This is a genomic window from Roseivirga sp. UBA838 (assembly GCF_002296035.1).
Taxonomy (GTDB): Bacteria; Bacteroidota; Bacteroidia; order Cytophagales; family Cyclobacteriaceae; genus Roseivirga; species Roseivirga thermotolerans.
Map to the genome: position 1 here is coordinate 1 of NZ_DBHC01000035.1, position 57,671 is coordinate 57,671.

At 43.7% G+C, this 57,671-nt stretch carries 53 protein-coding genes (1 of these 53 running past the window's edge); 24 read left to right on the forward strand and 29 right to left on the reverse strand.

The genetic code is table 11. The annotated features are described in order from the left end of the window. Positions 1–177 precede the first annotated feature (177 nt). From B3O12_RS12205 to B3O12_RS12235, 7 genes are all read right to left on the reverse strand, one after another. The gene (locus B3O12_RS12205) at positions 178–1,554 is read right to left on the reverse strand and encodes a pyridoxal-phosphate dependent enzyme (RefSeq protein ID WP_286745908.1); all 1,377 of its coding nucleotides are present in this window, start codon (positions 1,552–1,554) and stop codon (positions 178–180) included. 202 nt (positions 1,555–1,756) lie between these two features. Then, positions 1,757–2,737: an alpha/beta hydrolase gene (locus B3O12_RS12210; protein WP_286756476.1), complete on the reverse strand. Its 981-nt coding sequence runs from the start codon at positions 2,735–2,737 to the stop codon at positions 1,757–1,759. 91 nt (positions 2,738–2,828) lie between these two features. Beyond that, positions 2,829–3,755, reverse strand: coding sequence for an aspartate carbamoyltransferase catalytic subunit (locus B3O12_RS12215; RefSeq protein ID WP_286745905.1), 927 nt, complete (start codon positions 3,753–3,755; stop codon positions 2,829–2,831). After that, positions 3,756–4,304 carry a bifunctional pyr operon transcriptional regulator/uracil phosphoribosyltransferase PyrR gene (pyrR, locus tag B3O12_RS12220; protein WP_189629016.1) on the reverse strand — a complete coding sequence of 183 codons (549 nt, stop codon included), beginning with the start codon at positions 4,302–4,304 and terminating at the stop codon, positions 3,756–3,758. Between the two features lie 53 nt (positions 4,305–4,357). Next, a complete protein-coding gene (locus B3O12_RS12225; protein ID WP_286756477.1) occupies positions 4,358–5,848 on the reverse strand; it encodes a hypothetical protein in 1,491 nt (496 codons plus the stop codon). Between the two features lie 18 nt (positions 5,849–5,866). After that, positions 5,867–7,417: a hypothetical protein gene (locus B3O12_RS12230; RefSeq protein ID WP_286756478.1), complete on the reverse strand. Its 1,551-nt coding sequence runs from the start codon at positions 7,415–7,417 to the stop codon at positions 5,867–5,869. Continuing rightward, on the reverse strand, positions 7,414–7,821 hold the full coding sequence (locus B3O12_RS12235) for an EVE domain-containing protein (protein ID WP_286756479.1): 408 nt from the start codon (positions 7,819–7,821) through the stop codon (positions 7,414–7,416). Before B3O12_RS12235 ends, B3O12_RS12230 begins: the two co-directional genes overlap by 4 nt. A gap of 98 nt (positions 7,822–7,919) precedes the next feature. On the opposite strand from B3O12_RS12235, the gene polX reads away from it, so the two are divergent. From polX to B3O12_RS12250, 3 genes are all read left to right on the forward strand, one after another. Further along, entirely contained in the window at positions 7,920–9,629 is a 1,710-nt protein-coding gene (gene polX / locus B3O12_RS12240) for a DNA polymerase/3'-5' exonuclease PolX (protein WP_286756480.1), read from the forward strand. Beyond that, positions 9,622–10,635, forward strand: a complete 1,014-nt coding sequence (locus B3O12_RS12245; protein WP_189629021.1) for a glycosyltransferase family 9 protein — start codon at positions 9,622–9,624, stop codon at positions 10,633–10,635. The genes polX and B3O12_RS12245 overlap by 8 nt, the downstream gene beginning before the upstream one ends. 126 nt (positions 10,636–10,761) lie before the next feature. After that, positions 10,762–11,031: a hypothetical protein gene (locus B3O12_RS12250; RefSeq protein WP_286756481.1), complete on the forward strand. Its 270-nt coding sequence runs from the start codon at positions 10,762–10,764 to the stop codon at positions 11,029–11,031. A gap of 309 nt (positions 11,032–11,340) precedes the next feature. On the opposite strand, the gene B3O12_RS12255 is transcribed toward B3O12_RS12250, so the two are convergent. From B3O12_RS12255 to B3O12_RS12295, 9 genes are all read right to left on the reverse strand, one after another. Continuing rightward, positions 11,341–12,261, reverse strand: a complete 921-nt coding sequence (locus B3O12_RS12255) for a peptidoglycan DD-metalloendopeptidase family protein (RefSeq protein ID WP_286745890.1) — start codon at positions 12,259–12,261, stop codon at positions 11,341–11,343. Between the two features lie 39 nt (positions 12,262–12,300). Further along, positions 12,301–13,632 carry an argininosuccinate lyase gene (gene argH, locus B3O12_RS12260; RefSeq protein ID WP_286756482.1) on the reverse strand — a complete coding sequence of 444 codons (1,332 nt, stop codon included), beginning with the start codon at positions 13,630–13,632 and terminating at the stop codon, positions 12,301–12,303. 70 nt (positions 13,633–13,702) lie between these two features. Beyond that, complete coding sequence (locus B3O12_RS12265) at positions 13,703–14,755, reverse strand: M20 family metallo-hydrolase (RefSeq protein ID WP_286756483.1); 1,053 nt, start codon at positions 14,753–14,755, stop codon at positions 13,703–13,705. 262 nt (positions 14,756–15,017) lie between these two features. Further along, positions 15,018–15,794, reverse strand: a complete 777-nt coding sequence (gene argB / locus B3O12_RS12270) for an acetylglutamate kinase (protein ID WP_286756484.1) — start codon at positions 15,792–15,794, stop codon at positions 15,018–15,020. 297 nt (positions 15,795–16,091) lie between these two features. After that, positions 16,092–17,033, reverse strand: a complete 942-nt coding sequence (locus B3O12_RS12275) for an N-acetylornithine carbamoyltransferase (protein WP_286756485.1) — start codon at positions 17,031–17,033, stop codon at positions 16,092–16,094. A gap of 190 nt (positions 17,034–17,223) precedes the next feature. Then, on the reverse strand, positions 17,224–18,351 hold the full coding sequence (locus B3O12_RS12280; protein WP_286756486.1) for an aspartate aminotransferase family protein: 1,128 nt from the start codon (positions 18,349–18,351) through the stop codon (positions 17,224–17,226). Between the two features lie 125 nt (positions 18,352–18,476). Further along, complete coding sequence (argC, locus tag B3O12_RS12285; protein WP_286745322.1) at positions 18,477–19,430, reverse strand: N-acetyl-gamma-glutamyl-phosphate reductase; 954 nt, start codon at positions 19,428–19,430, stop codon at positions 18,477–18,479. After that, a complete protein-coding gene (argG, locus tag B3O12_RS12290; protein WP_286745323.1) occupies positions 19,427–20,626 on the reverse strand; it encodes an argininosuccinate synthase in 1,200 nt (399 codons plus the stop codon). Before argG ends, argC begins: the two co-directional genes overlap by 4 nt. Continuing rightward, positions 20,616–21,299 carry a GNAT family N-acetyltransferase gene (locus tag B3O12_RS12295; protein ID WP_286745324.1) on the reverse strand — a complete coding sequence of 228 codons (684 nt, stop codon included), beginning with the start codon at positions 21,297–21,299 and terminating at the stop codon, positions 20,616–20,618. The genes argG and B3O12_RS12295 overlap by 11 nt, the downstream gene beginning before the upstream one ends. 356 nt (positions 21,300–21,655) lie before the next feature. Here B3O12_RS12295 and B3O12_RS12300 point away from each other — a divergent pair, with 356 nt between their 5' ends. From B3O12_RS12300 to B3O12_RS12315, 4 genes are read left to right on the forward strand one after another with little or no spacing between them, the layout of a single operon-like run. Next, on the forward strand, positions 21,656–22,594 hold the full coding sequence (locus B3O12_RS12300) for a hypothetical protein (protein WP_286756487.1): 939 nt from the start codon (positions 21,656–21,658) through the stop codon (positions 22,592–22,594). Positions 22,595–22,599: 5 nt separating this feature from the next. Continuing rightward, entirely contained in the window at positions 22,600–23,490 is an 891-nt protein-coding gene (locus tag B3O12_RS12305; protein WP_286756488.1) for a hypothetical protein, read from the forward strand. Between the two features lie 3 nt (positions 23,491–23,493). After that, on the forward strand, positions 23,494–24,795 hold the full coding sequence (locus B3O12_RS12310) for a hypothetical protein (RefSeq protein ID WP_286756489.1): 1,302 nt from the start codon (positions 23,494–23,496) through the stop codon (positions 24,793–24,795). 5 nt (positions 24,796–24,800) lie between these two features. Then, the gene (locus B3O12_RS12315; RefSeq protein WP_286756490.1) at positions 24,801–25,754 is read left to right on the forward strand and encodes a hypothetical protein; all 954 of its coding nucleotides are present in this window, start codon (positions 24,801–24,803) and stop codon (positions 25,752–25,754) included. Position 25,755: 1 nt separating this feature from the next. Here B3O12_RS12315 and B3O12_RS12320 read toward each other — a convergent pair whose 3' ends face one another. Next, a complete protein-coding gene (locus B3O12_RS12320) occupies positions 25,756–26,187 on the reverse strand; it encodes a hypothetical protein (protein ID WP_286756491.1) in 432 nt (143 codons plus the stop codon). Between the two features lie 22 nt (positions 26,188–26,209). Here B3O12_RS12320 and B3O12_RS12325 point away from each other — a divergent pair, with 22 nt between their 5' ends. Next, positions 26,210–27,076, forward strand: a complete 867-nt coding sequence (locus tag B3O12_RS12325) for a formylglycine-generating enzyme family protein (RefSeq protein WP_286756492.1) — start codon at positions 26,210–26,212, stop codon at positions 27,074–27,076. Positions 27,077–27,127: 51 nt separating this feature from the next. Here the strand turns inward: B3O12_RS12325 and B3O12_RS12330 are convergent, their stop codons facing one another. Continuing rightward, entirely contained in the window at positions 27,128–28,237 is a 1,110-nt protein-coding gene (locus B3O12_RS12330; protein ID WP_286745327.1) for a TolB family protein, read from the reverse strand. A 66-nt stretch (positions 28,238–28,303) separates the two neighbouring features. On the opposite strand from B3O12_RS12330, the gene B3O12_RS12335 reads away from it, so the two are divergent. From B3O12_RS12335 to B3O12_RS12355, 5 genes are all read left to right on the forward strand, one after another. Further along, positions 28,304–29,536 (forward strand): M28 family peptidase, encoded by a 1,233-nt coding sequence (locus tag B3O12_RS12335; RefSeq protein WP_286756493.1) that lies wholly within the window; start codon positions 28,304–28,306, stop codon positions 29,534–29,536. A 143-nt stretch (positions 29,537–29,679) separates the two neighbouring features. Beyond that, positions 29,680–30,432: an SDR family oxidoreductase gene (locus B3O12_RS12340; protein WP_286756494.1), complete on the forward strand. Its 753-nt coding sequence runs from the start codon at positions 29,680–29,682 to the stop codon at positions 30,430–30,432. Positions 30,433–30,478: 46 nt separating this feature from the next. Continuing rightward, on the forward strand, positions 30,479–31,060 hold the full coding sequence (locus tag B3O12_RS12345) for a TetR/AcrR family transcriptional regulator (RefSeq protein ID WP_189629046.1): 582 nt from the start codon (positions 30,479–30,481) through the stop codon (positions 31,058–31,060). Between the two features lie 57 nt (positions 31,061–31,117). Then, positions 31,118–31,558 carry a hypothetical protein gene (locus B3O12_RS12350; protein ID WP_189629047.1) on the forward strand — a complete coding sequence of 147 codons (441 nt, stop codon included), beginning with the start codon at positions 31,118–31,120 and terminating at the stop codon, positions 31,556–31,558. Between the two features lie 166 nt (positions 31,559–31,724). Then, positions 31,725–32,699, forward strand: a complete 975-nt coding sequence (locus B3O12_RS12355) for a YpdA family putative bacillithiol disulfide reductase (protein ID WP_286756495.1) — start codon at positions 31,725–31,727, stop codon at positions 32,697–32,699. A gap of 23 nt (positions 32,700–32,722) precedes the next feature. Here B3O12_RS12355 and B3O12_RS12360 read toward each other — a convergent pair whose 3' ends face one another. The 7 genes from B3O12_RS12360 to recF all read right to left on the reverse strand — a co-directional run bounded on the left by B3O12_RS12360 (position 32,723) and on the right by recF (position 43,238). Beyond that, entirely contained in the window at positions 32,723–35,083 is a 2,361-nt protein-coding gene (locus tag B3O12_RS12360; protein WP_286756496.1) for an ABC transporter permease, read from the reverse strand. A 126-nt stretch (positions 35,084–35,209) separates the two neighbouring features. Further along, positions 35,210–37,855 carry an ABC transporter permease gene (locus tag B3O12_RS12365; protein ID WP_189629050.1) on the reverse strand — a complete coding sequence of 882 codons (2,646 nt, stop codon included), beginning with the start codon at positions 37,853–37,855 and terminating at the stop codon, positions 35,210–35,212. Next, positions 37,849–38,187 (reverse strand): PadR family transcriptional regulator, encoded by a 339-nt coding sequence (locus B3O12_RS12370; protein ID WP_189629051.1) that lies wholly within the window; start codon positions 38,185–38,187, stop codon positions 37,849–37,851. Before B3O12_RS12370 ends, B3O12_RS12365 begins: the two co-directional genes overlap by 7 nt. Positions 38,188–38,451: 264 nt before the next feature. Next, the gene (locus B3O12_RS12375; RefSeq protein WP_286756497.1) at positions 38,452–41,109 is read right to left on the reverse strand and encodes an ABC transporter permease; all 2,658 of its coding nucleotides are present in this window, start codon (positions 41,107–41,109) and stop codon (positions 38,452–38,454) included. Next, complete coding sequence (locus B3O12_RS12380; RefSeq protein ID WP_189629053.1) at positions 41,102–41,443, reverse strand: PadR family transcriptional regulator; 342 nt, start codon at positions 41,441–41,443, stop codon at positions 41,102–41,104. Before B3O12_RS12380 ends, B3O12_RS12375 begins: the two co-directional genes overlap by 8 nt. A gap of 155 nt (positions 41,444–41,598) precedes the next feature. Then, the gene (locus B3O12_RS12385) at positions 41,599–42,084 is read right to left on the reverse strand and encodes a DinB family protein (protein ID WP_286756498.1); all 486 of its coding nucleotides are present in this window, start codon (positions 42,082–42,084) and stop codon (positions 41,599–41,601) included. Positions 42,085–42,125: 41 nt separating this feature from the next. After that, complete coding sequence (gene recF, locus B3O12_RS12390) at positions 42,126–43,238, reverse strand: DNA replication/repair protein RecF (protein WP_286756499.1); 1,113 nt, start codon at positions 43,236–43,238, stop codon at positions 42,126–42,128. 110 nt (positions 43,239–43,348) lie between these two features. On the opposite strand from recF, the gene pdhA reads away from it, so the two are divergent. The 5 genes from pdhA (at position 43,349) to B3O12_RS12415 (ending at position 47,671) form a co-directional block, all read left to right on the forward strand. After that, positions 43,349–44,380 carry a pyruvate dehydrogenase (acetyl-transferring) E1 component subunit alpha gene (gene pdhA, locus B3O12_RS12395; protein ID WP_189629056.1) on the forward strand — a complete coding sequence of 344 codons (1,032 nt, stop codon included), beginning with the start codon at positions 43,349–43,351 and terminating at the stop codon, positions 44,378–44,380. Positions 44,381–44,439: 59 nt separating this feature from the next. Continuing rightward, entirely contained in the window at positions 44,440–45,126 is a 687-nt protein-coding gene (locus tag B3O12_RS12400) for a tetratricopeptide repeat protein (RefSeq protein WP_189629057.1), read from the forward strand. A 63-nt stretch (positions 45,127–45,189) separates the two neighbouring features. Then, positions 45,190–45,666 carry a 6,7-dimethyl-8-ribityllumazine synthase gene (gene ribH / locus B3O12_RS12405; protein WP_286745363.1) on the forward strand — a complete coding sequence of 159 codons (477 nt, stop codon included), beginning with the start codon at positions 45,190–45,192 and terminating at the stop codon, positions 45,664–45,666. Positions 45,667–45,682: 16 nt separating this feature from the next. After that, a complete protein-coding gene (locus B3O12_RS12410) occupies positions 45,683–47,002 on the forward strand; it encodes an aspartate kinase (protein WP_286756500.1) in 1,320 nt (439 codons plus the stop codon). Positions 47,003–47,227: 225 nt separating this feature from the next. Continuing rightward, on the forward strand, positions 47,228–47,671 hold the full coding sequence (locus B3O12_RS12415) for a hypothetical protein (protein ID WP_189629060.1): 444 nt from the start codon (positions 47,228–47,230) through the stop codon (positions 47,669–47,671). A 17-nt stretch (positions 47,672–47,688) separates the two neighbouring features. Here B3O12_RS12415 and lpdA read toward each other — a convergent pair whose 3' ends face one another. The 4 genes from lpdA to B3O12_RS12435 all read right to left on the reverse strand — a co-directional run bounded on the left by lpdA (position 47,689) and on the right by B3O12_RS12435 (position 53,823). Continuing rightward, positions 47,689–49,089, reverse strand: coding sequence for a dihydrolipoyl dehydrogenase (gene lpdA, locus B3O12_RS12420; RefSeq protein ID WP_286756501.1), 1,401 nt, complete (start codon positions 49,087–49,089; stop codon positions 47,689–47,691). Between the two features lie 149 nt (positions 49,090–49,238). After that, positions 49,239–49,472, reverse strand: coding sequence for a four helix bundle protein (locus B3O12_RS12425; RefSeq protein ID WP_286756502.1), 234 nt, complete (start codon positions 49,470–49,472; stop codon positions 49,239–49,241). Between the two features lie 43 nt (positions 49,473–49,515). Further along, positions 49,516–51,066, reverse strand: a complete 1,551-nt coding sequence (odhB, locus tag B3O12_RS12430; protein WP_286756503.1) for a 2-oxoglutarate dehydrogenase complex dihydrolipoyllysine-residue succinyltransferase — start codon at positions 51,064–51,066, stop codon at positions 49,516–49,518. A gap of 12 nt (positions 51,067–51,078) precedes the next feature. Continuing rightward, positions 51,079–53,823 (reverse strand): 2-oxoglutarate dehydrogenase E1 component, encoded by a 2,745-nt coding sequence (locus tag B3O12_RS12435; RefSeq protein ID WP_286756505.1) that lies wholly within the window; start codon positions 53,821–53,823, stop codon positions 51,079–51,081. Between the two features lie 244 nt (positions 53,824–54,067). Between B3O12_RS12435 and B3O12_RS12440 the strand changes: the two genes are divergently transcribed. From B3O12_RS12440 to secA, 6 genes are all read left to right on the forward strand, one after another. Then, complete coding sequence (locus B3O12_RS12440) at positions 54,068–54,634, forward strand: 30S ribosomal protein S16 (RefSeq protein WP_189629065.1); 567 nt, start codon at positions 54,068–54,070, stop codon at positions 54,632–54,634. Positions 54,635–54,642: 8 nt separating this feature from the next. Beyond that, positions 54,643–55,185 carry a ribosome maturation factor RimM gene (gene rimM, locus B3O12_RS12445; RefSeq protein WP_286745382.1) on the forward strand — a complete coding sequence of 181 codons (543 nt, stop codon included), beginning with the start codon at positions 54,643–54,645 and terminating at the stop codon, positions 55,183–55,185. Continuing rightward, complete coding sequence (trmD, locus tag B3O12_RS12450; RefSeq protein ID WP_189629067.1) at positions 55,175–55,852, forward strand: tRNA (guanosine(37)-N1)-methyltransferase TrmD; 678 nt, start codon at positions 55,175–55,177, stop codon at positions 55,850–55,852. Before rimM ends, trmD begins: the two co-directional genes overlap by 11 nt. Positions 55,853–55,937: 85 nt before the next feature. Further along, a complete protein-coding gene (gene rplS, locus B3O12_RS12455) occupies positions 55,938–56,291 on the forward strand; it encodes a 50S ribosomal protein L19 (RefSeq protein WP_189629068.1) in 354 nt (117 codons plus the stop codon). 142 nt (positions 56,292–56,433) lie between these two features. Then, on the forward strand, positions 56,434–57,207 hold the full coding sequence (gene dapF, locus B3O12_RS12460; protein ID WP_286756506.1) for a diaminopimelate epimerase: 774 nt from the start codon (positions 56,434–56,436) through the stop codon (positions 57,205–57,207). Positions 57,208–57,271: 64 nt separating this feature from the next. Continuing rightward, positions 57,272–57,671, forward strand: partial view of a preprotein translocase subunit SecA gene (gene secA, locus B3O12_RS12465; protein WP_286756507.1) — the 5' end (the start) only. Its footprint extends 2,951 nt past the window's final position; 400 of the gene's 3,351 nt are visible here — the first part of the coding sequence; it begins with the start codon at positions 57,272–57,274; its stop codon lies beyond the right edge, outside the window.

Below are 57,671 nucleotides of genomic sequence, written 5' to 3' on the forward strand. Positions count from 1 at the left end.
AGTTTAAGGCCTGTTTTTCCGGCAGACGTTCTTTTCTTACATCGAACTCAGGTTAAGAAATAAAACGGGTGCTCTAAAGGCCGTGGTTACTCTAACCTCAAACCCATCTTAACAGAAAGAGTTGAGACATGAGTGACTAAGCTTTTGGAGCACCCTTATTTTAAGCCAACCCTTAGGTTAGTTGGTAGTCATGGCATTTAGCAGGTCGTGACGGGTAAGAATATGCACATCGTTGTTTTCATCTCTCACCAACACAGCCGGGTTGTCTTTAGTTATGACTGAAGAAAGCACATCTAAAGTATTATCGGCCGAAACAAACTGGAACGGACCATCCATAATTTCAGAAACGGGCTTGGTTTTAAGCTCAGGGTCATCGATCATTTGAGCCAATAGCTTACTATCAATGAGGCTTCCAACAAACTGCTCGCCATCTTTTACCGGTAACTGAGAAATACTCAGGCTGGTCATAAGTTTAATGGCTTCGGCAACGGTAGCATTTTTATCGATTGTGGTGAGCTTGCCATTACCGTTTTGGCGGCTAAGTATATCGGCAGCCGAACTAAAGGCTCTGTCTTCAATAAAACCACGGGCTTTCATCCAGTTATCGTTATAAATTTTGCCGAGGTATCGGGTGCCATGGTCTGGCAGAATAATCACCATTACATCGTCTTCCGTAAGGTTTTCTTTGGCATACTCCAGTGCTCCTGCCACAGCCGACCCGCACGACCAACCGCAAAAGAGTCCCTCTTCGCGCGCAAGTCTGCGTGTCATAATTGCTCCATCTTTGTCAGTTACTTTCACAAAATGGTCAATCAGGTCGAAGTCTACGTTTTTAGGCAGTATATCTTCTCCAATACCTTCGGTTAGGTAAGGATAAATTTCTTTTTCATCGAATACACCGGTTTCCTTGTACTTTTTGAAAACCGAACCATAAGTATCGATACCCACTGAAACAATTTTCGGGTTTTGCTCTTTGAGGTATTTGGAGGTACCGCACATGGAGCCTCCGGTGCCTACACCGGCCGCATAGTGGGTAATTTTGCCTTCAGTATCTCTCCATATCTCTGGCCCTGTGGTTTCGTAATGGGCTTTAGTATTCGACAGGTTGTCGTATTGGTTAGGATAGAAAGAATTTGGAATGTCTTTGTTGAGCTTACGAGCTACGGAGTAGTACGATCTTGGGTCGTCCGGCTCTACATTGGTAGGGCACACAATTACTTCGGCACCTACGGCTTTCAGTATATCTATTTTTTCCTGCGACTGCTTGTCGGCCAGAGTAAATATACACTTGTAGCCTTTGGCTATAGCCCCAAGTGCCAAGCCCATGCCGGTATTACCCGATGTGCCTTCTATAATGGTGCCGCCTGGTTTTAAAATACCGGCCGCTTCTGCATCTTCAATCATTTTAAGAGCCATTCGGTCTTTCATAGAGTTTCCGGGGTTAAAGTATTCTACTTTGACCAGAATGGTACCCGGAATACCTTTGTTTACTGAATTGAGCCGAACAAGAGGCGTGTTTCCTATGGTCTCGATGATTGAATTATAATACTTCATTTGCTTCTATAATAGTTGGGGCAAATTTAGCTTTTCTTCTGATGCCATTGAAATAAAGGATATGTTAACTGTGAGTCATATAGCCGCTGGGCTTACAAACTGTAGTTTTATGTAAGGCCCGGTTTGGTGACTGATTTTTACGGCTATCGAAAATTGCGCTGTAAAAAAACTTCGGCTCATCTAAGAAAAGCCGTGTTCTGAACTAAAGATCGTTGCTTCTCAAGAAAGTATTTACACGGCTGGTGTATCGCTCCTTGTACTCTTCGCGCGTATAGAGCTTTACGTGCTTACAGTCTTTGAAAAGCACAGGGTAGACGTTAAAAAGCCCTTCTACTTCGGTCTCTAAAATGGAAGCAGGAGTTGTTTTGTCTCCATCGCTATACAGAATGAGCGTGGGGAGTTTTGTATTGTTGAGCAGGTAAGAAAGCTTCATTTTATCGCTGTAACCATTTACTTTTTTATCGAAGCTGCCCCATGCCATATTGAAGATGAAATTGGGAATACCCATGCCTTGCCCTTCCAGGCGAGCTGTTTCTTTAATATTGCTCAGGGGGCTGTCGAGAATGAGCTTATGAACTTTGAGCCCATTTTCCTTTTGAAACTCTACCAGGTCTGGTCGGTTTATGGCCACAGCACTGGCCATAGCCCCCATAGAAAAGCCCCAGAGCACAAAATCAGTTTGCCCGTAGTTCTCGTTTAGCATTTTCATGCTGCCCACAATGTCTTCTGCAAACTCATAGCCCAGGGCCGTCTTGGCTTCTTGCGACTTGCCTGAGTTGCGCAAATCGGGGATGAATATATTGTAGAGCGTGTCGAGACCCTGAGCTTTTACAAGCTCCAGATACTTCATGGTTTTTAGCCTGTTGGAGGTGCGGCCATGGTTAATCATTAGTGTTTGAGTAATGCCTTCTTTGGCTGCGGGCATGTACCATCCGTTGAGTGCAACCTCGTCTGTCAGGGAGTTGTAGTCAATTTCACGGTAGGTGTCGAATCCATAGTCTGCCGGTGTTCGTTTCGCTCCAATACCGTAGTTTTCCAGAATCTCCGGATTATCGGTTACATATTCGAAGGTGTGCCGGTCGTAGTCGGTAATGAGCGAGACAAACTTGGGAACGGCTATAAAGTAAAATGCCAGCACGAGTAGTACTACGCTGATGGCTAAAATGCGTAAAAACTTCTTCATTGGTTTCAAAGGTTCCGGACGGTTTATTGTTGCTTAGAGGTCGGTATTTCGGTTGCTGTACAACTAATCTAAGCCAGGTATAATATACCGCTTATTTCGATACGGATGCTAATAAATAGAGTACAGCCATGCGTACGGCTACTCCATTTTCTACCTGATCCAGAATTATGGCGTGTTCTGAGTCGGCCACATCACTGTTTAGTTCTACCCCGCGGTTTATGGGCCCCGGGTGCATTATCACAATTTCTTTGTTCAGGGAGTCGAGTAGCTTTTTACTCACACCATAGTAGAGCGAGTATTCTCTCAACGATGGGAAGTACTTTATGTGCTGTCGTTCCAACTGAATGCGCAAGATATTGGCTACATCGCACCATTCCAGGGCTTTTTTTACATCGAGCTCTACTTTTACTCCCAGCGAGGCAATGTGTTTGGGTAGTAAGGTTATGGGGCCGCAAACCATTACTTCGGCACCAAGTTTTTGAAGTGCAAAAATGTTGGAGAGTGCCACACGCGAGTGTAGAATGTCGCCAATAATGGCCACTTTTTTCCCGGCTACTTCTCCGAGTCGTTCTCGTATAGAGAAGGTATCGAGCAGGGCCTGGGTAGGGTGCTCATGGGTGCCATCTCCGGCATTCACTATGTTGGCTTTTATGTGTTTGGCCAAAAAATGGGGTGCTCCGGGGCTCGAATGTCGCATTACTATCATGTCTACTTTCATAGACAAAATGTTGTTCACCGTGTCGAGCAGGGTTTCTCCTTTTTTTACGGAACTGTTGCTACTGGAAAAGTTAATCACATCGGCCGAAAGCCTTTTCTCTGCCAGCTCAAACGACAGTTTGGTTCGGGTAGAGTTTTCAAAAAATACGTTGGCTATGGTAATGTCTCTCAAAGACGGCACTTTCTTGATGGGTCTGTTGATTACATCTTTGAATTCCTCAGCCGTCTGAAAAATGAGCTCTATATCTTCTCTAGTAAGATCTTTTATCCCCAGAAGATGCTTTGTGCTCAGTTTCTCCATTTAATCTATCTTGTTAATTAGCCAAACATTGTCTTCTTCTACCCCTTTTTGGTGTTTCCATTCCACCAGTACTTTTTGGCTCTCCAAAGTGTTTACTTCTTTGCCTATGTAGTCGGGGAAAATGGGCAGGTGGCTCGAATATCTTCTTTTAACCAAAACCATTAGCTCCACTTTTTTGGGTCGGCCAAAGGCATGCATAGCGTCCAGGGCTGCCCTAACGGTGCGTCCGGTATAGAAAACATCGTCAATAAGAATTACCTTTTTTTCCTCAATCAGAAAGTCAATTTTGGTTTCATTGGCTCTTACAGGAGAGTCTCTTCTGCGAAAATCGTCCCGGTAAAAGGTAGCGTCCAAATAGCCCAGTTGAATGGAGGTGTTGGTGAGCTCCTGCAGGCGCTCCTTAATTCTTTCGGCCAGATAAATACCTCTAGGCTGGAGCCCTAAAAGAACAGTGTTATCGAAATTTTGATGTTTTTCTATCAGTTGCTGACAGAGCCGGCCAATGGTGATGGCTAACTGAGGATGACCTAAAAGAAGCCGCTTTTGCATTTCAGAATACAAATATAGTAAAAGGAATTGCTCAGAGAAGTTTGATCAATTTTTTAATGCGGAAAGTCTGATTTACGAACCCCTGCTATTCCACCGTGACGGGTATAACTCTGAACACGCGCTGTACATTGCCCACCTTGTCCTTCTAAAAGGGTTACAAGGATTTTGTTTTGGTGCCACTCAATGAGCTTTGAGTTGTACACTTTAAACTGCCGGCTGGCCAGATAGGCCTCTAAACTCTGAGCGAATGGGCTTTTATTTTGTGGCTTTATTACTCCCCCATAAAGTTCTTTTTCGTTGCGGGCAATAAGACCTGTTTGACCCTGAAAAGTAGACTGAACGAAATTGTTAAAGCTGGTCTGCTGGGTGTATTGGCCATCTATGTGCAGCGTTTCGGCCAGTTCGCCCTTTTGATTGACCACGGCCAACATGTGATGACTAATGTTCAACGTAAAGCGTAAGGCCAGGTACCTTGTAGACTGGTTCTCAGGAAGGGTAATGACGGAGGAATTTCTGTTTCTCTGCAAAGACCTATAAAATGTCATGCTCAGAAAAAAATGGTTTCCGTCTGTTTGAATGGGAAAAAGGGTGGCCTCTGTTTCGGTAGACCATTTCCCCTTTTTGGCCACTTTTTCTTTGGCTTTGCTCACTACCTTATTGGCTCTTTTTTCTCCCAAATGAGAGAAAAAACCTTCTATTTCAAAAAAAGGGGTAAGCACAATGTCTTTTTTGCTTTCCTGATCGAGCATCACATGAAAAATGCCGCTGTAGCCCTGAGACTTGGGTAAGGTATAAAAGCCCGCAATTAGTTGCTTTCCCCCGGCAAAGTCTGACACGCTACTTACATGCAACTGATAACCGGGCAGTGGGTTGAATATATGTTGTCTCACCAGCCTGCCCTGAGAATCGTAATTTTTAAGTTCGAAGCCAAGGTCTTTGTTAGTGTTGTAATGGCTCGTGATTATTGAAACCACTTCCCACTTTTCATCAAAGGTACACTGGACGAGATTGCTTGTTTGACTGTACAGACCTTGAAGTGTTTGAATGGTGCCGTTGGTCATATCCAGAAGAAAGGCGGTAGAACGGGCATCGAACAAGCCGGCAAAGAGGGCCTTGTTATTAACTACTTCAAAAAACCATACTTCTTTAGATTCGAATAGCGGAACTTTTATTTCGGTGAACTCATACTTTTCGTTGAACTTAATAATGCTCAACTCATTTCTCAGTATTGTTTTCTGGGTAAGTAGGTAGAGTTGACCATTGTTGAAGTCTGTTCGCAGTATATTAGTCCGTACATCTAAAGGAAGAATAACCGTTTGTTGCAAGGCCAATTGTGGGTTGTAAAAATGTACTTTCAGGTGGTAGCTTCTAGACTTTTCGAGCATGTGCTTTTCGAGTATCGCAAAGCCCTTTTCACCCATGCTCACGGTTTCAAAACTTACGGAGGTAGGATCGGCAACAATTTCGACAGCATTGGTTTGTGCCGAGAGAGGAAATAAGGCCGTAAGGATGAGGCCTGCCATTAGGATTAATCGGTGTGTCATACAGTTTGGGTTGAACGGTTAGTGCTCTATGGCTACTGCGTTTACAAAGAATACCTTGCGGTTGCCCTCACCTTCCGGGTTCTTTACGTTCTGAACTCCATAAACCAGAAAGCGATTGCCGAACCAACCTACTATTCCCTGAAATTCTTCTTTTTCGTAGCGCAGCTGATCTTCATCGTCCATCAGCCTCAATTTTTGTACCATCCGTTCTTTTTCGTTGCCATTCAGATGTCTGGTCACTAGTTCCTCATCGAGGTAGTAGGCGTAGTAAGCATCGGCTCCCGACCACTGAAAGGCTCCAAAGGTTCTAAGGGTGCCTTTGAGCTCTTCATCAATATCCATACTGTGATCCCACAACAGCTCGCCTTTGTGATTAATAGCAAAGGCAAAGGCATGGGTAAAATCAAATTCATTGGGTTGGCTGGCACTTCTGAAATTGGAGCGTGTCCAGGCATCGTATGGATTGTAAAAAGGGTCGGTTGGAGCAATCAGCGGACTGGTTACCTGCCGATAGCGCATGTAATTTTGTGTGCTCATGTTCCAGGGCTTGAAAAACTCTCCCATAATTATGAGAGCCTCACGGCTTTCTTCCATTTCGGTAAACAACCCGTCAATTTTATAGCGCCATTCTCTGCCTCTTTTTTTGGCTGTAATGGCTTTGTCTTTTAGCTTTTCGGCCCTGCGTTCGCCATTATGGTCCAGAAAGCTATTGAATTCACCAAAATTGTAATAGCGCATAGTTTGCCGGCCGGTTCGGTCTACATGGTTTACATAGAAGCCGCTGGGGAAGGTGCCGGTTTTTACGCTGTAGAGTCCCACTACCAGTTGCTCTTTGTCTATAATAGAAGATGAAACAGCCGAAAGGAGTTGGTGATCCTTTGCGGTTTCTAACTCATAGCCTCTAATGGCATTGCCATTGTAATCGTAGGTATTTACCACTATGGTGCGGTCTTTCTGAAGGTTTTGCTTGGAAGAAAGCACGTTGAACGTCACACTGTCAGCATTTACTTTTACCTCCAGCAGTTCGGAGTTATTTTGAAACACATTGGGCAGGGTTTTTACCTTGTTGGTGTTAAGGTCGTAAGCAAATACGGCAGGCCTGGACTCAATATAACCACCAATTACCGCATGATCTTGAATAACCTCAAACTCCTGAATGTCCAGATCAACAATAGTTTTAGGTTCAAATTCTTGTAATTCGCGTTGCTTAAGGTCTACTGAAACCAGCTTGATGAGGCGGTTCAGTTGGGTATTTTGAAAGAGTAAAAGGGTTTTGTCTCCCACATAATGATAGCCTTTGAGGTGAAGCTGCCGGTCTACGGTTAACGAATCTGCCCACAAAAAATTCAATTGTTTATCCAGGTGGTGGAAAACCACCGGATATTGTTTATTGTTTCCTTTTAGTTGCGGCTGAACAATAAGAACCCCGTTTTCTTCTTGAGAAATGACCACGTAATCTATATTGTCCCAGTTGTGTTCCAACTCATACCTTCCCAGATGTTGAACCTGAGCCAAAGTCAGGCCGGGCACCCAAAGAATTAGAAAAAGTATGCTTTGCAAACGTGTCATTCCTGAGCCATCTTAAGAATTTGATCAAACTCTTCTTTTTTAACCGGTTGGACCGAAAGCCGCGAGTTTTTGACCAGCACCATTTCCGATAACAACGACTCTTGTTTAATGTCTTCTAAAAAAACCGGTTTTTTAAGCTTCTGTTTAGGCACAAAGTCAACCACCACCCAACGGTCGTCATCAGTTGTGGGGTCGGGGTAGTGCTCACTTACACACTCTGCTATGCCCACCACGGCTTTTTCGTTCACACTGTGGTAGAACAAAGCAAGGTCTCCGGGTTTCATGGCCTTTAGGTTATTTCTGGCTTGGTAGTTTCTCACACCATCCCAATGGTCTTGGCCTTTTTGAACAAGATCATCGTAAGAATAGGTATTTGGCTCAGATTTTATCAACCAATAGTTCATAATCAGTTATTTTTAACTTTGCGTGCTGACAGACAGTAGTTAGTCTTTCCGGCCTAAAAAAGCAAGTATTATCATCGCTCATTAACAAATCAAGTCAATTGGATAACTCAACAATTCTTAAACAACTCAAGCTGCTGGCTTCACTTATGGAGCTGCACGATGAAAACACTTTTAAAATAAGGGGTTATCAGAACGCCATCTTCCAATTAGACAAAATGGATGTGAACCTTGCGGCCATGAGTCTTGCCGAACTTGAATCGTTGCAAGGGGTGGGCAAAGGTATTGCGGCCACCATTCAGGAACTAGCTCAAACAGGAACATCAGAGGCACTGCAAAACTTATTGGAAGCAACTCCCGAAGGTATAGTGGAACTGCTGGACATGAAGGGCATTGGTCCTAAAAAAATCAAAGTGCTATGGAAAGAACTGGGTATTGAAAGTGGCCATGAACTAAAGGAGGCGGCCAACTCGGGCTTGGTGGCTAAACTCAAAGGCTTTGGCGAAAAAACGCAGCAAACCATTATTGAGGCATTGGAATTTAAAGAAGCCAATGCCAACAAACTGCACTACGCTGATGCAGAAGTGATAGCCAATGAATTGGTGGAACACCTTAATGGTATGAAAAATGTTGAGAAGGCTACCATTACCGGAGGGCTCAGGCGCAAGCTAGAGGTGGCTGAGAGCCTGGAAATTTTAGTCGCTTCTTCAGACTTCAATGCTCTTGAGGAAGAGCTTGGTGCTCTGGAGCCTTTTGAGCAGTTAGTAGAAGAAAGTGGTCCGCTTGTTTGGAGAGGAACCTTTAAAAAGCACCGCATACCTGTTGAGCTTATGCTCTGTGATCCGGCTCATTTCGTGCGCGAACAATTGCTAAAGACTGGCAGCCAGCGACACATTAGTATTCCTGTTGCCAACGATATGAGTCTTCGCGATATGGCCTACACCGGGAACTTCGATTCTGAAGAAAAAATTTACGAAGCCCTAAACATGGCCTATGTGGCCCCTGAGCTGCGCGAAGGAACATTCGAAATAGAACGGGCCAAAAGCAACTCACTACCTCGCTTGGTTGAAATGGAAGACCTGAAGGGGATTCTGCACAACCACTCTACTTATAGCGATGGTAAACATTCACTCCGACAAATGGCTGAGTATTGCAAAGAGTTGGGTTACGAGTATTTGGGCATTTGCGACCATAGTAAGTCTGCCTTCTATGCCAATGGACTTAATGAAGAGCGGGTGGCGCTACAGCACCAGGAGATAGATGAGCTGAACAAAGAACTAGCTCCCTTTAAAATATTCAAGGGGATAGAGTCGGATATTCTTAACGATGGGAGCCTGGACTATGCCGATGATGTGCTGGCTAGTTTCGACTTTATTGTGGCCTCTGTCCATTCCGTTCTAAACATGAACAAGCAGAGGGCTACACAACGCCTTTTGCGAGCTATTGAAAATCCGTACACCACGATACTAGGTCATCCAACAGGGCGTTTGCTGCTCAGAAGGGCCGGATACCCTATAGACCATAAGGCAGTAATAGACCATTGCGCCAAACATAACGTGGTGATTGAGATTAATGCCAACCCATGGAGGCTCGATTTGGATTGGAGATGGGTTAACTACGCGTTGGAGCAGGGGGTGAAACTCGCTATAAACCCCGATGCGCATGCTATGGAAGGGTATCATCATATGCAATACGGCTTGCTTATTGGGAGAAAAGGGGGGGTAACAGCTGAAATGACCTTGAATGCCATGAGCAGAGATGCCATAGAAAAGCATTTCTCAGAAAAGAAAGAACAAGTAGCCAATGCCTAAGAAGGTATTAATCATTCGTTTTTCATCCATTGGAGATATAGTACTTACGACCCCGGTAATTAGGGTTATAAAAACTCAAATGGACGATGTGGAGGTGCACTATGCCACAAAAAAGCACTTTTATCCGGTGCTGGAAGCCAACCCATACATCGATAAGTTTCATTTATTGGAAGGCGATTTGAAGGGCCTGATTCGTGAGCTTAAAGCCGAAAAGTTCGACTTTGTGGTAGACCTTCACAACAACCTTCGAACCAGGAGAATTAAGGCTGCCCTACAAGCAGAATCGGCAGCTTTCCCAAAACTCAATTGGGAAAAGTGGCTCATAGTCAACCTCAAAGTAGACAAGTTACCCAATGTACACATTGTAGATCGGTATTTGGAAGCTGCCCGGCCGCTTGGCGTGAAAAATGATGCTCTCGGTTTGGATTACTTCATTCCCGAAAAAGATGAGGTGGAGAAAGACTGGCTTCCCGAAACTCACCAAAAAGAGTTTGTGGCTTTTGCCATTGGTGGCAATCACGAAACCAAGAAGCTTCCGCTGAACCGAATGATTGAGCTTTGCGATAAAATCAATAAACCCATTGTGCTGCTGGGAGGCAAAGAAGATGCTGAAAACGGAGAGCAAATTGCCGGGTTTTTCGATAGAGCGCATGAAACCGAAGACTTTAAAAAGCCGCTCAGTGAATTGGGTAAAAAGGCTCTTATATACAATGGCTGTGGCAAGTTCTCTATCAATCAAAGCGCCTCGATTCTGAAGAAGGCAACGTATGTCTTTACTCATGATACGGGGATGATGCATATTGCAGCTGCACTCAAAAAGAACGTATTTTCTATCTGGGGTAATACCATTCCGGAGTTTGGCATGTATCCTTACCGAACCAAGTTTACCATACTTGAAAAGAAAGGATTAGGCTGCAGGCCCTGCTCCAAGATTGGTTACAAGAAATGCCCTAAAGGACATTTTAAGTGCATGAATGAAATAGTATTCGACTTCTGGCTACCTTAGCTACTGTTTGTATGTTGATCTAAGAAATCGGTCATTCTGAATTTATTTCAGAATCTATCTTGGTCGCTAACGAATTGAAGACCCCGAATCAAGTTCAGGGTGACGACTTTTAAAAAAGGCTCATTTATGAAACACAAATCCCTTCAGACCATCTCGCTTGTTCTGGTAATGATCTCTCTGATTTTGGAGGTTGGTTATGATCAGGCCTGGTTTGAGTTCAACAATCCTCAGGCACTTTTCGGGGTTTCGTTAGCCCTTGTGTTAATCTCCATGTCCATTAATGTGAAGATTATCAGAACACTGGGGATTAAGCCGCACACCCGAAAAACCAGCCAGTTGGCATTGGTCATTGCGGCACTATATGCAGTAGCTGTCTTTGGACTGGAGTTAATATGAGTGAATCCACTTGGATATACCTAATAGTACAAGTTCCATTCGTCATGTGGACGCTTAGCATCTATTGGTTAAGTAAGTGGAAAAGGTTTTGGTATTTCTTTTGGATCAATGTTGCGATTAGTACTTTGGCTCTGATTTATTTTCTCTTCATACAGCCAGTTTTTGATGGGGCAGATCCTTACGGATTAGACCTGCTCTTCAGTATAATTTTTTACCTGATGGCACACAGCTTGGTTGGGTTTATCTTTGCATTACTATACAAGCTGTCTGTTAAATATGGCTGGTTTAGATCTAAACAATCCACCTGAGCTATCTTTTTCCAGATAAGTATTTTTTACGTTCACGTTTGCTCATTTCCTGGGTAATGATGTCGTCTGTTAGCCTGGCCTTGTATAGCTTATTAGGTTTCAGCTCACCCTCATGATTTTCAGTAATAAATTTGGGAGTTACATAACCAATAGAGCTCCACTCTTTGTAATCACTGCTCATCTTAGGGTCTACGATTAGATAGGTAACACGAAACATAAGTAGTGCCTCACCGGTATTGGAAGTTTGAGTGGCTATGGCCATAGGGTCTCCGGGAAGCAACTCTTCACCCACTTCAATCAGGGCTGAATTATTTTTAAAGTTGGTGTACCGGGCCACGGTTCCGTCTTCATGCCTTACCCGAATATAATTTCTCTCAGTGGTAAAAGTGTAGTTTAGATTGTCGGTTTGATTGTCTGCTTGTATTTCTTCAACGACCCCTTTGCGTGCAGCCCGGATGGTGTCACCATCAACAAGACTAAAACCAATAGCATAGAAGTTTTCGGGAGTTTCCTGTTGAAATGTTTTAGCCAAATGTTGAAGGGGTTTAACACCTACCTCAATTCCGGACGATACAGGCAAAGCATATAGCACGTCCTCAATCTTAGGGTTGGCCGTTCCCTTCCAGTACACTACGCTATAACTATAGTCCGGATCGCCATACCCATCCTTAGAGAGCTCAAAAAGTTTGGTGTTTCCGGGAGGGACTGCCTTTATAAAAGGAAGTGAGGTACTCGACCTCAGATTATACAGTCTGTTGAACTTAACTACCACTGTATAATAAGTGGTGCTCAAGTTTTTTGCTTCAAAAACATACTCCTGACTTTTAGGGTTGAAAGTGCCATCTACACGCACAATTCGGTCTTGAGCGGTTATGTAAAAAGACATTAAAAGGGTAGAAAGAATCAAGCTAATCCTAGTCATTGTGTTTGTTTTTAAAAGACTAGAATAATAATTCAAAAATTACTTCACAAGCTTTTCAATCCTCTTTTCCCAATGTTCAAAGTTGAAGGAGTTCAATTGTTTTTCCATTGAAGCGCGAATGGCATCGGTCATTAGGTTGCCTATGCTACCCTCGTGATTGTGATTCACTTTTCTGACGGCTTTGAATTCCCCAGCATTTACGTCTTTTCCTACCTGAATGTAAGCTTCGCGGAAGGGCACTCCTGAAAGCACCAAACGGTTCACTTCTTCCACAGTAAACAGGTAATTGTATTTATCCTGATCGATCAAATCATTCTTGATTTTGATATGCTGAAGCATATATTCAGCCATTTCCAAACAAGCTTTCAAATCTTCCAGAGCAGGAAATAACAGTTCTTTTAACAACTGCATTTCACGGTGGTAACCCACAGGAAGGTTAGCCGTGAGCATGGCAATGTCATTCGGCAGGGCCACAATACGATTGCACTTGCCACGAATCAGCTCGAATACATCGGGGTTCTTTTTGTGTGGCATTATACTCGAACCTGTGGTGAGCTCATCCGGGAATGTAAGGAATCCAAAGTCCTGCCCCATGTAGAGGCAAACATCCATAGAAAACTTGCCCAGAGTGGCGGCAATGGATGCCATTCCACTGGCTAATTGCTTTTCTGCCTTTCCGCGCGACATCATCGCGTAAACCACATTATGGTGCATGGCTTCAAAACCCAAAAGATCGGTAGTCATTTGGCGATTCAAAGGGAAGGATGAACCGAAGCCTGCTCCTGAGCCCAATGGGTTTTTGTTTACCATCTGGTAGGCCGAATGAAGTGCGTTCAGATCATCGACCAAACCTTCGGCATAAGCTCCAAACCATAGTCCGAATGAGCTCGGCATGGCCACCTGCATGTGTGTGTAACCCGGAATAAGTACCGATTTGTATTCTTCGCTCAAAGCAGTCATTCTATCGAAAAGCGCCTTTGTGCCTTCCACAATTTCTTTGACCTCCGAACGCATGAAAAGCTTCAGATCCACTAAAACCTGGTCGTTTCTGGAACGGCCACTATGGATTTTCTTACCCACGTCACCCAGCTTTTCAGTGAGCATAAACTCAATTTGAGAATGAATGTCTTCCACATCATCCATCATCTCAAACTCGCCATTTTCCATGGTTCTATAAATGGCTTTGAGTTCGGTATGAATGGCTTCTTTTTCTTCAGCTGTTAGCAGGCCGATAGACTCCAGCATGGCCGTATGAGCCAGCGATCCCTGCACATCAAACGGTGCCAAGAATATGTCGAATTCAAGGTCTCTACCTACTGTAAACTGCTCAACTTTGGCCGAGCTTTCTATGTCTTTTTTCCAGAGTTTCATGTGATGAAGCTGGAAGTCCGTAGACCGAAGACCGAAGTCTTGCTTCCGTCTTCCGTCTTCTGTCTTCCGTCTATTTTAAAAATCGATTCAATAATTCAATATACAATTCTATCCCCTGCTCAATTTCCTTCAGGTAAATATACTCATCTGCTGTGTGTGATCTTGCCGAATCTCCTGGGCCTAGCTTGAGGCTTGGAAACGGCATTAACGCCTGATCGGACAGCGTTGGAGAACCATATTTGGTCATGCCGAGGCTTTCTCCAGCTTTCACAATGGGGTGAACTGCCGGAATAGATGATGGGTTAAGTCGGGTGGATCTTGCCACTACTTCGCAATCAACCGACTGCTGAATGAACTCAAGTACCTCCTGATTGCTCATGACATCCGTAGTTCGAACATCTACCACGAACTGACAAAGATCGGGCACCACATTATGCTGTGTTCCGGAGTTCACCTGAGTCACGGACATTTTAATAGGTCCAAGCCAGTCAGACTCTTTTTCAAAACGGTAATTCTGAAACCAATCGATGATTGGCAATACCTTGTAAATGGCATTTTCCCCTTCATCTCTGGCAGCATGACCAGCCTTTCCTTTTACAGAACAATCGAGTACCATCAATCCTTTTTCGGCAACCGCCATTTGCATCAAGGTAGGCTCACCTACAATCGCAAAGTCTATCTCTCCCAACTCGGGCAAAGCCAGAGCGACCCCATTCTTGCCAGAAATCTCTTCTTCAGCCGAAGCGAGCAAAATGATATTATAAGGCATTTCCTCTTCATAAAAATGAAGAAAAGTGGCGAGTAATGAGACGAGGCATCCGCCAGCATCATTGCTACCCAAGCCGTATAGTTTTCCATCTTCCACGATAGCCTTGAAAGGGTCTTTGGTATACCCAGCATTGGGCTTCACCGTGTCATGATGGGAGTTGAGCAGTAGCGTTGGTTTTGAAGCATCGAAATGTTTGTTCTTTGCCCAGATATTATTCTGCAACCGTTTTGTGTCAACACCATGAGATTTCAACCGCGATTCAATCAGGTCAGCAGTTTTATCCTCCTCTCTGCTCAAGGAGGGAATTTCAATCAGTTGCTTTAGAAGCGATATGGCCTGTTTTTTTAATTCCATTCCAATATTTTATTTGCAGCCATCATTGCGTGCCTGCCTGTCGGCAGACAGGGCACAGCAAAATGGACTCCGTTAGTCAGCGCGGAACTTAGTGCAGCTAAGAATCTCTTTCGGTATGAGCTGATCGTTTCTGCAACGTCATTCCCGACTTGATCGGGAATCCCCCAAAGGGTTTTTCCAAGTTTGTTAGGGATTTCCCTGTTCAGAGAAATGACGAGTCTAAAGATGACTGGTTTATGCATTATGTAGCTGTAGCACCACTTCATAGTTTAATCAGCGTTCCGGCTTCAGCCTTGTTCAAATCTGAGAACTGAATAATTCTAACGCTCGTAACTCCAGCATTCAGGGCATCAAAGGCATTGTCCAGCTTTGGAATCATCCCGCTATTGATTACTCCTGAATCCTTGTATTCCTGATAGTTCTTAGGCTCAAGTACCGGAATCACTACTTTGTTCTCAAAGTCAGAAAGCACTCCTGGTTGCTCGAAGCAATAAACCAGTTCCACCTCAAATTCCCGGCTCATAGCAACAGCCAATACCGAAGCAATGGTATCTGCGTTGGTGTTGAGCATATGGCCTTCACCATCGTGAGTGAGCGCACAAAACACCGGATTCACACCCTGATTCAATAGGCTTTGCAGCAAGGAAATATTGACACCATCTGCTGTAATGTCTCCCACAAACCCATAGTCAATCTGCTTGACGGGGCGTTTTTTTGCCAACATGACATTGCCATCAGCCCCGGTTAATCCAATCGCATTGAAGCCTTTGGACTGCAGCTGAGCTACAATTTTCTTGTTGGTTAAACCACCATAAACCATGGTCACCAGATCGAGGGTCTCAGCATCAGTGATTCTGCGGCCATCGACCATTTTGGCTTCGATGCCTAGCTTGTTCCCAATCTGTGTAGCGATTTTGCCTCCACCATGCACCAGAATTGCCGGTTCAGATCGTTGGGCAAAATCAGTAAGAAACTGATCCAATGACTTGGGGTCATCGATCACATTTCCACCTATTTTGATTATGGTTAGTTTGTTCATTTTATTTCTGTCCATCCCCTACCCCCCACGGGGACAAGAGTCCGTTTTAGCACTGCCTCAAATCTCCTCCTGACAGGAGGAGCCTGCCTGCAAAGGCAGGTGCCCGCCCCGATACTTCGGGGGGCGAAGAGGTCATTTTTTTATAGGGTTACTCATTTAGATTACATTTGTTAGATCCAGTATGCTAGCCACAAGCTGTGTCTTCACAGCGTCTTTTAACAGCCATTTGTGAAGACACAAATGGAGGCAAGGTTCAGAATTATAATTCTTGCGACTTAAGTAAGTAACCCTATTTTTTTATTTAAGCAACTCCGCAAAAACCGCCTGAGCGCTATACACTCTGTTCTTTGCTTGCTGCAGGTGAATGGCATTCGGGCCATCCAATATTTCATCCTTAATCACTAATCCTCTTCTAACCGGCAAACAGTGCATCACTTTGGCATTGTTCGTTACGGCCAATTGTTCATTGCCAAAACTCCAGCTTTCATCCTGACTTAAAATCTGACCATATTGCTGGTAAGAAGACCAGTTCTTCACGTATACAAAGTCAGCACCTTCAAGGGCTTTCATCTGGTTATATTCTACAGGTACTCCTCCGGCAAACTCCTCTGCCAGCTCATATCCTTCGGGGTGAGTGATGGTCAGGTCTACAGGTGCCTCTCGCATCCATTCCACAAATGAGTTTGGAACCGCCTGAGGCAATGCTTTTACATGCGGAGCCCAGGTGATTACCACCTTAGGTCTTTCGGACTTTTTCCAGTGTTCTTCTATGGTCATCCAATCTGCCAGACTTTGCAGTGGGTGTCTGGTAGCGCTTTCAAGGCTCACTACAGGAAGGCCGGAATACTTGATGAAAGCATTCAACAGCTGCTCTGAATAATCGGTATTTCTGTCTTTTAGCTCAGGGAAGGTTCGAACCCCCAACACATCGAAATACTGGCCCAATACTCCTGCCGCTTCTTTAATGTGCTCAGCTTTGTTACCGTTCATCTTCACTCCATCTTCAAATTCGAGTGCCCAGCCATCCTTTCCAATGTCTAGCACAATGGCTTCGGCACCAAGGTTCTGAACAGCTACCTGTGAGCTCAGGCGTGTTCTCAAACTTGGATTGAGAAATATCAGTCCAGCCCTTTTTCCCCTGGCAAAATCAGGAGTGAAAGGGTTGGCCTTGATTTCCAGGGCCTTTTTTACCAGACCGCTTGGGTCTTTGACATCTTTGACAGAAGTGAAGTTTTTCATTTTTATGCTACCCCTCAGTCCTTCGGACAGCCAGTCTCAAAAACTTCTGTCATTCCCGACAACGTCCCGACACATCGGGAGGGAATCTCCTCATGTTGACTCGAAGGTCGATTGAGATTCCCAGTCAAGCTGGGAATGACAAAGCAAGAACTTTTGAGACAGCCTCTGCCCATTTGGCGAAGTGGTTGTTTTATTTATTCAACTCAATTTTTAATGCTTCAAGGAATTGGTTTAACTCTTCCTTGGTAACGGCCAGTGACGGCAATAATCTCATTGTATTTTTATCGCCAGCCGAGCCGGTAAATATTTTATGGCTGAAAAGCAGATTCTTTCTTAGCTCAGCCACCGAGAAATCGAAGCCCAGACCAAGCATAAGCCCCATTCCACGCACTTCTTTAATTTGTGGAATAGACTTGAGTTCGGCTATCAACAAGTCTCCCAATTCGGCTGCATTAGCCATTAGGTTTTCCTGTTCTATTACCTCCAACACGGCTAATGAAGCGGCACAGGCTAAATGATTTCCTCCGAAAGTGGTACCCAACATTCCATGCCAAGGCTGAATGTGAGGAGCAATCAAAATCATAGCCACTGGAAATCCATTACCAATACCTTTAGCCAGAGAGATTACATCAGGTTGAATACCACTGTGTTGATAAGCGAAGAACTTTCCAGAACGACCTGCTCCGGATTGCACCTCATCCATGATCAACAAGGCGCCAGCTTCCTTACAAAGCGCTGAAACCTGCTGCAGATAATCATTGCTTGGCACATAGATACCCGCAACTCCTTGCATTCCTTCGATAATGACAGCAGCTGTCTGATCATCAAGCTCAGCTTTAAGTGCCTCAATGTCATTCATCGGTACAAAAACCACCTGATGATCAGCATTGAATGGAGCCACGATTTTCGGGTTGTCAGTAGCAGCAACCGCACCTGAAGTTCGGCCATGAAAGGCTTGCTTCATGGCGATTACTTTCTTTCTGCCAGTGTGAAAGGAAGCCAGTTTCAGAGCATTTTCATTGGCTTCGGCACCCGTGCTACAAAGGAATAATTGATAGTCTTCGCAGCCTGAAATTTCACCCAGTTTCGCAGCCAGCTCCTCTTGAATAGAATTCTGAACAGCATTGGAGTAGAAGCCAAGAGCGTTCAACTGATCGGTCAGTCTCTTCACATAATGTGGGTGTGTATGGCCAATTGAAATCACCGCATGACCTCCATAAAGGTCCAGGTATTCAGTTCCTTCTTTATCCCAAAGTTTTGACCCCAGCGCTTTTACGGGCTCAATATCGTAGAGGGGATATACATCGAATAATTTCATTTTCTATCTCTTTGCTGTCATTCCCGCGCAGGCGGGAATCTCCTATTTATGTAGCCTAAGCCCGATAGGGATTCCCCTGAAAAGGGGAATGACGTGTTATAGTTGTTGTTGTGAAGGCCGGGGCTCTAAAAAGCACTCGCCTTCAATTTCAGCCCAGTGGTTTCTTCTAACCCGAACATCAGATTCATGTTTTGTACGGCCTGGCCGGAAGCTCCTTTTAGCAGGTTGTCAATGGCTGATTGAACCATCAGATAGCCATTGTGCATCTGTAAATGGATAAAGCATTTGTTGGTATTGACCACTTGCTTTACATCTAAAGGACTATCGGTCACCCAAGTAAAAGGGTGCCCCTCATAATATTCTTTATACACTCTAATGGCTTCTTCCAAAGGCCACTCACAGTACTGATAAGCTGAGATCAGAATACCTCGGGTGAAATTCCCACGATAAGGAACAAAGTTGATGTTGTTCTCAAACCAAGGCTGATATTGCATCAATGACTTTCTGATTTCTGCCAAATGCTGATGCTGAAATTCCTTATAGGTAGAAATGTTGTTGTTTCTCCAGCTGAAGTGAGTCGAATCAGATGGCATCACTCCCGCACCGGTAGAGCCGGTGGTTCCTGAAACGTGCACTTCCTTCAACATGCCATTATGAGCCAGTGGAAGCAAAGCCAATTCAATGGCTGTGGCAAAACAACCTGGGTTGGCTACAAAATTAGCCGATTTGGTGGCCTCTCTATTGAGCTCTGGTAAACCATAAACTTTGCTGTCATCCAATCTGTAGTCATGAGCGAGGTCAATGATCTTCACAGAATCGTCCACATGATTCGCCTCCATGAACTTCTTAGAGTCGCCATGGCCCATGCAGAGGAACAAAACGTCTACTTCGCTGTGCCATTCTGGTACGAACTCCAGTTCGGTTTCGCCCAACAGATCGCTGTGTGAAGAATAAAGCTTTTTACCTGCCTGACTTCGGCTTTGAACAAAGCTGATTTCAGCTTCCGGGTGGTTGAGTAGAAGACGGATCAATTCTCCGCCAGTGTATCCAGCACCTCCTATAATTCCTACCTTAATCATATCTCTTCTTCGTTCACCTGATGGTAAATGGCATTTTGATTACCGAATATCTTGGCAAAGCCTCTTACATCGTCACCTGTCCATGATTTGTTCATTTCTCCATAGTGGCCGAATTTGGCAGACATTAGGTCGTGAACTGATTCAATACCATTGATCTGATATCTGTAAGGGAATAATGTCAGGAATACATCGCCTGTAACATTGCGCTGCGTGCTTTTCAGCATCGCCTCAAGATCGCGCATCACTGGGTCAAGGAACTGGCCTTCGTGCAGCCAGTTGCCATAGAATGCAGAAACCTGATCTTTCCAGTAAATCTGCCACTTGCTGAGCACGTGTTTCTCCAATGCTTGGTGAGACTTGATGAGCAACACACTGGCTGCTGCCTCAAAACCAACGCGGCCTTTGATACCGATGATAGTATCTCCCACGTGAATGTCTCTTCCTATTCCGAAAGGACCGGCAATTCTCTCCAGGGCTAAAATGGCCTGGGCAGGCTTGTCATAGACTTTGTCGTTAATGGCTTTGATTTCACCCTTTTCGAAAGTCAGTTTTAATTCCTCTGCCGCTGTCTTTGTTACTTGAGTAGGGAAAGCAGATTCCGGCAGGTTGCCATTGGATTTCAGCGTTTCTTTTCCTCCAACAGACGTACCCCAAAGGCCTTTATTGATGGAATAAACAGACTTGGTAAAGTCGAAGTCTACTCCTTTGGACTGTAGGTATTCAATCTCGGCTTCTCTTGAAAGACGAAGGTCACGAATAGGTGTGATGATCTCCGCTTCAGGCATAAAGGTTTGGAAGATCATATCGAAACGAACTTGATCGTTTCCGGCACCTGTGCTACCATGAGCAATGGCCTTGGCACCAACTTCCTTGGCATACTGGGCAATGGCTACTGCCTGTGAAACGCGCTCAGCACTTACCGAAAGCGGATAAGAACCATTTTTTAGAATATTGCCGAAGATGAGAAAGCGTACTACTTTCTGATAGTAGTTGTCTGTCTCATCTATGGTTTTGTGCGATTTTACGCCTAAGCTTTTCGCTCTATCTTCAATTCTTTTGATTTCAGCCTCATCGAATCCACCGGTGTTTACTACCACAGAGTGCACTTCCATCCCTCTATCTTCGGCCAGGTATTTTACACAAAATGATGTGTCTAAACCACCACTGAATGCCAGTACCACTTTGTTATTTTCCATTTTCTTTTTTCTTTTTCCGTTCGTCTATCTTCAGCAATACACTCTTTTTAAATTTAATCCAGCGCTCAAAGAGCTTAAGGTCTTTGTCTAGCTCTCTCTCGGTCCAGACGGTCCTTTTGGGTTTAATATTTTTCTCCCAGGCCGGATTATAAAGCATGGCTGTACAAATGCAGTTCTTTCTGTTTTTTGCGGTGAGAATGTCAAAGTTCACACAGGTCTTACAGCCTGCCCAGAAGTCTTCATCTTGTGTAAGCTCTTCGTAGATCACGGGCTTATATCCTAATTCGGAGTTGATTTTAAGCACGGCTGCTCCAGTAGTTAGACCAAATATCTTTGCTTCCGGGTATTTTTTGCGGGAGAGCTTAAATACCTCCTGCTTGATCCGCTTTGCGAGCCCATGGCCACGAAACTCAGGATTGACAATTAGGCCCGAGTTGGCCACAAACTGGCCATGGCTCCACACCTCTATGTAGCAGAAACCTGCCCATGTACCATCTTGGGCATAGGCAATGACGGCTTTGCCTTCATCCATTTTTTTGGAGACATATTCCGGAGTGCGCCTGGCTATTCCCGTGCCTCTTTTGGCAGCCGATGAAGCAATTTCATCGACTATAGTTTGTGCATAGTGCACATCGTTGGAGGTGGCCGGTCTTACGGTAAATTTTAATTCCATTTGCGGGTTGGGTATCAAAACTAAGCCTGTAAACAGACTTGGGTTGAAATTCAAAATGATTAAACTAAGAAATATAGGTTAAAGAGTCACCACGTAGGCGACAAAAGGAAGCAGTGGCGACTAGCGCCTATCTTGCCTGATAGTGCAAACAGCCCTCTCTCCTCTTGAAACAGGAGACACACCGGGTGGGGTTACTATGTTAGCTGCGTTTTGCATTGAGGGGACAAAGGAAATAAAAAGTTTGAAATGCACAAATAAGAATTTTTCATAAGGGGTAATGATCGTTGCTTACAATCAATATTTTATTTCTGATTTATCTGTTTCTTTAGCTACATTCATTACAAACAATAAACATTATGAAAAAAACTCTTTATTCCATTCTAATTCTTCTTGCTACAACTTCCTTGTTTGCTCAATGGACAACCAGTGGATCGGATATATATTATAGTTCTGGTAATGTTGGGGTTGGTACAAGCTCTCCTTCCGAAAAACTTCATATAGTAGGGAGCATAAGGCTTGAGAATGGATTTGATATCATTTCAAATGACAACTTCGCCATCAATGATGGCGTCTATGATCGCTTTATTTATAACTCCGGTAACTATTATAGAGCAAAATCCATCCACGCTTTTTATAAGGAGAATACCGAATTGATGCGACTGACGGAGAATGGTCATCTAGGTATTGGTACCACTACTCCTTCAGATAAACTACATGTATCAGGTGGCGGTATAATTTTACACAACCTGGGGCGAGACCAAGACAACTCCAACATTATCAAAATTTCAGAAGGGACAAGCGATCAATTCTTCTTACAGGGAATGTTTGCCGGAATAGGCTCAACAGGCAACTCCATAAGGGTTAAATCAGCTTGGCAAGACGATCTACTATTTATGAGAGGTGACGGCAACATTGGAATCGGCACCTCCTCCCCGTCCGAAAAACTCGAAGTCAACGGTACCATCCGCTCCAAAAAGGTTAAAGTTGAGGCATCGCCTTGGCCTGACTACGTTTTCTCCTCAGATTACAAACTCAGACCCTTAAACGAGCTGGAACAATTTGTCCAGCAAAACCAGCACCTACCGGAAGTGCCCTCTGCCAAAGAAATAGAAGCCAATGGTCAAGACTTGGGAGATATTCAAGTGGTGCTTTTAAAAAAGATTGAGGAGTTGACGTTGTATGTGATTGATCAAGACAAGAGAGATAAAGAGCAGCAAATTCTTATTGAAAGGCTGCTATCTGAGAACACCTCTCTTAAAAAAGAAATTGAAATCATTAAAAACCAAAAACAATAAACATTATGAAAAAGCTCATTTACTCTGTTCTTATTCTTTTATCTTCTACTTGGATGTTTGCTCAAGGCACAAGAATCGACTTAAGTCCCCTGTACTATAATTCGGGCAGTGTCAACGTAGGTGGATTCAGTAATCAAGGCCTGATTGTTAGACATCTTTATGGAAAAGAGCCTAATACAATAAATCAAGATGACCTGTATCTAAATTATGCCAATGGAAAAGCAATCTATGTTGGGTACGGTGGAACGAATTCTAATTTATATGTGAGTGGAACGATTTACTCAAATACCAACTATGGACTAATTCTATCTCCGGTAAGCGGTGATGCAGTTATTAAAAGAGGTAATTCTGGCAACCTCATGATCAGTTCTGGTGGTACGGGAACAGATGTAAGGTTCAATTATAATTATGGGGGAGGTAGTGGTGGAATCCGTATCTACGATGGGGGTATTAGCAATCATGCTCAATTAAAGGTTAACTCAAGTGGCAATCTATCCATCATTCCCACTGGAGACAAAGTACTTTTTGAAAGCGATATTGAGACCAAGAAAGTCAAAGTAACCCAAACTCCAGGTAACTGGCCAGACTATGTCTTTTCCTCTGCATACAACCTCAGGCCATTAATCGAGCTAGAGCATTTTATCCAGCAAAATCAACACCTACCCGAAGTGCCTTCTGCCAAGGAAGTAGAAACCAATGGGCAGGATTTGGGGGATATTCAGGCCGTACTCTTGAAGAAGATTGAGGAGTTGACGCTCTACCTTATTCAGGAAAATAAGGAAAACTCAAATCTCAAAGGACAAATCACAAAAGTGGAAGATGAAAATCTAATGCTAAAAGAAATGTTCCTTGAACTCAAAAAGGAAATCGAAACCATTAAGAACCAAAAACAATAAACCATGAAAAAGACTATTTATACCCTGCTTATTCTTTTGTCGTCTACTTTAACATTCGCTCAGTGGACAACCAGTGGCTCCAACATTTACTACAATTCCGGGAATGTTGGAATTGGGACGGCATCGCCAGTAGCAAAACTGCATGTTAATGGGGCCATTCTCTCTAATGGGCTTACTTCTTGGGGGACAGTTGCTTTTTATTCAACCCAGTCTGGAAACCAAAATAAGCGGCTCACCTTGAACACCAATGACGGAGATAATATCTTTTTGTACAACTATGATGACGTGGCCAATACATTTCATACGCTCAACATCGGAGGACAACATTCTTTGTCAAGTGGTCTGACCATATTAGGTGATGGGAAAGTTGGAATAGATATAAACACCCCAAGCGAGAAATTACATGTAAATGGCAACATTAACGCTACTGGCATGAATCGTAGAATCTATTTAGGGGGGCAAGGTGGAAGTACTTTTGGAATGGCCTATGATTCCAATTTTCCACATTACGGCATTTTCTATACTGAAGGTTCACCTGACTGGGTTTCAATTTCACCGAATGGCAATTCAACCAATGGGGTGCTGAATGTTAAAGGAGATGGCAAAGTAGGTATTGGTACGCAGAGCCCCACTAATACATTGCATATAGAAGGCGATTTGCTTCTGGATGTTTTTGGTAACAGTGGGCATGAAAGAGGTATCTTTTTTAGAGAAGGTTTTAGCAACGTCAACAAGTATAATGTTTCAATTCTAGCGTATGATCATAATAATGGAGGTGTATCCCCCGATGGATTATCAATCAACGGGTTTGATGGCGTTTCATTTAGCACAGGTTCTGACACTAGAAATGAACGAATGAGAGTTGCTCAAAACGGAAACGTAGGCATTGGCACCACCTCACCCAACGAAAAACTAGAAGTCAACGGCACCATCCGCTCCAAGAAGGTTAAAGTGGAAGCATCACCCTGGCCGGACTATGTCTTCTCTCCCAATTTCAAACTCAGAACCTTAGATGAGGTTGAGCAATTCATTGAACAGAACCAACATCTGCCAGAGGTACCTTCGGCTAAAGAGATAGAAGCTAACGGCCAAGACTTGGGGGATATTCAGGCAGTGCTTTTAAAGAAAATTGAGGAGTTGACGCTTTATACCATTGAGCAAGAGAAAAGACTTCAGGCTTCAGATGACAGATTTCAGGCTTTAGATTCCAAATATCAGAAATTGGAGAGCGAAAATAATGGGTTAAAAAGTCTGCTTCTCGAAATGAAGAAAGAGATTGAAACTATTAAAAACCAAAAACAATAAACATTATGAAAAAGGCTCTTTATTCCCTACTAATTCTTCTTGCTACAACTTCCTTATTTGCTCAATGGACAACCAGTGGATCGGATATATATTATAATTCTGGTAATGTTGGGATTGGTTTAGACGACCCTCGAGTTAAACTCCAAATATCAGGTTCTGTTGAATCGCATGGGGCTCTAATATCAAAATTTAGTAATCTAAGTCCCAGTGATTTCATTACAAGTAATACTTATCGAAGTTTTACTGCCTCTGCTCTTACAGATGGGAGTGGAGTTTCCATCAGTAGATATTTTAATTATCGGTCAGTACATGGAGGATATGTAGATTATAATTCTCAGGGTTATGGATTCTACAGTCAGGGTGCTTATCCTCGGATGTTCATGGAAGTCATTTCGGGAAACCATGGGGCGTATGGTTACTTGCCAAGTGACTCCCCAGTAAGAAATGGCTATATCTATCAGCAGATTAAAGGGCCTTCGGGGAGTGGTTTAAGTACTCCAATCAAAGCGACATCCTCCAATTCATCTTTTTTATGGGGTGTTAAATCAAATGGTGATCTCATTGTTGATCATAATGTTGGCATCGGCACGACATCACCCTCAGAAAAACTCGAAGTCAACGGCACCATCCGCTCCAAAAAGGTTAAAGTTGAGGCATCGCCTTGGCCTGACTACGTGTTCTCTTCAGATTACAACCTCAGACCCTTAAACGAGCTGGAGGATTTTATCCAGCAAAACCAGCACCTGCCAGAAGTACCATCTGCTCAGGAAATAGAGGCTAACGGCCAAGACTTGGGTGATATTCAGACAGTTCTCTTGAAAAAGATTGAGGAGTTAACTTTGTATCTCATTGATGAGAATAAAGAAAACGAAGCCTTAAAAAAGGAGAATCAAGACCTAAAAGAATTGTTATTGAGCTTGAAGCAAGATGTAGAAATTCTAAAAACCAAAGTGAACTAAATCACTTTGGCTTAAAAAACATAGTTAGGATTCTCATCAAAAAGTATCCTGCAAATGGCAGAATGGGTGTGGCATAAGTATATGCCCACCAAATTTCAGAGGCATTATCCTGTCTGCGGAAGCTGGCCGACCAGTTGCCTGAAAGCAGATAGGTTACGGGAATCCAAAGAACTCCTAGAACTAAGCTTGCTAGAACACAGATTCGAAATACTTTTAGTGGAATAGGATGAACTTTCCTGGTACTTCTAATGATGAGAAAGTTGAGAGGAAATAGCACGAACATAACCGCAGTCATTAAGTTGCCCCAAGGCAAACTACCTCCTTCCACTACCGGCATGGTCAATAGGGGCGATCCTGTGGCCAGTGAGGTTATCACAAACATCTGAATGAGCACTGAGGCAAGAAAGAAGTATTTGATTCGTTTATTGTTCATCTTAAACTTCAACTTAAAAACAATGAACAAAGCTAACACACTTTTGCTGGCAATACTGCTATTCTCAACACCATCATTCGCTCAAAATAAAGCTCCTGAAATTCCTGATATACTTTCCGAGAAACACTGGGCGTACATTCCTGGACATGCAGGTGAGGCTGGGTTTTATATGGCAAAGTTTGAGACAAGAGTAGTAGACTACAGGAGGTTTTATGGAGATGGTGGAGAAAAGAACACTAAACATGAACCAGAAGTAAGTGTCTGGAACTTTCGGAAAAACCTCGATGAATCCAAGCTCATGTACTACTATGAGCATACAGCTTTTGACAATTATCCAATTGTTGGTGTAGACTTAAGTGATGCCAAAGCCTATGCTGAATGGCTTACTGTAGCATATAACAACCAACCGAAACGTGAGTTCAAGAAAGTCCTTTTCCGCTTGGCAACTGAACAAGAATGGGAATGGGCAGCTCGAGGAGGTAATGATGTTGCTCCTTTTCCCTGGGGTGGACCTTACATTAGAAACTCTAAGGGAGATATTCTCGCCAATATTTTAAGAGTAAGCGACACCAACATAATCAGCCAAGTTCAAGAAGATGGTTCAATTGAATTTAGCCTTACTCAGGAACAGATTGACAAAGTGAACCCCACCAGCTACACGAACCCGGTAAATCAATTTATGCCAAATCGCTATGGCTTGTACAACATGAGCGGCAATGTGAGTGAAATGACAACCTCACCTTATAGTGAAGGAAAAAATTCAACAGTGGCTAAAGGAGGAAGCTACCTTCAAACACCCTATTGGGCTATGATAAGTTCAAGACAGGAGTTCTCCAAGCCAACTGCTTATACTGGTTTCAGATTGGTTATGATGGTGGTTGAGAAGTAGTTTTATGTTTGAAGTCACTTTGAACTTGAAACATTGAACACTGAACTAGGATCACCCCCCAATCCACTCAGCTACAAACAGGTTGGTATCTCTTGTGCCACCATTGTTTCTGTTAGATGAGAACACAATGTATTTGCCATCATTGGAGAAGACTGGGAAAGCATCGAAAGTCTCGTCATGAGTGATTCTCGTCAATCCGGTTCCATCAATGTTGATCATATAAAGATTGAAAGGAAATCCTCTCGTTGCAGTATGATTACTGGCGAAGATGATTTTCTCCCCTGAAGGATGAAAAAACGGTGCCCAATTGGCCTGGCCAAGATCTGTGAGTTTCCTTAGGTCGCTTCCATCCGCATTGCAAATGTAAAGCTCCATATCCGTTGGCATTACAAGCCCTTGTGCTAACAGGTCTTTATATTCCTTTATTTCTTCTTCAGTTTTTGGCCTGGAAGAGCGAAAAATCAGCTTCGAGCCATCAGGAGAGAAAAATGCACCACCGTCATAGCCCAACTCGTTGGTAATTTGCTTTACATCCGAACCATCTATATTCATAGTAAAAAGCTCCAGATCGCCTGTTCGCATTGAGGTAAAGACAATCTTATCCCCCTTAGGAGAAACAGTTGCTTCAGCATCATAACCCGGCTCGTTGGTCAACTGACTAATAATATTGCCATCAAGGTCAGCAGTGAAAATGTCAAAGCTCGGATAAATAGGCCAAACATATTTACCATCGGCTCTGCGCTCAGGTGTAGGAGGACAAGCTTCATCACCTAAGTGAGTTGAGCCATAGACAATGGTTTCATTGCCCGGTAGAAAGTAGGAGCAGGTAGTTCTGCCGAGTCCCGTACTTACCATTGTCGGTTTATTGTTTTTTAGATCATCGTTGCGCCAGTCGGTCACAAAAATCTGGTCGCAGTTCACTCCCCATTCTTTATAGTCACTTTGGAAAACCAGGAACCTGTCATCAAAACTCCAATAAGCCTCGGCATTGTTGCCACCAAAAGTAATCTGCCTTATGTTCTTAAGGTATTTCATCTCTTCGGGGTGAAGAAGAAGAGAGTCGGTGGCCGATCGGGCCTCGCTAGTAGAAGACTGGTTAGATTCTTTACCGCCACAAGAGAGAATAGCCAAGGCGACTATCAGGAAGGAGAAACGTTTCATTAAATTGAAATTTTCGATAATGCCGCGAAGATAATCATTATTATCTTTGGCCTTAAAACCGATGCCATGAAGATGCCACTGTTCGTGTTGGTGATAGCCCTGATCGCTGTAGCCTGCACCGATTTTACCACTGATAAAGAACTTTTAACCGGACTCAAACAGGATGTGGAGTATTTGGCCAGCGATGACCTGGAAGGGCGTGCTATTGGCACAGATGGTGAGGTGTTAGCCGCCCGATACATTGCTGATAAGTTCAAAGAAATAGGGCTTAAGCCAAAGGGCACCGATAAGTACTTTCAGGTTTTTCGGGTAAACAAGCCTACAAATCCACATGAACAGGCCGTAATTGGAACCAACGGTGAAGGCATTGCAGGTAGAAATGTAGTAGGTTTCATTGACAACGGAAAACCATTTACTATTGTGCTGGGAGCACATTACGATCACCTTGGCTATGGCAGTGAGGGTTCCTTGTATAGGGGAGAACCGGCCATTCATAATGGAGCCGATGATAACGCCAGCGGAACAGCGGCACTCATTCAATTGGCAAGAATTCTGAAAGAGAAGAAGTCAGACTATAACTATTTGTTCATTGCCTTCTCCGGAGAGGAAAATGGGCTTTGGGGTTCCAATTACTTCTCTAAAAATGCCACGGTGGCTGTGGACAGCCTCAATTTTATGATTAACATGGATATGGTTGGGCGCTTGAATAAAGAAAAAAGCCTGGCCATTAATGGTGTTGGCACCAGCCCGGTATGGAAAGATGTACTCAATGAAATTAATTATGACTCGCTGAAGCTGGTTACCTCAGAGTCAGGGGTTGGGCCATCAGACCATACCTCTTTTTACCTGCAAGATATTCCCGTATTGCACTTCTTCACCGGTCAGCATGAAGACTACCACAAGCCTTCGGACGATGCCGATAAAATAAATTATGAAGGTATGGTAAAGGTGATTCGTTTCATAGAGCGGCTTATGGGTGAGTTAGATTCCAAAGAGAAGCTTGAGTTTACTAAAACCCAGGACAATAGTGGAGACTCACCACGTTTTACCGTAACCCTTGGTGTAGTCCCGGACTACCTGTATGATGGAGAGGGCATGAGGTTAGATGGTGTTACCGATGGAAAGCCTGCCGCCATGGCTGGCATGCAAAAGGGTGATGTGGTAATAAAAATGGGCGATTCTACCATAGTGGATATGATGAGCTACATGCGCGCGCTCAGCGCCTTTACTCCGGGTGATGAGACCACCGTTCATTATAAACGCGGAGACCAGATTAGTACAGTAAAAGTTAAGTTCTAACTTCGATTCTCCCCATTGGGCGTCTGCCTAAAGCAGAATTTTTGAAAATGTTTCATTAGACGGCTTCGTTTGGAACTCTTTATTGGAACGATTGTTCTGAATTAGTAATTAAAATTTTGGAACATTCATTCTAATTAACCAACATGAGCAAATTAAAAAATAAAGTGGCCGTCATTACAGGTGGCAGTACAGGGATTGGGCTGGCAACAGCCAAACTATTTTTAAGAGAGGGAGCCCGCGTTGTCATTACCGGCCGAACATTGGAAACACTGGAAAAAGCACAAAGAGAGATTGATGATGACAACCTTCAAATTGTGCAGTCCGATACTTCAGACCTTGCGGCCATCGATACACTTGCGGGTAAGTTAAAGGCAAGCTATGGCCAAATAGACATTCTTTTTGCCAATGCAGGTATAGCTTGGTTTGCACCGATAGAGCAAGTAGATGAGGCCTTTTTCGATGCTCACTTCAACACCAATGTAAAAGGCCTTTTCTTCACCATTAAAAAGCTATTGCCTCTAATGAACAATGGAGGAACCATCGTGCTTAATGCCTCAGCGGTTATTCACAAAGGTTTCGAAAATAGCTCGGTATACTCGGCCACCAAAGGGGCTGTTAGAAGTTTTGCCCGTACCTTGTCGGCTGAGTTGGCTCCACGCCATATCCGGGTGAACACAGTGAGCCCCGGTCCGGTGGAAACACCCATTTATAACAAAATGGGAATGACTGAAGAACAGCTTAGGTTAATGGCAGAAGATTTTGCCAACCGTGTACCGCTGAAGCGATTTGGAAATGCCGATGAGGTGGCTAATACTGTATTGTTTCTGGCCTCTTCAGACTCCTCCTTTATAGCCGGAGAAGAGATTTTGGTGGATGGCGGGATAGCTACCATCTGATAATTTTAGTTATTTTTGGAACGATCGATTTGAAAATGAGATCGTTATGGCCAGGAAGAAGAATTTTGATGAGCAGGAGGTGTTGGATAAGGCACTACAACTCTTTTGGCGCAAAGGATATCATGCCACCTCCATTCAGGATTTGGTAGACGAGCTCGGCATTAACAGAGCCAGTATGTACGATACCTGGGGCGATAAACATCGTCTGTACCTTGCGGCACTGAAACGCTACCGCCAATATGCTTCTTCCTGGTTTTTAGAAGAAATCAGATCTGAAAAGCCCGCCCGGCAAATCATAGAAAACTTTCTTAAGCACTTGGTCAACGACATGATTGCCGATGCAGACAGAAAGGGCTGTTTTGTGGTGAATTCAACCACCGAACTGGCGACTATGGATAAAGAAGTGCAGGCCATGGTGGAAGAAAACAGACGGACGGTAGAGCAGGTTCTTGCCGAACTCATTAAAGAAGGTCAGGCCAGTGGCCAATTCTCTTCGGCCCACTCTCCCGAGTCATTGGCGCGGTTTATTTTTAGTGTAATTAGCGGTATTCGAGTGGTTTGTAAAACGCAAATCTCCAATAGAGAACTTCAGGAGGTCATCGATATCACACTTTCGGCATTAGATTGATCAGAATCACTTTTCTGATTAGTCATTTTATCTATATTAGAAGCCAATTTTTGGAATATGGCACGTGTAGTATCGGTTTTTTTAGAGCGCAATCAGTTTAAGATTCTCAGAATTTGCATTGGGGTGCTTTTTTTGTGGTTTGGAGGCCTGAAGTTCTTTCCCGGCCTAAGCCCTGCTGAAAGTCTGGCTTCTGAAACGGTAGACATTTTAACCTTGAGACTACTGCCTGACGCCATGATACTTCCCAGCCTGGCACTCTTAGAGGTAGCTTTAGGCGTTATGCTGGTGTTTACGCGCGAATTCAGGTTTACTTTTTGGTTATTGCTCTTTCACATGCTTTGTACCATTATGCCAATGGCCGTATTGCCCGAAGTTACCTTTCGTTCCTTTCCGTTTCAATTGACCATAGAAGGACAGTACATTGTAAAAAATATTGTCATTATTAGTGCTGCCTTTGTCTTGCTCTTTCATCATAAAAGCAATCGAATTCACAATTAATTGCGGGGAGGAGAACTTTTCATACACTATTTCATTTAAGTTAAGATGAATGGAAGGAGCTGGGAAGCCTCCTTTCGGTCGGTGGTTGCTATGCTCAAAATCACAAGCACCAGCGGCACTTCTGAGTAAATCCATTTAAGTTAGTGTATCAAAAAAGTACAGTAGGTTGACATACGATCTGATTATTATAGGAGGAGGGCCAATAGGAATGGCGTGTGCTATAGAGGCAAAAAAGGCCGGGCTCTCATACATTGTGTTAGAAAAGGGTGTACTGGTCAATTCCATTTATAATTTTCCTACCAACATGACCTTCTTTTCTACCTCTAATTTATTGGAGATAGGTGGAGTTCCTTTTATTGCTCACAACGATAAACCCACCCGCAGAGAGGCTCTGGAATATTTTAGAAGAGTACAGGAAAGTTGGGGGCTCCGAATACAATTGTATACGGAGGTGCTGAGCATGAAGCGCAATGGAGCAAACTATCTTTTGCATACATCTAAAGGAGATTACGAGGGCCGCCATGTGGTGGTGGCCACCGGTTTTTATGATACCCCACGCCTGCTCAATGTGCCAGGAGAAGAACTTAAAAAAGTAAAACACTTCTATGATGATCCACACCCCTATGTAGATCAGAAAGTTGTGGTTGTAGGAGCCGCCAATTCGGCTTGCGATGTAGCCTTAGAAACCTACTACAAAGGTGCAGAGGTAACAATGGTGATTCGAGAGCAGGAAATATATCCTAAAGTAAAATATTGGATCAGACCCAACATAGAGAACCGAATTAAGGAAGGTAGTATAAAGGCGTATTTCAATTCGAGAATTGTGGAGATACGGCCTTCGGAGGTAGTACTGGACACTCCTGAAGGAGAGCGTATTATAGCCAATGACTTTGTGCTGGCTATGACAGGCTACATGCCTAATTATAAGCTGTTTGAGCAACTTGGGCTACCCATATCTGATGATGAGGACAAAACGCCTTTGCACAACCCTGAAACGCATGAGACCCCATTACCGGGAGTATATGTGGCGGGAGTTATTAATGCCGGCTTACAAACCAGCAAATTGTTTATTGAAAACACACGAGTTCATGCTCAAATAATCTTAGCGCATATGGTAAGCAAAGATTCGGTCTCTGCCTAAGTACCGAATCTTTGCATGCGTGGCTATTCGTAGCGTAAGCTCTTAACCGGGTTGGTGCTTGCGGCTTTTAGTGCATGGTAACTCACCGTGAGCACAGTAATGAAAAGTGCGGCTGCTCCTGCCAACACAAAAACCACGGTTCCAATAGCAATTCTGTATTCAAAGCCATTAAGCCAGTCGTTCATGAACCAATTGGATAAAGGCGCTGCAATGACAAAACCAATGCCTACCAGCACCAAAAAACTCTTAGACATAATAAGCATCAGGCTGCCAAGGCTGGCTCCAAGTACTTTACGTATGCCTATCTCTTTTATGCGCTGCTCGGCTGCAAAGCTGGCAAGCCCAAAAAGACCCAATAAAGAAATAAAAATAGCTATGCCTGAGAAATAGTTGGCCAACAACCCAATGGTTGTTTCTCCACGGTATAAATTCTCATAGCTCTCATCCAGAAAATTATAAGTAAACGGATAGTTGGGGTTCATCTCTTTGGCCAGGTTTTCCAGGTATTCTATTCCTGCCTGAGTATTGCCCCCATCCATTTTGGCAATGAAATAGCTGGCATTTTCCGGTCTTAGAGAAATAACTATCGGGTCAATGCTTTGGTGAAGAGAGCTAAAGTGAAAGTCCTTTACAATACCAATTACCTTACCCGTTCTGCCCCAGAAAGTAATGGGATAATTAAGTGGGTTTTCTACATTCATGGCCTTTGCGGTCTGCTCATTAATAATTACGTGCAGCGAATCGGTAGCCAGGTTAGGGTCAAAACTTCTTCCCTCAATAATTTCCATATTCAGGGTTTCAATAAAGTTATGGCCTACCTGCAAAACGTTGAACAAGGTTTCGTTTTCCTCCGTTTTGCCTTCCCATCGATATCCTCCGGAGGTAGAAGAGCCAATATTGATGGGCGTATTGCTAGAAACGGTAATGTTGCTGAAGTTAGGGTTGTCTAGCACCCGTGCCATAAACAGGCGAGCGCTTTCTTCACTGGCAAGGTCGCCCTCAATTGGTAAGTAAACAATGTTTTCCTTGTTGTAGCCCAGGTTTTTATTCTTCACAAACTCCATTTGCTCATGAATAACCAGTGTGGAGATAATTAGAAAGGTGCTAATGACAAACTGAACAATGACTAACCCTTTGCGCAGTCCGTTAGACCAACCTGAAGTTTTGAAACTTCCTTTTAACACACTAACGGGTTTGAAGCCCGACAGGAAGACTGCCGGGTAGCTGCCCGCTAGTACGCCCACTACCAAACCAAGACCCAGTAGCAGTGCCAATTGGTTGATGTTCTCAAAATTGAAGCTTAAATGACCATTAATAAGCTCGTTGAGCGAAGGCACAAGCAGGGCCACAAGCAGGCCGGAAAGGATTGCCGAAATAATGGACATGAGCACCGACTCGCCAATGAACTGAAAGACCAGTTGTCTGCGCGATGAACCCACCACTTTTTTTACCCCTACCTCTTTGGCTCGTTTGGTAGAACGGGCGGTGGCCAGGTTCATAAAGTTTATGCATGCAATTACCAGAATGAAAACCGCTACAATACTAAACAGCCTTACATACACAATGCGACCACCTGAAGCCTTGCCATTTTCAAAGCTTTCTTTCAGGTACATGTCTTTGAAAGGAAAAAGAAAAAGGTCTACCACCGAACCCTCATTTTTCTCCTTTACGTAGCCTTTTATTTTCTTATTAAACTCCTGGTAATCTACACCGGCCTGGAGTTTTACCACTCCGCGAATGCCATTGTTGCCCCAGTCTTGCAACCAGGCATTTCGTTCTCCCCACGGAGCGTAAGGCAGTACAAAGTCGAATTTTAAGGAAGCGTTCAGGGGAGCATCTTCATATACTCCTCCCACTTTGTATTCACCCCAACCATTTACCGTCAGGGTTTGCCCAATAGCAGGTTCTTGCCCAAAAATTCTTTCTTTGAGACTTTTCGAAAGGTAAAGTACCGAAGGTTCGGTCAACGAGTTTTCGCGTGTTCCTTCTATAAATTCGTTGCTGAAAATATGGAAGAAATCTTCACTGGCCACCCGGCCTCGCTCCTTAAAACTCTGTCCGTTGTGTAAAAACAGGCGCTCCTGCTCCCAAGTGAGTTGGCTAAAATATTCTACCTCAGGCATTTCCGCTTTCAGAGCATCTTTTAGCGGTCCGGGATTGGCCGAGGTGGTGAAAATTGTCCCCGAGTAATCCTGGTTTTCCATTACCTGATAGATGCGATCTATGTCCTGATGAAACTGATCGACCGATCGTTCGCTTTGCACATAGAGGAATAGCAGCATGCTGGCTGTTATGCCAACCGTTAGTCCAAGAACATTGAGAAAAGCATAGGCACGTTCCTTCCAGAAAATGCGCAGAGCAGTTTTAATGATTGTTTGTAGCATGGTTTGAGTTTTTTGACCAAAAAATGAATTCAGTCGGAAGACGATTTCTGCCTGAATTCATTACACAGACCTCAAAAAACCCAAATGGTTGCAGTTTTAAGGAGACAATTTCTGGATTGTTCCTATCTACTCATATCGCAAATTGTCTACCGGGTTTCTACGAGCCGCTTTTAACGACTGGTAGCCAACCGTTAGCCATGAAATAATCAGCACTCCTGCTGTTCCTGCCAGGAAAATAAGCGGATCTATGGCTATTCTAAACGGATACGCACTCAGCCAATCTTCCATATACCACCAGGCCAGTGGAATGGCCAGAGCAGCCGACAGTAAAATAAGCCAGGTAAAATTATTGAACAGCAGGGTAAGTAGGGTAAAGGTAGAGGCACCTAGTACTTTGCGTATACCAATCTCTTTTTGACGTTGCTCGGTTACAAAAGCTGCCAAACCAAAAAGACCCAAACAAGCAATGGTTATGGCTAAAATGGCAAAAACCATAAAGATTGTTTTCACTCGTTGCTGGCTTCTAAACTGATTTTTAAAAATCTGATCCAGAAAGGAATATTCGAAGGGCTGCCCACCGGCAAAGTTGTCCCAGGTGTTTTGAGCGTAATCGACTACCTCAGCGGCAGCTTCGGGTGCAAAGCGAATACTCAATGCGCTGTTGCTTTTGCCCAAAAACAAGGCATGAGGGGTAATGTTGGTGGTCATGTTTCTAAAGTGAAAATCCTTCATTACACCAATAATGGTAAAAGTCTCGGATCGATTGTTGACCACACCTTCCAGTGTTTTAATCCGCTTGCCGATTGGATTTTCGGTGTATCCAAAGCGTTTAAGGGCTGTTTCGTTGACAATAACGGCCGAAGAGTCTGAAGCAAGGTCTTTGTCGAAAAACCTACCGGCTACCAACTCTATGTCAAAAACCCGTGCATAGTCTTCGTCTACATACCAATTTTGGGTAGAAACAGCTTCGTCTGGCGAAGAAGCTTCTTCGCGCAAAAAAGGAAAGTCATTGAGTGCATCCGTTGCAGGAATGTAACCGCTCACGCTAGCGCCTTCAACCATTGGGTTGCGTTCCAACTCTGTTTTGAAAGCGTTGAGTTGTTCTCCCAGAAGTTGAGTTTCGTGTACAATGAGAATTTGATCTTTATTAAAGCCCAGTTGCTTGTTTTGCAGAAAGCTCAACTGTTGGTATACCATCAATGAACCGACAATGAGGAAAATGGAAATAGCAAACTGAACAATTACCAAAGTGTTTCTTAGCCATTTTGAGGCTTTTCCTTTGGTGATTTGACCTTTAAGTACCTTTACCGGGCTAAAAGAAGAAAGTATGAAGGCCGGGTAAGAACCGGCCAGCAGGCCTACTACAAAGGTGGCTAATAAAAGGTAGGGCCACAGACCACCGGTGCCAAAAATGGGGTTTTCCATAGACTTCTCGGTGAGCTCATTGAACGCGGGTAGGAAAGCATAAACCAGCAGAATGCCAAATACCATGGCCAGCGATACATTTAGTATTGCTTCAGTGATAAACTGGCCAATGAGTTGGTGCCTCATGGAGCCAAGCACTTTTCTAACCCCTACTTCTTTGGCTCTTATGGCCGCCCGGGCAGTGGCCATGTTCATGAAATTGATGCAGGCAATTAGTAGAATAAATGCACCTATTATGCTGAAGAAATACACATTTTGAATGGTGCCCGTTTCGCCCAACTCAAAATCGAGTGAGGAGTACAGGTGTATGTCTTTGAGCGGCTGTAGGTAATAGCGAATGTCCATGGCTCCGGCATCCAGACCTTCCTGCATGTCGGCCCCCATAAATTGCTGTACTTGCTGCCCCATGTGTTTAATGAGGAAATCCAGCATTTTGCCATCGAAGGCAGCTTGCTGATCGGGGTTTTGCAGCTCCACATAGGTTACAAAATTATTGCTTAGCCAGAAGTTCTGGCGGGCGTCTTCCCGGTTGAGCATAGAAATGAACATATCATAGTCGAAATGGGTGTTTTCCGGTATATCGGCAATCACTCCCGTTACCTTCATGTCGGTGGTATTGTCTACCCGAATGGTTTGGCCAATGGGATCTTCATTGCCAAAAAACTTGCGGGCGGTAGATTCTTCCAACACCACGGTGTTGGGCTCGTCCAGCAAATGTGCTTTGTCTCCACTAATAAGGCTAAACCTAAATATGTCCATGAACTCCTGGTCGGCCCAGGTAATGCGTGGCTGTTGAAAATACTGATCTCCCACCCGAATCAACATGCTGGTGTTGCCCCGTGTTCTACCTGCCCTTACTACTTCAGGAAACTCTTCCTGAACCGTCTTGGCGAAAGGATCGGGAGCTGTTGGCAGGTTAAATTCATTATCGGCAAACTTCAGGTAGTTGGCTACTCTAAATATGCGTTCTGAATTAGGAAAATGCTTGTCGTAGCTTAGCTCATGCTTTACATACATGGCTATAAAAATGCATGCGGCCATGCTCACCGCTAAACCCAGCAGATTGAGCATTGAATAGAATTTGTGGCGCATCATGCTCCGATAAGCCACTTTGATGTTGTTTTTGACCATTGTTGTATAGATTATATTTTGAGTTAACCAATTGCTTCTGAGTAGTGACACTCTGAAAAGAAGCAGCACATCTATAAAAAACTTTCGGTTGGCATAGGCCTGTCCTTTTACGTTTAAGTTGTGCTCATAATACTCTTCCAGATCTCCCAGAATGTCTTCTGCAAAATCGGGGTGACAGTACAGCCTGAATATTTTCTCACCGAGGCTTTTTAGCATAGTTTGTATTGAAGCGCCACGTTCTGAATCTCTTTGTAAAGCTCCATTCGGGTTTGCATGTTGTAGTCCAGTGCCTTTTTGCCAAAAGCTGTGATTTTGAAGTAGCGCTTACGCTTTCCTCCTCTGGCTTTGGTTGTTTCTCCCAGCTCCGAAACTATGAACCCCTTCTCTTCCATTCGTCTGAGTGCAGACTGAAGGGCTCCTATAGAAACCTTTCTTTTCAGGCGTTTTTCTATTTCCTCTTTGATTGAAACCCCGTAGGCATCGCCATGCAATACGCCCACTGTTAGAAGTACGTATTCCTCAAATTCACCCAGTTGATATTTCTTCATAATTGAAATTAATTCCTAAATGTAGTTTTTTTGATGAAAGTAAAAAATTAAAATTTCCTAAATGTAGTTTTTATTGCCTCGATTTAGTGCCTGTTGCTGTTAAAGGTTTGATCAAGATTGCCGGCCGGTTGGCATAGGAATTGAGTTTTGTGCCTTTCAATAAAAAGCAAGAGGCTGTCTCAAAAGCTAGGTGAGCGTCACCCTGAACTTACCAGTTGGTAGACAAGTTGAGATGACAAGTTTTGAGGCAGCCTCTATTGAGAGTTATTCGCTCCTTAGGTTGTTGGCTGGGTTAGCTTTAATGGTTTTAATGGAAATGAGGCTTATGGTCAAACCAATGAGCATTAATATTCCTACAGAAGTGACGCCATACACCAAAGGGCTTATGCCCGCCTGGTAGGTAAAGTTACTGAGCCAATTGCGCATGAAAATCACGGAGGCAGGTATGGCTATTAAGAGAGCTATGGCAGCTATAAGAAGGTATTTTAGGTTTATGAGCCATAGAATGTTTTTGGCCGATGCACCAAGTACCTTTCTAATGCTAATTTCTTTTACCCTTTGGCGGATTACAATGGATATTACACCTAGCAATCCTCCGCAGGCCAGGAATATGGAAATGGCAGAAAGTATTACTGTAAGCCTAAAAGTGCGAGCTTCTTCCTGGTAAAGCTCTTCAATTTGGCTATCTAAAAACCTATAACTGAAGTCGACCTCGGGAACAATCTCAGTGAATTTTTCTTCAACCTGCTCCATGATCTGAGGCAAGCTATTTGGGTCGAATTTGGCGATTAAATGGTTGTAGGCATTCTGGTTCATCATCATAATGATCGGCCTAATCGGAACATGAAGAGAGTTATAATGGAAATCTTTAACCACACCTACAACAGTGCCTTTTACCAGCTCTTCATTATTCACCCAAAAAAGCTGTTTGCCAACCGGATCCTGCACGTTCAATTCCCGAACGGCTGTTTCGTTGAGTACAAATGCAGTACCTGCAGAATCTGCTGCAAACACATCATCGAGCATTCGGCCCTCTACCATTTCCAGATTCAGTGTGCTGGCAACATCTTTATCTACGAACATTTCAGAGGCATCAACTCTCAATTGCGGATTCTCCTCCATGTACAATGGATGCTGGTTGAACTGCCCTCCCGGAACGTTTGACACCACGGATGTCTCGCCTATTCCCGAAATAGACTCTAACTCCGATTTTAATGTTCTTATTTTCTGACTGTAGGTTTGCCCCACAATGGTAAGCACCATTAAATTATCCTGATCGAAACCGAGGTCTTTATCTTTAAGAAACTGAATCTGATTACGAATGATCAGACTACCACTAATAAGAATCACTGTAGCCACAAGCTGAACTCCAAGCAAACCATTTCTGAGGTTCGAACCACCAAGCTTGCTCAGCTTCAGTCCACGAAGAATACTTCCTGCTTCGAAAGAGTTGAGATAAACTGAGGGATAAAGAGCCGAAACAATTGCCGTAAAAATTGCTGTAAGCATCATAAAGGTTACCGTTTCGGTCTTCCATAAGTTTTCGATAGCAATGCTTCCATTCACCAAATTATTGAATGGCGTTTCCAACCAATTCATTACAAAAACCGAAAGTATCAACGCCAGAAAAGTAGTTACTAAAGCCTCTATACTGAACTGGGTAAAGATTTGAGATCTGAATGCGCCAAGGGTCTTTTTCACTCCAACTTCTTTTAGGCGTTGAGCAGCCCTTGCTGTGTTCAGATTCACAAAGTTGATGATAGAAATGAGCAGTATGAAAAGAGCGCTAACTCCGTAAATAATCAGATAACTATAACTACCATTTGGTTCAAGTTCCCATCGAATATTGGAGTGCAAATGAATGTCTTGAATGGGTTGAAGCTTGAAACCAATTTCTCCGGCCTTTAAACTTTCAATATTGTCCTCTGACCAATTGAGGTACTTCGGAATCCAATTGGGGATTTTAGACTCTACCACTTCTGGGTTTGTTCCCGGGCTAAGTTTCACATAGTTGAAATGCCCGAAATCGTCCCATGAAAGCCAGGGGTCGTTAAAAGGAAGTGACTTTAAAGTAACGTAAGAAAGCATAAAGTTAAAGCGAAAATGAGATGCTTTAGGCGCATCTTTAACCACAGCAGCTACTTCCAAAAGATCTACCATTCCGTTGAAAGATAGTCTTTGACCAACGGGGTCTTCATCACCAAAAAACCGCTTAGCTGTAGACTCCGAGAGAACAACTGCCCATTCATTCTGAAGCGCTTGTTTTGGGTTTCCATATATCGGCTCATAAGTAAACACATCGAAAAAGGTGGTGTCTGCAAAATATCCGTCTGTGATTTCATGAGTCACGTTAGAGGCATCATGTGTAATGAGAATGACGTCTTTGGTTAAACCCGGACCATAGATTGGGGAAAAAGTCACTGCTTTTACAACTTCTGGAAACTCACTAACCAGTGCCTGAGCCATGGGGTGAGGCGTACGGGTTTGTGGATTTTCATTCATCCAGGCAATACGATAAATGTCGTCTGCATCTTTATGGTGAGAGTCATACGAGGTCTCGAATTTTAAATGCAGGTAAATGAGTCCGCAAACGGTAAAGGCCAATACTAGGCCCAGCAAGTGGAAACTTGTCTGCATTTTATGGCGCATCATTCCGCGCCAGGCAAATTTGAAATAGCTTCTGTACATGATAATTATGTTTGAGTTTTGACCAATTTTCTTTAGAGCAAAGGGGCGTAAAAAATGAAAGAGATGAAACCAGTAGAGCAGGTTAGCTTTCCACTTTGGTTTTGCTTCGCGCTCTATTTGATAGTACTCAAGGAGGTCTCCTTCTATTTCTTCCAGAAGACGATCTTTGCAAAACCAACGAAGCAACTGGCTTCCAAGGGTTGGAGGGCTATAAAGTGGTTTGTTGTTAGACAAGCTTGGCGAGTTTTAAGGCCATATTTGGTATCTGATTGAACAGCGAGTTTCTGAGTTCATGGTTTTTCTGGAGAGCCTTTTTACCTTCTGCGGTAATGGTAAAAATGCGCTTTCTACGGCCTCCTCTCTCATGGGTGGCTTCGGCTAATTCAGACTTTAAAAAGCCTTTATCCTCCAACCGGCTTAGGGCAGAATGCACGGCACCAATAGCAACTTTTCGCTTGGTCTGGTTAATGATTTCTTCCCGAATACTCAAGCCGTAGGCTTCGGGATAAAGCACCCCGACAATTAAAAGAACTAACTCTTCAAATTCACCTAGCTGCGTTCCTTTCATCTTTTCAATTTTCGTATTTGTAGAACAAACTTAGCATCAATTTCTACAATTATGAAATTTGTTTCTTAAAAGACACAAAAAAACCACCTTTGTCAGGTGGCTCGACATTATCAATTCTCCCTCAATTTAGAGGAGGCGTCCGCAGGGCAGCTTGGTCAACGGTACTGCGGTGGATTGATGCCTTTCATTCTCAAATAGGTTACAATCTGTCCTCTGTGATGGGCATTATGATCGAGATAAGAGATGAGTCCGGCTGTGAGCTGGTCATTATTTTCCTGGGCTAAAATGAAGGCATTCATTTCATCAAACTTGGTTTTGGCCCACTCAATGAGTTCTTTTTTAGATTTGCTGTTTTCATCGCCTGGAGCCCATTGCGCTTGCCCCCCATTGGCAAAAGCTCTGTGAAAATAGTCTATACTGTAGGCAATATGATAAGCTTGGGCCGCAAAAGTTCGTTGTTCATCGTTGGGTTTAAAGTTGTAGCTCTCTTCCGGCATAGCCTCCAAAACAGCGAGGGTATATGCCTTACTGGCTTCCAATCGCTGCTTAAGCCAGTCGTAGCCTCCGTGATCCGCCATTGCAGAGCCGGTTGTAATCAACAGAGCGAAAAAGGTATAGGTAAGGGTTTTGGCAATTTTCATAAGGTTTGGGTTTTTGATACAGGTTACTTATACGTAAGAACTTACTGAATTTGTTTCCTTACCTCAACCTTACCCTGGCTTACGGTAAAAAACTTATGTTCTTGCTTAATCTTCTCAAAAATGGAGATAGAGCGTTCTGGTCGTGCATCGGTAACGAAAATTTGCCCGAAAGCATCTGAGGCTACCATCTGAATTAGCTTTTCAATGCGTAGGTCGTCTAGCTTATCGAATATATCATCGAGCAAGAGAATGGGCTTTACGCCCAGTTCATTTTTAAGGAAATCGAAGTTGGCTAGTTTAAGCGCTATCAGATATGATTTCTGCTGTCCCTGAGACCCAAATTTCTTTACTGGCTTTCCGTCCATTAGAAAAACAAATTCATCTTTATGTGTGCCCCTGTTTGTTCTTTTAAGAATAAGATCCTTTTTCTGCGAATGACGGAACTTCTCTTCAATTCCCTCCGAAAAATCAGACTCATAGTCTATTTCTATGGTCTCCCGTTGTCCGCTCAACATGGCATAGTGCTCTACCAATAATGGCTTAAATACCGCTATAAACTCCTTACGTACCTCATACACCTTTTGACCTAAATCGAGCAACTGCTTGGTAAAAGGCTCCAGTAAGTCGGCATCGAAGCGGTCTTGCTCGGCAAACTGTTTCAGCAAACTATTTCTTTGTTTCAGCGCGTGGTTGTAGGCGATAAGGTTGTTTAGATAGCCTTGATTGACCTGCGAAATAATGGCATCGAAAAATTTACGTCTGTCTTCGCTAGTACCTCTGATTACATCGGTATCGTTTGGAGCAATAAGCACTGTAGGGAACTTGCCAATATGTTCACTAGCCCGTTTGTAGGGTTTGTTATCCAGCTTGATGCTCTTTTTTTTGCCTGCCTGATAGGCACAAAGCACTGTCCGTTCTTTTTGGTTTTGAGAAAAAGTGCCCTTTATAGAAAAGAAGTCTGCCTCGTGTAAAATACACTGCAGGTCTTGGGCTTGGTCGGCACTTTTGGTAAAAGACAGATAGAAAATGGCATCCAGCAAATTGGTTTTGCCACTACCGTTTTCTCCCAGAAAACAGTTTATCTGGCTGGAAAAGGCCACATGAGCTTCTTTATAGTTTTTATACTGAATGAGTCGAATGAATTGAAGATGCATTTTCTAACCGAAAGCCGATTTAATTTCAAAGTTGAACGTTTTTGTCTTATTTTCGCACTCCTATTTAAACGATTGAGAATTAAAGGTTTCAACCTTTTAAAAAACAATACATGGCAGCAGCAAAAGGTAGCACTAAAGCTAAAGCAAAAAAAGAGTCTAAGTTTTCGAAAGAGACTTACATGTTTTGGTACGAAAACATGCTTTTGCAGAGAAGGTTCGAGGAGAAAGCGGGAATGCTTTACGGCCAGCAGAAAATTAGAGGTTTTTGTCATTTATATATTGGGCAGGAAGCTTGTTCGAGCGGAGCAGTTACTGCTCTAAAAGAGGGCGATAAGTGGATTACCGCGTACAGAGACCATGGCCAGCCTTTGGCTCTGGGTTCTGACCCAAAGAAGGTTATGGCCGAACTTATGGCCAAAGCCACCGGAATTTCCAAAGGTAAAGGCGGATCTATGCACATGTTCGACAGAGAGAAAGGATTCTTTGGTGGACACGGAATAGTAGGTGGCCAGGTGCCGCTTGGAGCTGGTATTGCTTTTGCCGAGAAGTATAACAAAACCGATAACCTGTGTATCTGTATGATGGGTGACGGTGCCGTGCGTCAGGGAGCTTTTCATGAAGCACTCAATATGGCCATGACCTGGAAGTTGCCCGTGATTTTTGTTATTGAAAACAACGGATATGCTATGGGTACTTCTGTGCAACGCACATCGAACGTAACAGAACTCTACACCCTGGGTGAGGCCTACGACATGCCATCTGCTCCGGTAGATGCCATGAATCCGGAAAATGTTCACGTGGCCGTGGAAGAGGCTGCCGATAGAGCCAGAAGAGGTGATGGACCAACTTTGTTGGAGTTTAGAACCTACCGATACAAAGGGCATTCAATGTCGGATCCGGCTAAGTACAGAACCAAAGAGGAGCTGAACGAATATAAGGATCGTGACCCCATAGAATATGTGAAGTCTAAGATTCTTGAAAACAAGTGGGCCACCGAAAAGGAGCTCAAAGAAATAGACACTAAAATAAAGGCTCAGGTAGAAGAGTGTGTGAAGTTTGGAGAGGAGTCTCCTTATCCAGATCCTTCAGAAGCTTACAAAGATGTTTACGTTCAGGAAGATTACCCGTTCATCACTGAATAGGTTTTAACCCTTTGTTTTACAACAATTTCTTTATATTTGCGACCTAATTTTTGAGAGAGATGGCGGAGAAAACTTCATCAGAAGGAAAAAGCACTAACAAGCCCGAAGGCACTATTGAAAAGTTCAAGAAAGAAGTAGGCCCGGTGGGTTTTGTGGGGGCAATCGTTGGTTTGGCAGTTATTGTATTGGCTAGTGGTATCTTCCTTTGGAATTACCGCACACAGCAGCGCAATATCGATGCTCAAAACGAAATTTTTCAGGCACAGTATTACTACGAGAGCGATAGCCTGGAGCTAGCACTTCTTGGCGATGGTAGAAACCTGGGCTTTTTGGACATTATGGATATTTACAGCGGAACAGAGGTAGCTAACTTGGCTCACTTCTATGCCGGTGCCAGCTACCTGAAGCAAAGAGACTTTGAAAAAGCTCTCGAATACTTAAAAGGATTCTCTACTTCTGAAATTTTGGTTCAGGGCAGGGCATACAGCCTTATTGGCGATGCCTACATGGAGTTAGGCAACTTTACAAAAGCTGCCGATAGCTACGAGAAAGCAGCTAACACAGTAGACGATTCGTATTTTTCTCCGGCATACTTATTAAAGGCTTCACTGGCCCATGAAAAGGCCTCTGATCTTAAGGCCGCTATAGCCGCCTTAGATAAGATTGTAAAGGAGTATAAAAATGCTCCCGAAGTAATGGAAGCACGAAAGCAGAAATCACGTTTGGAAGTCCTTGCCGGGCGTTAATAAAAACAAAAAATTAACGAGAAAGGTAAGGCACATGTCTTACCTTTTTTTATTCATAAGAAAATGGCATCTAACGAAAAAAACCTTAGCGAATACAGCAGCACAAACATAAAGCCCATTGGCGAACGTAAGTTTGCCATTGTGGTGTCTGAGTGGAACGAAGAAATTACAGAAGCGCTCTACCATGGAGCTTACAGTACGTTGATACAGCACGGAGCCTCTAAACAGAACATTATCAGAAAAAATGTTCCCGGAAGCTTTGAGCTGACACTGGGCGCACAATGGATGGCTCAAGATAACTCAGTTGATGCAGTAATCTGTATTGGCTGTGTCATTCAGGGAGAAACGAAACATTTCGATTTTATATGTGATGCCGTGGCCCATGGCATTACCAATGTGTCGCTCAAGTATAATAAGCCGGTAATTTTTGGTGTACTCACCCCCAACACTAAGAAACAAGCGCTCGACAGAGCAGGAGGTAAATATGGCAACAAGGGCGATGAAGCGGCCATAACCGCAATTAAAATGTTGGGCTTCTAATTGTTTTCGAAAAACCATGCAGGTATACAAATTTGGAGGAACTTCTGTGGGCAGGCCGGAGCGCATGCATGCAGTGGCCGATCTTATAACGAGAGACTCAGAGCGTAAGGTAGTGGTGCTATCGGCACTTTCAGGCACTACCAATAGTCTGGTGAGTATAGGCGAGTCTTTGGCGGCCGATAGACGAGAGGAGGCTATGGAGAAGATCAATTCACTAAGGCTACACTACAACCAGTTTATTCAGCAACTTCTTGGTACCGCAGAGAAACGGGCAGAGGCAGAGGAGGTAATTCACGAACACTTTGAATTTCTAAAAATAACGCTCAAAATATCGTTCAATGAAGCCCTGAGCAGAGATATTCTTGCCCAGGGTGAGCTAATGTCTACCAAGCTTTTCACCCTATTGTTACAAGAGCGAAATATTGAGGTGCAGCTTTTACCGGCCTTGGAGTTTATGCGAACCAATGAGGACCATGAGCCTGATTTGGAGTATATCTCCAAGCACCTGCAGGCAAAGATCGACCAGTTTGCCAACTGTGGCCTGTTCATTACTCAGGGCTATATATGCAAAAACCACAAGGGAGAAATAGATAACCTTCAGCGTGGAGGAAGTGACTATACAGCCTCGTTAGTAGGGGCGGCTATTCGTGCCGATGAGGTGCAGATTTGGACGGATATTGATGGCATGCATAATAACGACCCTCGCGTGGTAGATAAGACCTATCCCATAGCGGAGCTGTCGTTCGATGAAGCGGCTGAGCTGGCTTACTTTGGAGCCAAAATATTGCATCCGGCATCGATCTGGCCTGCTCAAAAATATGGAATCCCGGTCAAGCTGCTCAACACCATGCAGCCCGAGGCCAAAGGAACAGTGATCAGCACCTCCACCATTTCGGCCGATGTAAAAGCTGTGGCGGCTAAGGATGGTATTACTGCTATAAAAGTGAAGTCTACCCGAATGCTTCTGGCCTATGGTTTTCTGCGAAGAATTTTCGAGATATTCGAGAAATACAAAACACCTATTGATATGATCACCACCTCTGAGGTGGCCGTTTCGGTAACTATAGATCACGATGAGTTTTTAGACAAGATTGTGGCAGAGCTAAGTCAGTTTGGACAGGTGGAAGTAGACAAAGGCCAAACTATAATTTGCATTGTGGGTAATTTTGTGGCCGAACAGAAGGGTATAGTGAGCAATATATTCGATGCCCTAAAGGATACCCCTATCCGAATGATTTCTTATGGGGGCAGCAGACACAATATTTCATTACTGACTGATAGTACTAATAAAGAACATGCACTTAAAGTCTTGAATCAACATTTATTTAACCTGTAATCTCATATTGGGAATTTAGTCCATATTGGGTTTTTAGGAAGCTGAAAAAAGAGTATGTCTGATAGGCATACTCTTTTTTTTGTTTTGAAATATCTGGCGTTAACTATTTAATAATCAGTCGACTGGGTTTTCTTGAGCTTAAGGTGATTACCAAGATTGTGCAGAAGAACTCATTGGGCAAAATGTGGAAGGGCCTTTGTAATAAGTTTTGGAAAGACCAGAACTATGAAAAAAATTATCGCTCTTTTAACCTTACTTGTTGCCGCATTTTCATGCGCTAACGAGACATATCTCTTTGCCGATAAAAAGCAAGAAGAGGCACTGGCACAGCACAGCCAGGCACTTTTGGGTCGGTGGGCTCCTGAGAAGGCTCCTAACGACCAGTTTATGGTTGGGTTTAAACAGGTAGAAGAAGGCATGGCCTTGCAGACGCCATCGGGAACTAAAATGGTTCAGAATATTCAACCCGTTGGAGCATTGGGCCTGGCTATTCATTTGACTGATGGTAATGTGAGCCGTAAGGTTATGGCGCAGTTCACTTCTTACCAACGCACTACTTTGGTGCTCATGAATACTGAAGGATTAGACCTGGGAATAGGCTCTCAATACCCTCTTGTATTGCGCAAAACAAAAGAGGAGACCGTTACTACAGCCTCCTCTATGAAGTAAGTTGGTTTTATGTGGCCTTAAATATGCAGCGCTCTGTTGTCGGTGGCTGCCAAACAGGCCTCTTTAAACGCTTCGGTGTAAGTTGGATGCGCATGAGACATGCGGCCAATGTCTTCTGCACTGGCTCTGTATTCCATGGCCACTACGGCTTCTGCAATCATATCGGCTGTTCTTGGGCCAATCATATGAACACCGAGAATCTCATCGGTGTTTTTGTCGGCCAGCACTTTCACAAGTCCATCAGTATCCATAGAGGCCCTGGCTCTGCCCGATGCCTTGAAAGGGAATGATCCTGTTTTGTACGCAATGCCTTTCTCTTTGAGTTGCTCTTCAGTGTAGCCTACAGCGGCTACTTCAGGCCAGGTATATACCACTCCTGGAATCAGGTTGTAGTTAATGTGCGGCTTTTGCCCGGCCATTACTTCTGCTACAAACGAACCTTCTTCTTCAGCCTTGTGAGCGAGCATAGCCCCTTTAATTACATCGCCAATAGCATAAATGTTATCGGCAGAAGTTTTGAGGTGCTCGTCTACTTCTATTCTGCCTCTGTCGTCTGTTTTGATCCCCACATTTTCCAGTCCTAAACCTTCAGTGTAAGGCTTTCGGCCTATAGAAACCAGGCAATAGTCGCCTTTAATTTCTACAGTTTCACCCTTTTTGTTCTCGGCCTTTACCGTTACCGTTTTGGCGGTGCTCTTTACCTCAGTTACTTTATGACCCAAATAGAAGTTGAAGCCTAGCTTCTTCAGCGACTTCTTTAGTTCTTTTCCCATAGTGCTGTCCATAGAAGGAATGATCTCATCCATAAACTCAACCACAGAAACTTCAGCTCCTAGTCTGCCATAAACCGAGCCCAGCTCCATACCAATTACTCCACCACCAATCACAATCATGTGTTTTGGCACTTCTTTGAGTTCAAGGGCTTCGGTAGAGGTAATGATTCTTTTCTTATCAATTTCTATAAAGGGAAGAGAGGCGGGTTTAGAACCGGTGGCAATAATTACCTTATCAGTTTCCACAGTGGTTTCTTTACCATCCTTATCGGTAACTTTAATATGCGTTTTGTCTATGAACGAACCCAGGCCGTGGTGCACGTCTATTTTGTTTTTCTTCATTAAAAAAGAAATGCCATTCACATTGTCCTTTACCACCCCTCTTTTGCGCTCAATCATTTGATCGAGATTTACCTTTAGATTGTCTAACTCAATACCGTGTGTCTTAAAGGTGTGGGCAGCGTTGTGGTAATGCTCGGAAGAATCGAGTAGAGCTTTGGAGGGTATACAGCCTACATTCAGGCAGGTTCCACCAAGCGTATCGTATTTTTCTATGATGGCAGTTTTCATGCCTAGCTGAGCGCATCTGATTGCTGCTACATATCCACCAGGGCCTGAACCAATAACTGTTACATCGTATTTCATATTGTCGTATTTAGTTCTAAGTACATGGTACTTAGATGGGTTTGTTTTTGAGACTTTTGTCGTTCGAACAAGCTCATTAGTTCTTTGGAGAACTTACGTTGCGTCTCCCGTTAGAAACCTGAGCCTCTCGGCTATGATTAGTTCTGTTTCTACTCTAAAGTAGAATTCTGGGCTAATCCATTAAGCTGGTCGAGTTCTTCACCTGAACTATCGCCAGCACCTTTTGCAATCTTTAATGAAGCTGACAAGGCAGCTCTTTTGATTTGACTCGTTAGCCTAATCCTTTCATTATCACGAATGTGCCCGTTCAGGGTATAAACTTCAACCGTTAGGGTTGTTACTTTTTCTAAACAGCCACTCCATGTTTTTGTGTATGTGTTCATGGATTTCTATCTGCCGGCCGGGCCGGGTATCAGATAATCCAGGCTAAACACCGAGCAACAGTCTGGTTGGGTCTTCCAACAATTCCTTCACTCTTACAAGGAAGCTCACTGACTCACGACCATCAATGATTCTGTGATCATAAGAAAGAGCTACATACATAATAGGTAGGATTTTTACCTCGCCATTAACCGCCATGGGCCGCTCCACAATGTTGTGCATACCAAGTATGGCCGACTGAGGAGCATTAATGATTGGAGTAGATAGCATAGAGCCAAAGATACCTCCATTGGTAATGGTAAAGGTTCCTCCGGTCATTTCATCGATAGTAAGCTTATTGTCGCGGGCTTTGGTAGCCAGTCTTACCACTTCTTTTTCTATCTGGTCAAAGCTTAAGGTTTCTGCATTTCTTATAACAGGAACCATCAATCCTTTTGGAGCCGATACAGCAATGGAAACGTCTACGTAGTCGTGGTAAACTATTTCATCGCCATTAATTTGAGCGTTTACGGCAGGCCATTCTTTCAGGGCCATCGTAACGGCTTTGGTGAAGAAAGACATAAAGCCAAGGTTTACCTCATACTTCTCCTTGAACTTCTCCTTGTATTGCTTTCTCAAATCCATAATAGGCTTCATGTTCACCTCGTTGAAGGTGGTGAGCATAGCCGTTTCGTTTTTCACAGAAACTAGCCTTCTGGAAACCGTCTTTCTTAGCGAAGACATTTTTTCCCTTCTTTCTCCTCTTCCTTCAGTGCTATGGGCAATGCTGGTAGAAGTACCGGCTGTGCTTGGTTGCTTCGGAGCTTCTTTGGAAGGAATTTTGGCGTTTTCTGCGTCTTCTTTGGTAATACGGCCGTCTTTACCGGTGCCTTTAATTTGAGAGGCATCAAGGCCTCTTTCGGCAATAATCTTGGCAGCTGCCGGAGAAGCATGACCAGTGGCATAACTTTCTTTAGAAGGTGCTCCAGATTGATTTGCTGAACTGTTTTCCTGGCTGTCTTTATTTCCGGAAGAACTAGCCGGAGCTCCCCCTTCAGTTACTTCTATTTTGCAAATGAGTGCGCCAATTTCCAGTGTAGAGCCTTCTTCTGCAACTATTCTCAAAATACCATTGGCTTCGGCCGGAAGCTCAAAAGTGGCTTTGTCTGAATCAACTTCAGCAATTACTTCATCAAGCTCCACATAGTCTCCATCACTCTTAAGCCAACTGGAGATGGTTACTTCTGTAATGGATTCTCCAACGGTTGGTACCGTCATTTCCTTTATTTCTCCGGTAGACTTTGGTCCTGCGGAAGAATCCTGAGCCTGAGAAGATGAACCAGATGTCTCTTCTTTAGAAGAGCTGCTGCTATTTCCCTGGGCTTCTGTGTCAATCAGGCAAACCACCTCTCCGATTTCAAGGGTAGCTCCTTCTTCGGCTTTGATGGTTAGTTTACCCGCTGCTTCCGCATTCAGTTCGAAAGTAGCTTTGTCTGATTCCAGTTCGCAGATGACTTCGTCCATTTCTACAAAGTCTCCATCCTTTTTAAACCATTGTGCAATGGTTACTTCTGTGATCGATTCGCCAACGGCAGGAATTTTTATTTCCAAACTCATGATGCTAATATTTTATGCGAAAGCTTTGTCTAAAATTTGTTCTTGTTCTTGTGCGTGTACTTTGGCAAAGCCGGTTGCTGGTGAAGCACTGGCCTTGCGAGAAATAAGCTTAAAGCTTCTTTCCGGGTAAATGCGTTGAATGTAGTTCCAATAGCCCATGTTCTCGGGCTCTTCTTGCAACCACACAAACTCCTTGGCTTTGTTGTACTGGTTCAACAGTTCTTCTACCTGAGTTTTTGGGAATGGATGCAGTTGTTCTATTCGAATAAGCGCTACATCTTTGGTTTTATCTTTTTCCCTTCTTTCCAGCAGATCGTAATAGACTTTTCCGCTACAAAGCACAACTTTTCGGGCAGATGCAGCTTTTACTTCAGGGTCGCCAATTACTTCTTTGAACCTTCCTGTGCTAAACTCTTCTAATGGGGAGATAGCTTTAGGATGTCTCAACAAAGACTTGGGAGACATAACCACCAATGGTTTTCTAAAGTCCCAGGTAAGTTGTCGTCTTAAAGCGTGGAAGAAATTGGAAGGAGTGGTAATGTTGGCCACTATCATGTTATACTCTGCACAAAGCTGCAAATAGCGCTCGGGGCGAGCATTAGAGTGTTCAGGTCCCTGACCTTCATAGCCATGCGGCAACAGAAGCACCAGTCCGTTCATGCGTTGCCATTTAGACTCTGAGCACGAAATGAACTGATCGATCATTACCTGAGCCCCGTTAGCAAAATCGCCAAACTGGGCTTCCCAAATGGTTAACGCATTTGGGTTGGCCATGGCATAACCAAACTCAAAGCCCATAACACCAAACTCTGAGAGTAGTGAATTATATATTTCAAACTGCTGCTCGGATCCTTCCAGATGATTAAGGCTGTTGTAGGCTTCATTGGTGTTGGCATCGTGCAAAACGGCATGTCTGTGAGAGAAGGTACCACGCTGAACATCTTGTCCCGTAAGCCTTACAGGCTTGCCATCGAGCATTAAAGTACCGTAAGCCAATAGTTCTCCTCCGGCCCAGTTTACCTGTTTATCTTTGAAGAACATGTCTTTACGTTGCTTCAGCTGTTTTTCAATTTGCTTAATGGGCTTAAAGCCTTTTGGCAACTTGGTGAGTGCTTCGGCAACCTTATTAATCTTAGCCTCTGAAGCTCCGGTTTCCGGTGAAAGATCGAAATCTTCCGGTTTGGATCTCCTAAGGTTTCTCCATTCTTCCTCCAGCGGTTGGTATACATAGGGTAAAGGTTTTTGCTTTACCATATTAAGTCTGTCTTGAAGCAGCTCCCTGAACTCCGCATCCATGGTTTTTGCTAGTTCTGCTTCTACCTCACCCATTTCTATAAGTTTCTTGTTGTAGACCTCTCGCGGGTTAGGGTGTTTGCTTATCACATTGTATAGCGAGGGCTGGGTGAATTTGGGCTCGTCACTTTCATTGTGTCCATGTCTGCGGTAGCAAACCATATCCACAAAAATGTCATCGCCAAACTTTTGTCGGTATTCCGTTGCAAACTGTACGCAGAAAACCACTGCTTCAGGATCGTCACCATTTACATGGAGAACCGGGGCATCTATAATTTTAGCTACATCTGTACAGTAAATGCTTGAGCGGGCATCGTCAAAGTCGGTTGTAAATCCAACCTGGTTGTTAATTACAAAGTGAATGGTACCACCGGTTTTGTAGCCATCTAACTGGCTCATCTGCACTACTTCGTACACAATGCCCTGGCCGGCAACAGCCGCATCGCCATGAATTAATACAGGCAATACTTTGGAACGATCGCGGCTGTATTCAGCATCGCCTTTGGCGCGCACAAAACCTTCCACAACCGGGTTTACAGCTTCCAGGTGCGAAGGGTTGGGGGCTAGTTTTATCTCTATGGTGTTTCCGCTTGGGGTATTTACCTGGCTGGAGAATCCCATGTGATATTTTACGTCACCATCGCCCATGGTTAGGTCTGGTGTGGCATTCCCTTCAAACTCATTGAAGATTTGTTCGTAGGTTTTGCCCATAATATTGGCCAAAACGTTTAGCCGCCCGCGGTGAGCCATTCCAATCATCACTTCCTGCACACCCAGTTCGGCTCCTTTGTTAATAATGGCATCTAAGGCGGCTATGGTAGTTTCGCCACCTTCCAACGAAAATCTTTTTTGGCCGAGATATTTCGTGTGAAGGAAGTTTTCGAATACCACCGCTTCATTTAACTTTTTCAGAATTCGCTTTCGCTGTTCTTTCGATGGCTTAAAGTTTAATGCGTCTTTTTCAATTTTTTCACGAAGCCACTTCAGCTTTTCGGGGTCGCGAACATACATGTATTCAAACCCAACGGTTCCTTCGTAGATGTACTTTAACGATTCAATAATCTTTCGAAGGGGAGCTCGGCCAATACCAATTTCTTCACCACAATTGAACTCTGTATCCAGATCGGCATCGGATAGGCCAAAGTCTTGAAGGTCGAGAATAGGCTTCCTATCTTTTCGCTCCCTTACCGGGTTGGTTTTTGAGCGTAGGTGAGCACGGGTTCTGTAGGCGTGTATCAGGTTGCGAACATTTACCTCCTTGTCTGACACAATGCCAGACGGTGCTGAGCTTTTAGCGGCTTTTTCGCTGCCCGGGAGCATAGGAAATGCCTCTTGGGCAAACTCGAAACCTTCGAAAAACTTCTTCCAGCCCTCATCGACACTCGAAGGGTCTTGTGCATACTGCTGATACAACGATTCTATTGCCTTGGGGTCGGCATTACTGATGTATGAAAATTTATCCATGTGCAGGAAATTACCTCTGAATGCGACAAAGGTACTCTATTCGTTTAGCTATTAAAAACCGTATAAACGGTTTTACGAATTCGATTGATATTGAGTTGTTAACTTACGTTTTGAGTGAGCTTTGTTCATAATTTTCAAGAGCGGTGTGTTTTTATTTAAAAAGCCCTTATCTTTGCAGTCCTTTTTCGGGACGTGTTCCCAATGAAGAAGTGAGGACGTGATCCTCGTAAACCATAAATGTAAAATGGCAGTAAAAATCAGATTGGCCAGAAGAGGCCGTAAGAAAAGAGCAATGTACGATGTAGTCATTGCCGATGCTAGAGCACCACGAGATGGTCGCTTTATTGAGAAAATCGGAACGTATGATCCGAATACTAACCCGGCATCAATCAACTTGGATAACGACAAGGCGTTCCAGTGGTTGATGAACGGAGCTCAACCAACCGATACTGTGAAGGCTATGCTTTCATACAGAGGGTTGATGTTGAAAAAGCACCTTCAAATAGGTGTTATTAAAGGAGCACTTACTCAGGAAGAAGCTGATAAGAAATTTGAAGCTTGGTTGGCTGAGAAGGACGCTAAAATCCAAGGCAAATCAGACAAGCTTGCTCAGGAGAAAGAAGCAGCCAGAAAAGCTAAGCTGGAAGCTGAAGCCAAAGTAAATGCTGCAAGAGCAGAAGCGTTGGCGGCTAAGAAAGCAGAAGCAGAAGCTGCTGCCAAGGCAGAAGAAGAGGCTACCGAAGAAGCTGAGGCAGAAGTAGAAGCATCGGCCGAGGAGCCTGCTGCTGAAGAAGGCGAGTCTAAGGAATAAGTCCGGCCATGACGCTTGATGATTGCTTTCAGTTGGGTTATATCATCAAACCGCATGGTTTAAAAGGAGAGCTGCAGTTGTTTTTAGATGTGGATTCTCCTTCAGACTACCGAAATTTGGAATCAGTTTTTGTTCGCAAAGGACAACAGCTGGTTCCTTTTTTTATTGAAAGCCTTCAGGTGGGGCCTACCAAAGCCATAGTAGCGTTTGAAGACATCGTTTCATTAGAGCAAGCAGAGGAGCTTAGAGGGCTGGAGTTGTATCTTCCTCTTAGTTTTTTACCTGCTGCAGGAGCCAATGAGTTTTACCTGCACGAAATTGAAGGCTTTATAGTAGTTAACCAGGAAGGGCAGCCCCTTGGCGCAATAAATAACATTGTGGAAAGTGGGCCTCAGTTGATTTTTGTGATAGAAAATGAGCAAGGAGTAGAAATACTACTGCCCTATCAAAAGCAATTACTAATCCGTATAGATCGGGAGAACAAGGAAATTCACCTGACCGTACCGGAAGGACTGGTAGAGGTATACACCAACCCAACTGATGAGAATTGATATTATCACCTGCTTGCCAAGACTGTTAGACAGTCCTTTTTCGCACTCTATCTTACAGCGTGCTCAGGAAAAGGGCTTGGTAGAAGTGGTGGTTCATGACTTACGCCAATGGGCTACCAATAAGCAAAAGCAGCTCGATGACTACGCCTATGGTGGAGGTGCAGGCATGGTGATGATGATAGAGCCCATTGACCGCTGTATCTCTCAACTGAAGAGCGAAAGGGCCTACGATGAGATTATTTATATGACCCCGGATGGTGCCAGATTAAATCAAGGCATGGCCAACCAGCTTTCACTAAAAAAGAACCTTATTATACTTTGTGGGCATTATAAGGGGGTAGACGAGCGGGTTAGAGAGGCTTTTATTACGCGAGAAGTTAGCATTGGAGACTACGTGTTGTCTGGTGGTGAGTTGGCTGCTGCAGTATTGTCTGATGCCATTATTCGGCTAATACCGGGGGTGTTGTCAGATGAGACCTCCGCTTTAACGGATTCGTTTCAGGATAATCTACTGGCTCCACCTGTATATACCAGGCCGGCAGAGTATAAGGGCATGAAGGTTCCCGAGGTATTACTTAGCGGCCATCAACAAAAAATTGAAGATTGGAGGGCTCAAAAAGCCCTAGAAAGAACCCAGGCAAGAAGGCCTGATTTATTGAATGAATAAATTTTCCCGTAAAAGGCAGATTATCAAAAACTAATCTCTATATTTGCAGTCCGTTTTGCGGGAAGAGCTTTTAGACGAAGAAATCATGAGCGATCTTATCAAACTTATAGAGGAAGAAAACAACGAGAGAAGAGCTGAATTCCCTTCTTTCGATGCTGGTGATACTATCAATGTACACGTTAAAATTAAAGAAGGAAACAAGGAGAGAATCCAGCAGTTCCAAGGTACTGTTATACAAAGAAAGAATCCCGGAACCAACGGTGAGACTTTCACTGTAAGAAAGGTATCTGGAGGTGTAGGTGTTGAGCGAATCTTCCCTATCCTTTCTCCAAACATCGACAAAATCGAAGTATTGAGAAGAGGTAAAGTAAGAAGAGCGAGATTGTTCTACTTAAGAGGACGTCAGGGTAAAGCAGCAAGAATTAAAGAAAAGCTGTAAATCACCATTAAAGAATATAGAGAAGCCCCTTTTAGGGGCTTTTTTTATGCCCTTTTAAGTAGGTCTTTGCAATTGAGAGCGTCATTTTGTCACTATTCCAAAAAAGGCTCGTTAATTGCAGAATAGTGCGAAATCTTCAATAATGGCATTGATTGAATTTTATAAATACCAGGGTACAGGCAACGATTTTGTTATGATTGATAATCGGAACCTGACCTTCGACAAGCAAAACCTTAAAACCGTAGCTAAACTGTGCGACAGGCGCTTTGGAATTGGAGCCGATGGATTGATTCTTATTGAAACATCTACATCAGCAGACTTTGAGATGGTCTATTTTAACTCCGATGGAAGTCAGTCGCTCTGTGGAAATGGGAGTCGTTGTGCGGTAATGTTTGCCAGGTTTCTGGGTATTATCAATAATGAAACCACCTTTTTAGCCATAGATGGAGAGCACTATGCCAAAATTGAAGATCAAATAGTGCACCTTAAGATGCACGATGTGTCAGACTACGAATTAATCGGAACCGATTACCTGATAGACACCGGCTCGCCACATTACATACGTTTTGTAGAAGATACAGACCGCATAGACCCTGTGGTGGAAGGTAGGAAAGTTCGTTATTCCGATCGCTTTTCAGAAAAAGGAGTGAACGTTAACTTCCTGCAACAGGTGAATAACAACACACTGAAAATACGAACCTATGAGCGGGGAGTGGAAAACGAAACCTTGAGCTGTGGGACCGGCTGTACCGCGGCTGCCTTGTCACTGGCGCTTAAACAACCGGTAAACTCAGTGAATTTGCTGGCCATGGGAGGGCAACTCAATGTTTCGTTCAACCGGCATGACAGTGGTTTTACCGATATCTTTTTAAGTGGTCCGGCACAACATGTTTTCAGAGGTCAAATTCAGGTCTAAAGAAATAAATCAGACCTTCATAATTTATGCGCAAGCAACTAACTTTAGCAGATAATTTTAAGATATGAGTATTCTTACAAAAGGGTTAGCCAAGCTTTTCGGAAGCAAGTCAGATAGGGATATAAAGGAAGTGACCCCTTATGTTGAAGAAATCAACAAAATATATACTTCACTCGCAGGTTTATCGGACGATGAGCTAAGAGGAAAAACGGAAGAACTTAAAACAAGAATCGCCACCGACCTGAAGTCTATAGATGACCAGATTGCTGAGCTGCATGACAAAATTCAGAATCAACCAGATCTGGATATTCAGGAAAAGGAAGCCACCTTCGAAGCCATCGATAAACTGGAAGAAGATCGCAATGAGGCTCTGGAGAAAACCCTCATGACTATTTTGCCTGAGGCCTTTGCCATAGTTAAAGAAACAGCCAGAAGGTTCAAAGAAAACGGACAGCTACAGGTAA

Coding starts and splice junctions, on each gene's coding strand:
- B3O12_RS12205 (WP_286745908.1), bottom strand. CDS start 1,554: ATGAAGTATTATAATTCAATCATCGAGACCATAGGAAACACGCCTCTT.
- B3O12_RS12210 (WP_286756476.1), bottom strand. CDS start 2,737: ATGAAGAAGTTTTTACGCATTTTAGCCATCAGCGTAGTACTACTCGTG.
- B3O12_RS12215 (WP_286745905.1), bottom strand. CDS start 3,755: ATGGAGAAACTGAGCACAAAGCATCTTCTGGGGATAAAAGATCTTACT.
- pyrR (WP_189629016.1), bottom strand. CDS start 4,304: ATGCAAAAGCGGCTTCTTTTAGGTCATCCTCAGTTAGCCATCACCATT.
- B3O12_RS12225 (WP_286756477.1), bottom strand. CDS start 5,848: ATGACACACCGATTAATCCTAATGGCAGGCCTCATCCTTACGGCCTTA.
- B3O12_RS12230 (WP_286756478.1), bottom strand. CDS start 7,417: ATGACACGTTTGCAAAGCATACTTTTTCTAATTCTTTGGGTGCCCGGC.
- B3O12_RS12235 (WP_286756479.1), bottom strand. CDS start 7,821: ATGAACTATTGGTTGATAAAATCTGAGCCAAATACCTATTCTTACGAT.
- B3O12_RS12245 (WP_189629021.1), top strand. CDS start 9,622: ATGCCTAAGAAGGTATTAATCATTCGTTTTTCATCCATTGGAGATATA.
- B3O12_RS12250 (WP_286756481.1), top strand. CDS start 10,762: ATGAAACACAAATCCCTTCAGACCATCTCGCTTGTTCTGGTAATGATC.
- B3O12_RS12255 (WP_286745890.1), bottom strand. CDS start 12,261: ATGACTAGGATTAGCTTGATTCTTTCTACCCTTTTAATGTCTTTTTAC.
- argH (WP_286756482.1), bottom strand. CDS start 13,632: ATGAAACTCTGGAAAAAAGACATAGAAAGCTCGGCCAAAGTTGAGCAG.
- B3O12_RS12265 (WP_286756483.1), bottom strand. CDS start 14,755: ATGGAATTAAAAAAACAGGCCATATCGCTTCTAAAGCAACTGATTGAA.
- argB (WP_286756484.1), bottom strand. CDS start 15,794: ATGAACAAACTAACCATAATCAAAATAGGTGGAAATGTGATCGATGAC.
- B3O12_RS12275 (WP_286756485.1), bottom strand. CDS start 17,033: ATGAAAAACTTCACTTCTGTCAAAGATGTCAAAGACCCAAGCGGTCTG.
- B3O12_RS12280 (WP_286756486.1), bottom strand. CDS start 18,351: ATGAAATTATTCGATGTATATCCCCTCTACGATATTGAGCCCGTAAAA.
- argC (WP_286745322.1), bottom strand. CDS start 19,430: ATGATTAAGGTAGGAATTATAGGAGGTGCTGGATACACTGGCGGAGAA.
- argG (WP_286745323.1), bottom strand. CDS start 20,626: ATGGAAAATAACAAAGTGGTACTGGCATTCAGTGGTGGTTTAGACACA.
- B3O12_RS12295 (WP_286745324.1), bottom strand. CDS start 21,299: ATGGAATTAAAATTTACCGTAAGACCGGCCACCTCCAACGATGTGCAC.
- B3O12_RS12300 (WP_286756487.1), top strand. CDS start 21,656: ATGAAAAAAACTCTTTATTCCATTCTAATTCTTCTTGCTACAACTTCC.
- B3O12_RS12305 (WP_286756488.1), top strand. CDS start 22,600: ATGAAAAAGCTCATTTACTCTGTTCTTATTCTTTTATCTTCTACTTGG.
- B3O12_RS12310 (WP_286756489.1), top strand. CDS start 23,494: ATGAAAAAGACTATTTATACCCTGCTTATTCTTTTGTCGTCTACTTTA.
- B3O12_RS12315 (WP_286756490.1), top strand. CDS start 24,801: ATGAAAAAGGCTCTTTATTCCCTACTAATTCTTCTTGCTACAACTTCC.
- B3O12_RS12320 (WP_286756491.1), bottom strand. CDS start 26,187: ATGAACAATAAACGAATCAAATACTTCTTTCTTGCCTCAGTGCTCATT.
- B3O12_RS12325 (WP_286756492.1), top strand. CDS start 26,210: ATGAACAAAGCTAACACACTTTTGCTGGCAATACTGCTATTCTCAACA.
- B3O12_RS12330 (WP_286745327.1), bottom strand. CDS start 28,237: ATGAAACGTTTCTCCTTCCTGATAGTCGCCTTGGCTATTCTCTCTTGT.
- B3O12_RS12335 (WP_286756493.1), top strand. CDS start 28,304: ATGAAGATGCCACTGTTCGTGTTGGTGATAGCCCTGATCGCTGTAGCC.
- B3O12_RS12340 (WP_286756494.1), top strand. CDS start 29,680: ATGAGCAAATTAAAAAATAAAGTGGCCGTCATTACAGGTGGCAGTACA.
- B3O12_RS12345 (WP_189629046.1), top strand. CDS start 30,479: ATGGCCAGGAAGAAGAATTTTGATGAGCAGGAGGTGTTGGATAAGGCA.
- B3O12_RS12350 (WP_189629047.1), top strand. CDS start 31,118: ATGGCACGTGTAGTATCGGTTTTTTTAGAGCGCAATCAGTTTAAGATT.
- B3O12_RS12360 (WP_286756496.1), bottom strand. CDS start 35,083: ATGCTACAAACAATCATTAAAACTGCTCTGCGCATTTTCTGGAAGGAA.
- B3O12_RS12365 (WP_189629050.1), bottom strand. CDS start 37,855: ATGCTAAAAAGCCTCGGTGAGAAAATATTCAGGCTGTACTGTCACCCC.
- B3O12_RS12370 (WP_189629051.1), bottom strand. CDS start 38,187: ATGAAGAAATATCAACTGGGTGAATTTGAGGAATACGTACTTCTAACA.
- B3O12_RS12380 (WP_189629053.1), bottom strand. CDS start 41,443: ATGAAAGGAACGCAGCTAGGTGAATTTGAAGAGTTAGTTCTTTTAATT.
- B3O12_RS12385 (WP_286756498.1), bottom strand. CDS start 42,084: ATGAAAATTGCCAAAACCCTTACCTATACCTTTTTCGCTCTGTTGATT.
- recF (WP_286756499.1), bottom strand. CDS start 43,238: ATGCATCTTCAATTCATTCGACTCATTCAGTATAAAAACTATAAAGAA.
- pdhA (WP_189629056.1), top strand. CDS start 43,349: ATGGCAGCAGCAAAAGGTAGCACTAAAGCTAAAGCAAAAAAAGAGTCT.
- B3O12_RS12400 (WP_189629057.1), top strand. CDS start 44,440: ATGGCGGAGAAAACTTCATCAGAAGGAAAAAGCACTAACAAGCCCGAA.
- ribH (WP_286745363.1), top strand. CDS start 45,190: ATGGCATCTAACGAAAAAAACCTTAGCGAATACAGCAGCACAAACATA.
- B3O12_RS12410 (WP_286756500.1), top strand. CDS start 45,683: ATGCAGGTATACAAATTTGGAGGAACTTCTGTGGGCAGGCCGGAGCGC.
- B3O12_RS12415 (WP_189629060.1), top strand. CDS start 47,228: ATGAAAAAAATTATCGCTCTTTTAACCTTACTTGTTGCCGCATTTTCA.
- lpdA (WP_286756501.1), bottom strand. CDS start 49,089: ATGAAATACGATGTAACAGTTATTGGTTCAGGCCCTGGTGGATATGTA.
- B3O12_RS12425 (WP_286756502.1), bottom strand. CDS start 49,472: ATGAACACATACACAAAAACATGGAGTGGCTGTTTAGAAAAAGTAACA.
- odhB (WP_286756503.1), bottom strand. CDS start 51,066: ATGAGTTTGGAAATAAAAATTCCTGCCGTTGGCGAATCGATCACAGAA.
- B3O12_RS12435 (WP_286756505.1), bottom strand. CDS start 53,823: ATGGATAAATTTTCATACATCAGTAATGCCGACCCCAAGGCAATAGAA.
- B3O12_RS12440 (WP_189629065.1), top strand. CDS start 54,068: ATGGCAGTAAAAATCAGATTGGCCAGAAGAGGCCGTAAGAAAAGAGCA.
- rimM (WP_286745382.1), top strand. CDS start 54,643: ATGACGCTTGATGATTGCTTTCAGTTGGGTTATATCATCAAACCGCAT.
- trmD (WP_189629067.1), top strand. CDS start 55,175: ATGAGAATTGATATTATCACCTGCTTGCCAAGACTGTTAGACAGTCCT.
- rplS (WP_189629068.1), top strand. CDS start 55,938: ATGAGCGATCTTATCAAACTTATAGAGGAAGAAAACAACGAGAGAAGA.
- dapF (WP_286756506.1), top strand. CDS start 56,434: ATGGCATTGATTGAATTTTATAAATACCAGGGTACAGGCAACGATTTT.